Origin of the sequence: Paraeggerthella hominis (assembly GCF_021044775.1) — a bacterium.
Lineage (GTDB): Bacteria > Actinomycetota > Coriobacteriia > Coriobacteriales > Eggerthellaceae > Paraeggerthella > Paraeggerthella hominis.
The window spans coordinates 344134-397126 of the sequence record NZ_JAJNOQ010000002.1 but is presented as its reverse complement, the minus strand read 5'-3'; the positions used below and the strand labels follow the sequence as shown (position 1 = coordinate 397126).

Sequence of the window (52993 nt, the reverse complement as noted above, 5' to 3'; positions counted from 1 at the left end):
GATCATCGAGTTGTCGCAGCGGCCGATGATGACGCGCTTCAACGGATCCCAGTCGTTCCAAGAATTGACTATCTTCGCCATGACAGTCTCCTTTCTCCGGCAGCGCATCCTGCGTTGCCTAAAATGGGTGGCACACTATTGTGTACTGCAGCTCAGCCGGCAAAAGTGCCGCGGCTGCAGGAGAACTTTGGAGACAGATGGTTCATGAAAGCTCCTCGGAATCCTACCGTGGCATGCTTGCCAGATTTGCCGATGAGCAAGTTATACCATCTTTTTTGTTCACCTGCAACATGAAATTTACGAATAGTTTTAACCATTTTGAAATCATTATTGTTCAACTGCACAATAATTGAGAACGCGCTATTTCGGGCCATTATGCAATTTTTGCCCCCATATTGGATATTTCCCGATTATATTCAGAAGCGCTCGTATAAAACGTGAAAAAATTGAAGGGGCATGCACAACGATGCGGCTCTAAAACGCCCTGCAAACCGTCCCTGCATGCACAATATCGAAGCAAAAAAATTTATTGCCAACTTTAAGCAGCGTGCAAGAAAAAGCACAGAGTTGAGCACTTTGCCAAAACGAATCGGTTTTGGGCGCGCGGCCGAACAGCATGCCGCACGGCGCAGCGCACCGCAAAATCCTCGAACAAGGGCGCGTCCCGCCGCAAGCACCGGGACGCGCCCTTGCCCGCTAGTAATACCGGTAATAAGCGGCGCAGCTGCCTTCGCTTGAAACCATGCACGGACCCACAGGGTTTTCGGGCGTGCATACCGTGCGAAACAGCGGGCACTCGTCAGGCGCCATGATGCCGCGCAGCACGTCGCCGCAACGACAGCCCTTCGGATCCTGCGTAGGCTCCACGGACGGCGCAAAGCGTCTTACGGCATCGAACCGGGCGAACTGCTCGCGAATGCGGTACCCCGATCCAGGTATCTCCCCCAACCCGCGCCACGTAGCGGGACAGGTCTCGAACACCTCGTCGATGGCCGCCATCGCAACGGGGTTGCCCTGCGGCATGACGCCGCGCGCATACGCTATCTCGATGTCTGCGCGACCCTCGTGAAGCTGACGCATGATCATGGCGATGCCTTGCAGCACGTCAACGGGTTCGAACCCGGTGATGACTCCCGGAATGCCGTACTTCTCAGCCAGGAAGCGGTACGGCTCCACGCCGATGATGGTGCTTACGTGGCCAGGCAGGATAAGCGCGTCCACCGAAAGGCGCGGATCGTTGATGATGGCCTCCAGCGCGCCCGGCATGTTCTTGTGCGCGGCGAACACGCTGAAGTTCTTCAGGTCCAGCGCGGCGGCTCGCTTGATGGCCATGGCCACCAAGGGCGTCGTGGTCTCAAAGCCCACCCCCACGAACACGATCTGGCGCTCGGGCTGCTGCTGCGCCAAGGCAATGGCATCGAGCGGCGAGTACACGATCTGCACGGAACGTCCCGCCGCCTGCTCCTTGAGCAGGCTCGACGTTGAGCCAGGCACGCGCGTCATGTCGCCGAAGGTGGCAATGGTGACGTTCGGGACGCGCGTGAGCGCGATCACCGTGTCGATATCCTTGTTCGAGGTCACGCACACCGGGCAACCGGGGCCCGACGCCAACCGCACGCTTTCGGGCATGAGGTTCCGAATGCCGTTGCGCGCGATAGCCACCGTGTGGGTTCCGCACACCTCCATGAGCGTAGCGCCCTGGGCAGGCGCCAGCTTGCCTATGGAGTCGATCAAACCGCGCGCCAGTTTCGGATCCTTGAACGCTGCCAGCTCTTGTTCAAGATTGGCCATGGCTCCCCCTAGGCAGGAATCTCGTCGCCGGCAAGATCGGGAAACTCCCTGATCAGATCAATGGTTTCCTGAGCAAAGTCGGGGTCGACCACCTCGATGGAAAACCCTGCATGCACCAGCACGAAATCGCCGACGGCCGCCTGCGGCGTCAAGTCAAGGGATATGTCGCGCGTCACGCCCAAGATGTCGACCGTTGCCAGACGATCGTCTTTGAGCTCGATCACTTTCGCGGGTATTGCCAAGCACATGGTCATGCCTTCTTTCTTATATATGCGGGCGCTACGCTTGCCCGCCCTCGTCGTTCGAGGCCCATGCTATCACAGCCTGGCCGAAGGAAACGCAGCCGTCGTTGGGCGGCAGATCGCGGTTGACGGCAACCGTGAAGCCGGCCGCCTCCAAGGAAGCGAGCGCGCGTTCAACCAGGTAGCGATTCATGAACACGCCACCGGAAAGGGCCACCACGTCGATACCGTACAGCCCGCGAACCAGTTCCGCCGCCGCAACGACAGCCTGGGCGAACGCGTCATGGAAGCGACGGGCGATCAGGGAAACGGGCACGCCGGCGGCCTTGTCGTCAAGCAGCGCCTCGAAAGCAGGGGCCGCGTCGAACAGGACGACCGACGTGTCCTGCGCCGTGCTGCTCTCGGTTGCCGTGTTCTTAATCACCGCGATAGCGTAGCGATCGCCCGCATCGGAATCGGACGCCTTGCCGTTCGCATCGGGCGAAGCCGGGGCGGCAAGAGCGCCTTCCAGCAAGATAGCCGGTTCGCCTTCGTAGCGCGACTCCGCGCACACCCCCAAAAGGGCGCTCGCCGCGTCGAACAAGCGGCCGACCGACGAGGTCATGGGCGTGTTTATCCCTTGCTCGATCATCTGGTCGCACAAAGCGGCCTGCGGCCCCAGCGCCGCAAGAACGTCCGCCGCCGCAGGATGCTCCAGCAGGTCGAATGCCCACAGCACGCCGTACGCCATGCGCAGCGGGTGCTTCACCGCGGCCGCACCGCCCGGCATGGGCACGTACGCGAAGTTCGCGAACCGCTCGAACGCCGACGCATTGGCCAGGAGCACTTCGCCGCCCCAGATAGCCCCGTCAACGCCATAGCCCGTGCCGTCGAAGGCGATTCCGCACGCGGGACCGAACAGCCCGTGCTCTCCCAACACCGACGCAACGTGCGCGTGATGATGCTGCACCTCGACCAACGGAACCTGGCGCGCGGCGCTTTCCTCGTGCGCCCACTTCGACGTCAGGTATTCGGGATGCAGATCGCACGCCAAGCGCTGCGGGGAAATCTCGAACAGCTGCTGGTAGCGATCCTTCGCCGCCAGCCACGCATCGTAGGTTTCGGCGTTTTCCATGTCGCCGATATGCTGCGACACGAACGCTTCGGCGTCGCGCGTCAGGGTGAAGGTGTTCTTCTGTTCAGGACCCACCGCCAGGATAGACAGCGCTTCTCGTTTGCCCTGCCGGCTGGCAGCCGCAGGGCTTGCCGCAGCCTGGTCTTCCTCCGGCTTAGGACAAGCCAGCGAAAGCGGCAACGGCGCATACCCGCGAGCACGGCGGATGAACTGCACCGCATCGCCCGCACCACCAGCGCTGATGACGCGCACAACGGAATCGTCGTAGCGGGTGCGGATGGCGCGATCGTGCCCCAAGAACGCGTCCGCAATGCCGAACAGCTTGCCGTACGCGTCTTCGTCGTCGATGACGATGGGCTCGTCGTGCACGTTGCCCGACGTCATTACCAGCAGGGGAACAAGGCCCCGTCCCTGGTCTTTCGAGCTGCCTGCATGGGCGAAATCGTGCAGGAGCAAGTGCTGGACGGGGGTGTAGGGCAGCATCACGCCCAGCTCGGAGAGACCGTCGGCAAGGCCGGGCGCCACCTGCGCGTCGGCGCGCTTGCGCAGCAAGACGATGGGTCGAGACGTCGATGCGAGCACGCCCGCCTCGACTTCGTTCACCTCGCATACGGCGCGCGCCGCCTTGACGTCGGCCGCCATGACCGCAAGTGCCTTGCCTTCGCGATGCTTGCGCGTGCGCAGCAACGCAACCGCGTCCGCGTTGTTGGCGTCGCACACCAAGTGAAACCCGCCCAGGCCCTTCACGGCGATGATCTTGCCTGCCAGCAGCAGCTCGACGGCGCGCGCGAAAATCGCATCGCTCTGCTCGCGCGTCGCCCCCCACAGTGCCTCGGTTAACGGAGCGTCGACGGCCCCGCCCTCGTGCTCGCGCCAGCTGATATGCGGACCGCACTCGAAGCACGCATCGGGCTGCGCATGGAAACGACGGTCAAGCGGGTCGGCGTATTCCGACGAGCAGCGCGCGCACATGGGGAAATCCTTCATGGACGTGCTCTTGCGATCGTAGGGCAGCTTCTCGATGATGGTGAAGCGCGGCCCGCAGTTCGTGCAGTTTATAAAAGGATAGCGATAGCGGCGGTCGTTCGGGTTGAGCAACTCGCGCGCGCAATCGTCGCACGTTGCGAGATCGGGCGAGACAAGCGTGGTTCGCTCGACTTCGCCCGCATCGGAAAACCGAATGTCGAACGACTCGAAGTCTTCCAGCGGAACTTCCTTGAGCTCGATCTCGTTCACCTGCGACGCCGCCGGCGGGTTCTCCGACAGCTCTATCACGAACTCGTCAAGCAGCTTCGAATCTCCTTCGGCATGGATGAACACGCCGTCGGTAGCGTTCAAAACCCATCCGTTGATCAGGTATTTTTTAGCCAAACGATAGACGAAGGGGCGGAAGCCCACCCCTTGTACGATACCTTTGACTTGTATGTTGAGCGCTTCTTTCATGAATACGCCTCCCAAAGATTATCGCGCGTCAAGTTCCTCCAGAATGCTCGTGACCACCTCGGCCAGCGCTCGCAGGGTCACGCCCGAGTTGTCGGGCAAGTGCAGGTGCACTACGCGCCGACCGCGCTCGGCCAGCGTGAGCAGGTCGCCCGACGCCTGCGCTTTCGCCAGCGATCCCAGGCTTTCGGCCTCCTGCTTGAGCGGGATGTCCTTCAGCTCGTCTGCCGACAGGATCAAGAACACGCCGCAGTTCGGACCGCCCTTGTGAAGCTGACCCGTGGAATGCAAGTAACGAGGTCCCACTTCCAAGCACGATACCACGCCGCGCTTGTCGGCTACGCCATGACGAATGGTCTCGAGCGCTTCTCGCCGACCTTCGCCGGTAAACGGCAAGAACGCGTTGAGCGCGAAGAAATCGCCCGGTTGGATGCTGCTCAGCAGCGCGCGCAAGGCACCGCGAATGTCGGTGCAGTCTTTGAAGCAGGGCGCCAAGCGCACCTCGGCTTCGCCCATGAGCACGTCCCCGATGAAGTCCTGCACGAAATCGGGCTCAGGCTGGCCGTCCCGCAGAATGTCGAGCACGACCGCCTTGGCCGACGCAACGTCGGGCTGATCGAAGGGGCACACGCGCATCAGGTAGCCGCACATGGCGATAGCGCATTCCCACATCACAAAATGCTCGGCCAGCTCCTCGACGGAGTCGATCCGATAGTTCTGGCGAGGGATAGCGGGGTCGATGTAGGACAGGCTCATCTCGAAGTTGCGGCGCTCGTCCCACAAGTCCGTCTTCGTCAGGTACGTGATGACGCTGCGATCGCCCGGATCCTTCTTGAGCAGCAGCGTGTCAACCTCGATGTTCGGCAGGATACCCTGGCCTTCCTTGCCCAGGCTCTCGGCCACCAGCTGCTCGATCCACAAGCCCAGCACGCGGCCGCGCTTCTGCGTCAAGAACGAGAACTTGTTGCGACCCTGCAGGTAGTTGTCGTACAGGAACGCCGCAAGCACGATGGCCGGGTTGTCGATGGCGTCTTCGCTGCACTGATGCTCGGCTTCGACCGCGTGCCGCATAAACTCCTGAAGATCGATGCCCACAAGCGCTGCGGGAAGCAGGCCGAACACCGACAGCGCCGAGAAGCGCCCGCCCACCGTGGGTTCGCCGGAGAACACCGCAGCCCAGCCCTCTTCACGCGCCTGGCGCTCAAGCTGGGAGCCGGGATCGGTGATGGCAACCAAATGCTGCACCAGCTCTTCCTCGCCGATGCGGTCGGCCACCGCATCGCGCACGGCGCGCAGAGCCAGACGCGGCTCGATGGTGCCGCCGCTTTTCGACGAGATGATGAACAGCGTGGTGTGCGGGTCGGCTTCGGCGAGCATCGCCCGCACGCGCACCGGGGAATCGGAGTCGAGCGTGCGGAACGTGACCGCAGACGAGTCCGGCTTGTTGTACTTGGTAATGGTCATGGGAGCCTGCGTGGAGCCGCCTTGCCCAATGAGCACGACCGTTTCGAGGCCCTGCGCGATGATCGAGTCGGCGAACGACTGGATCTCGGACAGAGGACAAGGCGGATTGCTTGCAAGATCCGTCCATCCCATATAGTTCTCGGCGCATGCGCGCGCTTCTTCGGAAAAGCCGTACAGAGTAGCATCCTTCGCGTGCAGCCTGCTGGCTACGCACTCTTTCACGAGTATCTTTGCGGAAGGATACAGTTTTTCCATGTCACCGGACAGCATGATACCTTCTTTCACGTAAGTCTTTTCATTCTAGCAAACGCAGGAGGTCAGCGCGTATAAGAGGAGATCTCTTGTGGTGGACTTGTGAACGATCGTCTAGTTCTTTTGTATCAATTTTATTGATTTTTATTTTTAATTAATATAAAGTATCGTTTAAGAAACGGGCGTTGCGCCCGTTCAAAACAAGAGGGAGGAAGCACCATGTCCGAGATCACCAGACGAGATCTTTTGAAGGGCGCCGCTGTGGGAGCAGCATCGGTTTCGACGTTGGGGCTGCTTGCGGCATGCGCCAACGAAAGCCAGCCCGCCAGCACGGATCAGCCCGCCGCCTCGACCGATTCCGCAGCCGCGCAGTACACGGCCGAGGTGCTGGACCCCACCTCGATCCCCGAGGCGAGCACTGCCAGCAACTTCAACATCGTGCCCGACAGCAAGACCACGGTGGGGACCACCTATGAGAACCTGCTCTCCGCCATCGAGGGCGAAACGGGTGCCACCACGAAGTACGAGGCGTACGCCAAGGTTGCCAAAGATGAAGGGTTCGACACGCTCGCGCGCCTGTTTCAATGCACGGCCGATGCCGAGAAAATCCATATCGAGCTGGAATACAACCTGGCAAAGGAGCTGGATCCCAGCACGGAAAAGCCCCAGCCGCCCACCGTCGAGGGCCACAAGAGCGACATCAACCTGATCTCCGGAGCGAACGGCGAAATCTACGAGACTTCGGACATGTATCCCTCGTTCATCAAGAAAGCCCAGGAAGAGGGCAACAACAAGGCCGTACAGGTGTTCACGCGCGCCAAGCTGGCGGAAGCCTACCACGCGAAGCTGTACATGGACGCCTACACCACCATCGACACGCCGTTCGATGGAAGCTATTACCTGTGTCCCATCTGCGGCTACATCCACAAAGGCGAGAACTTCACCGCCTGCCCCATCTGCCTGGCGCCGAAGAGCTCGTTCACGGCGTACTAAGCCGCCGTCGGGCATGCCCGAAACGCTTGCCCGCTACCAAATGAAAACGCGCCCCCGCCGGACGCGCTACCGAAAAAGCGGGACCCGATAGTGTCGGGTCCCGCTTGCTAAATGCAGGTAAAAGCCCTGCGCCAAGACGGGCGCGAGGACGGCGCTACAGGCCGAGCGCCTTCTTGAGCGCCGAAACGCGGCGACGGGATACGGGAATCTTCTCCTCCACAGCGTTCAGCGTAAGCAGCAGCGTTCCGCCAGACACGGACTCGATTTCCTCAACCATGGACAGGTTCACCAGATAGCCGCGATGCACGCGGAAGAACCCGTGCCCGTCCAGGCGCTTCTCCAGTTGAGCCAAGCTGACGGTCGAGAAATAGCGATCCGTGTCGGTTTGCAGATACGCATAGTCGTCGCGAGCCATAACGAAGCGGATCTTGTCGATGCCGATAAGGATCTTCTTGCCGCCCTTCTCCACCGGAATACGCTCCGATTTCTGGGCCTGCAAATGCAGGGACACATGCTCGCGAACACGCGAGATAGCCTGCGACAAGCGCTCGGTCTCAACCGGCTTCACCAGGTAGTCGATCGCACTGACCTTGAACGCGTCCAGGGCGTATTCGCTGTACGCGGTCACGAACACGACCGCAGGGGGGAACTTGAGATGCTGCAAGGCCTCCGCCAGCTGCAATCCCGTAGCCTCGGGCATGTTGACATCAAGGAACATCACGTCAACGGGATACTCCTTGAGCTTTTCGATAGCCTCGCGCACGCTAGCAGCTTCGGCCACGACCTCGGTCTGCCCAAGCTCGTCCAGCAGGAACTTGAGTTCAGAACGTGCGGGGGCCTCGTCGTCGACAATCATGGCTTTCAACACTAATACCTCCTAGATTCCGAACAAACGCTTAAAGATTCTTTCATTATAAGTCATGGCAAGCCCAAACCGCGCAAAAGCAGAAATATAGGGCTAGACCAATTCAACAAGGGCCGCAATCGGCGGCGAAAGGCCTTGAGGCGAGCGCACGCACCGCGCAACAAGCGCGGTCGCTTGCGGATTCGCGAGAACGCCTTAACCCTGCGGGCCGTCCGCCAAATACCGGTGCCGCAAGGCATCGCGCTGGTCGTCCGCCACGCCAAGCGCAACGCGCACGTACTCATCCAAGCTTCCGTACTCCCGGTCCACCGCATCGAACGCCGCTTGCAAGAACCGAGGGTCGGCCGAGTTGAGCACTTTAAGGCTTGCATCCAGCTTGTCCGCCAAACCGTACGCGGCCAGCGCGTCCATAATGTCTTGCGAGCGCGCCTCCACGTAACGGTTCGTGGCTTCGTAGTCCTTCACGATAACGTTGCGCGGCACGCCTAGAACATGGAGCATCAGCATGGTGGCCAAACCGGCGCGATCCTTGCCGATAGTGCAGTGCCACAGCACCGCCCCCTGCTCAGCAGCTAAAACGTCTTGGAAGAACTGGGAGAACCCGCGTTGGCTTTGCTCGTCGAGCACCATGCGAGCATACACGTCCATCATCATGCCGGCCGGGTTCTTCTGAACCGCCCGCAGCGCCTTGAGGGCCGAAAGGATCCCGCCTTCGTGCGTTACCCCGAACGTGGATGCAGACAGCACCGGAGCATCGCGAAACCGCACGTCCAGCAGGGCGTCTTCGGGATCGGGATGCTCGCGGCGCTCCTCCTCGGTTCGCAGGTCCACCACCGTACGAAGATCGAACTCATCCGCAAGAACCTTCAAATCGCGCTCGGTGGCGCGCGCAAGAGCGCCCGAGCGCAGCAGGCGCGCACGCTTGACGAACCTCCCGTCAACCGAAGGGAGGCCTCCCAAGTCACGCGTGTTCGGAAGACCCTCGAACTCGATGCGCCCGTCATCTGCCCGCTCGAAGCCCTCGGCGTCCGCTATGCCAAGGGCGGGATAAAAATCGTCCGGAACGGAATCGACCATCTGCTTCCTCTCCTTTTTGCGCACGACGCCCCGGCGATTGCCGAAAGCCGCCGGGGCGTCGCATCCATTACCGTTATTGCAGGTCGAGCTTCATCAGCTTATCAAGCGTAAGCACGTAGATCTTGAAAGACTGCTTGAGCAGTTCCTCGCTGACGGCCTCGTCGGGGCCGTGCATCATGCCCACCCATTCGGGATTTTCGACCCAAGGCTTCTCGGGCCCGAAGCTAGCGCCGCTCTTGAACTCGCGGGCGTACGTCCCGCCGCCCATGGTGAACGGCTTGGCATCCTCGCCGGTTGCCTCGTTGTACGCATTGAGCAGCGCCTGGATGACCGGAGAATCCGGCTCCACCAGGAACGGCTCCATAAGCAGCGTCCTTTCGAACGTGCCGCCAATTTCGTCGGTCAGCTTGCGCAGCCGGTCGGTTATCTCATCAGCCGTAATCGACGTGGGGAAACGGCTGTCGAGCGTCTGCACGAACCGATCGTCTTCCAGCTTGATGGTGCCCCCCACAACGGTCAGCGGACCGAAGTACTCGTCCGACGTGGCAATGCCCACACCGCTGCCGTCAGTATGGTTCAGAAGCTTCTGGTCAAGCTCGAGGAAGGCGCGCTCGTCGGCGCTGCACAAGCCCTGATCCAGCAAGTAGTCCACAATAAGGCCGATAGCATTGACCCCTTCGTCAGGCATCGACGCATGGGCGCCTTTGCCGGACGCCTCCAAGCGGGCCAGGCCTTCGCCGGCTTCGCTTATGGCAATACGGTCGGTGCTCGGCAGCTCGCTTGCGCTCGCCTTCACCACGGCATGGGCTATGCCCGGCACGGCGTTGGTGGCTGCGCCGCCCTCGAACGAAACGATCACGCGCGCGCATTCCTGAAGGGGCTTGCTGGATATCACGCCGTCGAAACCGCCCTTTTCGCCGTAGCACACAGGGAACTCGGCGTCGGGAGTGAACAAAAACGCCGGATCATCGTAATGCTTGTGGTAGTACGCCACATCCGCCATGCCCGATTCCTCGTTCGCGCCGAAAAGAAAACGGACGGTGTAGGGGAATTCCACACCCTGATCTTTCCAGAACTTCACGGCATGCAGCGCCACCACGCTGGGACCCTTGTCATCCAACGTGCCGCGCCCTACCAGGTAGCCCTCTTTGCGCGTGACGGCATACGGCTCGAACGTCCACCCCGGGCCCGCGGGCACGACGTCCATGTGGCCGATGATGCCGATCTGCGTTTCGCTTGCGCCGGGAAAGTCCGCGAACCCGATGTAGCCTTCTGCATCATGGGTCTCAAAACCCATGTCGGAAGCAAGTTCGAGCGCTGCGGTGAGCGCCTGCTTCGGGCCAGGGCCGAAGGGAGCGCCTTCGGCTTTCTTGTCTAGTTCCTCGAAGCTGGGAATGCGAACGAGCGTTTCGATGTCGCCGACCATCGCCTCCCAATTGTCCTCGAGGTATGCATCGATTTTTTGAGCGAGTTCCGTTTGATCCATAAAGATTCCGCCTCTCTGTCGAGTGCGCTGAAATTGGCGGCGAGGCTCGCTTGCATCGTGCCGCCAATGGCAATTGCTTCCATTATGAGCCTTGGCAAGATCCTGCGCCAGATAGACGTGCACCTGTTAACCGATTGTCGTTCGGGCAGCGGGCGCTCTGCCCGCGCGCGGCGAAAAGGGAGCGAACGGGAGCGCGACAGAGGTGCGACGGTGTGCGGAGCGAATAGCGGTGCGAACATGCCGAGTTTTTTCTCGACGGGTCGCCAAGCTTCGGGTATACTTTCATGCTGCGCCCGAGTGGCGGAATGGCAGACGCGGCGGTCTCAAAAACCGTTGTCTAACGACGTGCGAGTTCGACTCTCGCCTCGGGCACCATCTCGCTCATCAAGTACCCCGCAAGGCCCTTCGGCTTTGCGGGGTACTCGCTTTTCACGGCTTTGCGCGATCGCACGGATCCGCGAACGAGACTACCGGCGCCTGCGATGCGCGAACGCAAGCGTGCCGCAGGCGATCGCAATCACGCCCAAGATCGCGGTCGACGCAAGCGGCACAACGTCGCCGGTGCGCACGAGCGCCTTCGGATCCGCCCCGGCCCCATTCTCAGGCGACACGGGCGTCGTCGGAGACACCGGAGGCGTGGGCGGCGTGGGCTCGGGAGCCGCCTCGAGCGCCAGGCGCTTAAACACGGTTGAGCCGGAAAGCACGTCTTCGCCCAGCACGTAAAGCGCGTCATTCAGCACCGTGGCGCCGCCGTAGACCATCTTCCCTGCCGAAAAGCGCTCGCGTACCGCCTGCCATGCGCCCGTTGCCGGATCGAACACGTACGTGTCGGCACCTGCGTCATCTGCGCTGACGAGCCCCGCAAGAACAAGCCGCTCGCCCTCGGTCGCGACGCCATCGATGCTCATGCCGCTCGGAAGCACCGCCGAGGCAACGGCCCCGCTTTGAAGGCTCTCGACGGCATCCGGAACGCCCGTTGCCGTCCAAACGCCTTCGCGAAGCTGCTCGACCGAGCCAACCAGGCTACTAGGCTGGACCGATGCATTGCCTGCCGCCACCGTCAACGTTCCATCGAGCACGTGCACGGCGGGCGTCACGCGCCCGCTGCCCAGGGGAGGCAGAGCCGTTGCCTGGCCCGTTCGCACGTCGATGCGCGCGGCAAGCGTCACGGCGCTGCCATCAGGCAAGCACCCGCCGCTCAGCCACAGCGACGCCCCGTCGCATGCCACACCGCCGAACACAAGCTCAGTTCCCTGATCTGCGCAGGCTTTCAGCGACGAGCAGTCAAGCGGATCGCTCAGCGTGCAGGCAGCCGTATCGTATTGGTACAGAAGATACTTAATCGGATCGAACAGGTAAAGCACGTCGCCATGCGCCGCCATGAGAAACGGATGATCGAACACGCCGTCGAGCGCACGCTCGACCGACCACGTCTTGGCAAGCGGGTCGTACGCCAGCAAAACGAAAACCGACTGGCCCCCCTGCATCGTGACTGCTTTTTCGCTCGCTGCATATACGGTCGCGTTCGCAGATGCCACCTGCCACGAAGTCGATTGCTCAGCATCCACTATCCCTAAATCTTGAAAATTAGGAGCAGGCAGATCTTCATAGTAGGCCGGAGGCTGCTCTTGCCCCACAAGAAGAAGATGCCTTCCCGATGCGCCGTCGGCACGCACCACCTGCACGTAGCGCATCTTCGCCTCAAGCTGTTCGGGCAGCGCGACGGTAATGCCCTGATCGCCCCACGCCGTCACGGCAAGCTCTTCGCCATCAAGGAGAACGCGCCCTTCAGCATCACCGAACCAACTCCCTCGGATGGTCGCCGTAGCGTGAGCAGCTGCGGCTTCACGCGCGGCGGGCTCGAGCGCATCCACAACGGGGTACGGATCGGTTGCCGCGCGCACAAGGTCAAGCTTGCCGTCCGAGGTGCAAGTACCGGCAAGCTCCGTGGTGCGCTCGACGCCGCCCAGCACGCGAGCGCGCAGCGTCGATGCATCCTCATCGGGAAACTTCCCCGCTAGCAAAGCGAGGGCGCCGCTCACCACCGGAGCGGCCATCGAAGTTCCGCTCAAATTGTTGTACGGAATGATCGAAGTTATCAGCGAGACGCTATCGATGTTGAACAGGAGGTCGGACCCCTCGTCGAACGGCACCAGGTTGCGCGTGATCTTGACGGACAGATTCTTCCAATCAATCGATTCGCGCGCCTCGTCAGGTATGCGAGCTACGAAGGTCGACCATGAGTTATAGGAAGCGATCAGTTCTTCGCCCGGAGACAGTTCGATCCAAGGGTTGTCCGGATCAGTCGACGACAGGTACACGTGCAGAATGCGCGCGGAGCCGGACGCGATCGAATCAGTCACCTTCGCGTCAAACGCCAGATAGTGCGCGTCCTCGAACGACGCGCCCGCCGTTTGATCCGCCCATGCCCCATCGGCGGGGGTCAGCACGACACTTGCCTCTTGGCCTGCCTTCGCGGCAGGCACGCTCCATTGCAGGCTGTGCCCCGATGCGGCGGACCCGGCCCATACCTCATCAGTGCGCACGACCGACGTCGGTGCGCTTCCGGCTACGTCGAACGTGAAGAGGCCGTCAAGCTTCTCGAAATCGTCTTGCAAGACAATGAGGTCTTTATCCTCGAGATCGGCCATTCCTTGGCCTACCGGCACGGTTGACAAGATAGCGTCGCCAGGTGCTGCAAGATCGGTCGTCGCCGCACCGTACGACGAAAAGGCTGCGAGCGCACCTTGGCGGTCAACGGCGTTCACAGCAATGACGCCCTCCGAAGAACCACCGGAAGGATTGCCGGGCGATCGGTCGTTATCGAGAGATTCGTTCCCCGATGCGCACACCGACAAGACATTAGCGCTGCGATACGCATCATCCATCACGCTGTCAAGAATACCGCTGACGCCCATACCTCCCCAGGAATCGTTCGCAGCCACGACCGGCACGCCGCCGCGCGCCGCCCGCTTCAAGTAGTCATAGGCGCCTATCTGGGCCGAAGAGGGAAGTTGCCCCGCTGCATTAGCGATGCGAAGCGCCATGATTCGGACATTGGGCGCCACTCCGGAACCGCCTTCGGCGTTATTGTTCGCAGCCGCAACGATGCCCGCCACATGCGTGCCATGCCCGTCGACATCCATGGGATCGTCGACGTTGTCGCCGAAGTTGTAGCCGGCGCTTCCCTTCTCGCCGGGCAAGCCGATGTCTCCGGGGTTGCTCCACATGACGTCCTGAAGATCGGGGTTCGTGTAGTCCACGCCCGTATCGACCACGGCAACCACAACGCTCTTCAACTCGGACGACTTTTCGGGAATGCCCAGCTTCTGCCACAGCGCCCGCGCATTCGAACCGCCCGGCGCCTCGGAGGTGGAAGACAGCTGCCACTGCTGGTCAAGCAGCGGATCGTTGGTCGCGGCCTCGGCAGAGTCGGCGGCGCGCGCTGCGCCGGCGGAAGGCTCCGGTCGAACGGAAGGCGCGCTTTCGGGGTCGCTGATCGTGCGCACGTAATCGGGCTCGGCGGCCACCACTCCCGGAGTCCCCGCCAGCTGACGCAGGAGATCCTCGGTCGTCATGGTATCGGACTGGATAAGAATCACCTGATCGGCAGGCGTTTCGCTTTCCGACAGCATGCGCGCTGCGGGCTCGGAGGCGCCTGATTCGTACGTGAACAGCGACTCCGCCGACCAAGAAGCAGCATCGTTCGAGTAGTTCGAGCGCGGAGCAACGGGAGCGAACTCGCTTGTTACACGAGCGAGCACGCGCCCAGGCGCATAATCGCCCGCCTGCAGCAGGTCGTCGATCGAACGCGCTTCGCTGCCGATGCCGACCATCGGGTTATCGCTCGGCGCTGAAGGGGGATCGGCAAACGCGGGGACCGCCGAACATGCAAGCACTGCGGCCAAAACGAGCGAAAAAAGTCGTCTCATGTGGTCCATCCCTCTGTGAAAGGCGAAGTCGGATGGTGCCATAGTAGCAAGAAGACCCCGCACGCGTAAGGCAAGCGCGCAGGCAATGTGCGAATATACCCCGATCGGCGCATATTTGAAGCAGACGAAGCAGGCGCGTCATCGCCTAAGCAGCTCGGCAGCGGCATCGGGATCCTGCGGGCTTGCCTATCGACGCCACGCGAAACGAGCCGCTTCTGCAAAGGAGCAAGCAGAAGCGGCCGTATATGGGAAAGCAATGTATGAATCAACCCTCTTGATAGCGAACGAATGTTTCACGTGAAACATTCGGGCGCGCAAGGTGAAGGAACTGGGAGCTAGGCGCGCGCTTCCCCGCCCTTCTTGCGAGCCGGAACCTGCTGGCCGGTAGCGGCCATGCGTTCCTCGTGCGTCATCGCAGCCAACTCGTGCACGCGAGCTACGTCCACGCCCAGCGCGTCGGCCAGACGGTCGCCGTACTCGGGATCGGCCTTGTAGCAGTGGGCCGCATGGCGCAAGCGAATGTTCTCGGTCACGCCGTTCATGTCGGCCGCCGTGTTCGCGATCAGCACGGCGCGCTGCGGCTCTTCCATCAGGCGATACAAGTCTCCCGGCTGATAGAAGGTGTCGTCGGTCGGGTCGTCCGCCGGATCCCATGCATCCATCGGCCCGAACAGGTCCATCGGCGGCTCGGCCGCGTCCGCCTGCTGCTGCCATTGGCCGTAACTGTTAGGCTCGTAGCCAATCGTGCTGCCGAAGTTGCCGTCCGTGCGCATGGCTCCATCGCGGTGGAACTCGGCATAGGGGCAGCGCGGCTTGTTCACCGGAATGTGGTTGTGGTTGACGCCCAGGCGGTAGCGCTGCGCGTCGCCGTATGCGAACAGGCGGCCCTGCAGCAGCTTGTCGGGCGACAGTCCAATGCCCGGCACCAAGTGCGTCGGCGCGAACGCGGCTTGCTCCACCTCGGCGAAGTAGTTCTGCGGGTTGCGATTCAGCTCGAGCGTGCCCACTTCGATAAGCGGGAATTCCTTCTGGCTCCACGTCTTCGTGATGTCGAACGGGTTCTCCTTGTAGTTCTTCGCCGTAGCTTCGTCCATGATCTGAACGCAGAAGCGCCAGCTGGGGAACTCGCCGCGCTCGATAGCGCCGAACAGGTCGCGCTGGTGGCTTTCGCGGTCGCCTGCGATAATTTGGCCGGCTTCTTCGTTGGTGAGGTTCTTGATGCCTTGGTTGGTCTTGAGGTGGAACTTCACCCACACACGCTGATTTTCCTCATTGATCAGGCTGAACGTATGACTGCCGAAACCGTGCATGTGGCGGTAGCTGGCCGGGATGCCGCGATCCGACATGACGATGGTCACCTGGTGCAGCGCTTCGGGCAAGCTGGACCAGAAATCCCAGTTGCTTTGGGCGGAGTGCATGTTGGTGTGCGGGTCGCGCTTCACCACGTGGTTGAGGTCGATGAACTTCTTAGGATCGCGCAGGAAGAACACCGGGGTGTTGTTGCCTACGAGATCCCAGTTGCCGTCGGGCGTGTAGAACTTCATGGCGAAGCCGCGAATATCGCGTTCGGCATCGGCCGCGCCGCGCTCGCCCGCCACTGTCGAGAAGCGCACGAACACCTCGGTTTCGGCTCCGGGCTGGAACACCTTCGCCTTCGTGTAGCGCGTGATGTCGCCGGTCACCTTGAACGTGCCGTACGCGCCCGACCCCTTCGCGTGCATGCGCCTCTCGGGGATAACCTCGCGATCGAAGTGCGCCAACTTCTCGATCATCCAGTTGTCCTGGAGCATCATGGGGCCGCGCTCTCCTGCGGTAAGCGTGTGGTTGTTGTCGGCGACGGGGTTTCCGACTTCGTTGGTAAGCCTGGTGGTATCGAACTGGTCGGTCATGGGAGGGCTCCTTCTTTTCTGGTTGAGAATCGCCTGTCTTGTTGCGACGATCTTACCAGGGTAGGAAGGATTGTTGCCCCTTAATGAGACAAATTCTTATTTACAACACAGTATCGAATTATGTACACCTGCGTACTGGCGAGCTACTTCCCTGCAGAAGGGTCCCCGCACATGCCCAGAAACAGCACCGCCCCTTGCTTGGATTTGATCTCGTACAAAAACGGGCGATCCAGGTTGAAATCCAGTTCGCCCACAACCGCAGGATCCGGAAGGGCTGACATGGCCATGATGTCGACCTTGGTGTACGCGCTGGCTTCGACGCCGTTTTCGTCAAGCCCGATGTGGCCCTCCTGCGCCACGCTTGATACGTACGCCGGGATGTCGGTAAGGTTCGAGAAATCCGCCTGATCGCTGAAAGCCCTGTTCACGCCAAGCTTTTTCAGCGATGAAACCAAGTCGTACGAGCTGTCGAAACTAAACTTCGGAACATGGTACGTTACGAACGCTTCTCCAGTCGAATCAGCCGTGAACGCCTCTTCGAGCGCGGCGGCATCGGCCAGCAAATCCCGAGCATGCACGCCCTGCGCCGGGAGCACGAACGTCATCTGGCTTCCGTCCGCAAAGCCCAAGCTTGCGCGCGTGTACGTATCGGTCGCGCGAATCTCCTGAGGTCCGTCAAGCCGTTGAACCATGAAATCCGCCGTCACTTTTCCGGTTTCGGCGTTGAACGTTTCGGGGGAAACGGATTCGGCATCGAATGCCCTTGACCACTCGCTTTTGAAATACACAGTGTTGATCAGGGAAATCAGCTGCTGACTCTCGCTTTTGAACTGCGGAGCCAGCGTTCCCTCGGTGTTATCGGCAACCCATTGCCCCATCGCCTTGTCCGCTTCGGGGGTGCCGAAATCCGTCTGGAACAACGATGCGTAGAATTGATCGCGCATGACGTCGACGAACCCTTGGTTGAATTCGGCGTCGGGGCTCATCCATACGGAGTTGGCCAGCTTGACGTTCGAGTATTGATCGGCGGCAAGCAGACGCAGCAAATTACCGCACTGCTGCGCGGTAACGTCGACGTTGTCCGCACCGAGCAAGGCCGCGATCTCGTCCTGCGTGCTGCCTGCGGCTCCCATTTGCGTCATCGCCAGAGCGTAGTAAAGGCTTGCGGGCGAGTAGTTCTCGTTTGCTTCGGACGCCTCCGCAAACACGGCAGGTGCGCTCCGGTAGGAGAACGTGCTCAAGTTATCGAGGAACGCCTGGTCAAGTTTGTTGTCTTCGAGAACTTTACTCTGAGCTTCATAGTCGTCGGCAGCGGGTTTTTGCGGAAGAGCGGCTTGCAGCACCGTTGCCACGCCGTCGTACGAAGACACAACGCCGCCGTTCGAGTTCGAGCATGCCGCCAAGACCGCGCCTGTTGTCAAAACCAACGCAAGCGCGCATGCGCCCTTGCGAAACAGCCTGTCATCCATCATGCAACCTCCTCGTATGCGAATTTCACGCGCGACATGTCGATGACCTGGGCGCATGGATTCCACCCTGCACCGTGCGCCCTTGAGGGGGCGGCGTATCGTCGCCTTGAACCATAACACGATCGTGCATCGAACTATGTCGGCGTTCGGCCAAAGAAATGCATCTGGGGTTTCGACCGCCACGATGGACGCAAGCGGGCGGGGACGGGGACGAGGGCGGGCAGCGGACGCGCACCCAGCAGTTTCGCAGCGTCGCCAAGCTTCTTGGGACGGGGACGAGGGTGGGCAGCGGACGCGCACCTGTTCGCAAAAAAGCAGCCGCGCACGACCTGCGTGCGCGGCTGCCCAGCGAAGAAGATCTGGAAAAGCAGACCTTTTCGCTGAAGGGAGGGAGGAGGGTAATTAGCTCTGAATATACGAAGCGGCACTCTGCCCGCCGATGCGCCCCCAGGTAAAGCAATTGGAAAGCGTGAATCCCATGTAGGCGGAATTGCAGCTTGCCTCGCCACCTACGAACAATCCGGGAATAATCTGTCCGTCAGCACGCAGGACCTCGGCTTTTTCGCTTCGAGCAACGCCGCCATACGTAATGATTTCGCACGGAACCACGGGAACAGCCACATACGGCGCAACCAGCTTAGTCGTGGGGAAGCCGCCAAACTCCTTGTCTACGCCAGCGTCAACCGCGGCATTGTATGCATCGATCGTAGCGGCAAGGGCGATCGGATCGACGCCCATGCTCTTCGCAAGCTCTGCGGCATCGGAGCCCTTCACGTACTCAAGACCTTCGCCGCGAACCACCTTGCCACCAGCAGCTGCAACCGTGGCCTCGTCGGATATCTCCCACACATACCCCGCACCGTCACGATGCATCTTGTCGAAAATAGGGCTGTTGAGATCTTGGCTCATGTACCCCTTGCTGGTCTCGTCAACAAATCGATTGCCGTCGGAGCCAACTAAAATCATGTTCGGGAGATTCGTGAACCCATTCAAGTTCGCACTGGCCGAGGTTCCCTCGTGTTCGCTCATGATGGTGTAATCCTTGAGGATGCACATCATGTGGTTTATGTGCGACAGAAGCGCCCCGGAATTTGATGCCGCCACCAAGCCATCGCCTTCGCAGTTAGGATGCCCTATGCCGAAAGTACCGGCTTTTTCGGGATCGAACCGAGCAGCCAGCTCGGCATTGTGGGCAAACCCGCCCGTTGCCAGCATAACCGCCTTTGCCTTGATGCGCCGCTGCTTGCCCTTGGACTCCACAACCGCGCCTTCAACGCGCCCTTCGGCATCCAGAAGCACTTCCACCAGCTTCGTGCCCTTCTCAACCTGCACGCCCAAATCGTCAAGACAAGCCGAGAAGGCAATCGCGAAACCGCCGCCCGCGCCGTCCACGTTATGCATCATCTGCAACGGCCCGTAGTAAATGTCTATCCTGTCAAGGAAAGAGACGCCCACACGATCTGCCAACCAGTCGATAGTCTTACCGCAATTCTCGACGGTGATTTTGGTCAACGCGGGATCCAGGCGATACGACGCATTGTTCATCAGGTTCGCGTACATCTGGTCAAACGTCAACTCGATGCCTTGTTCTTTCTGAAACTTGGTATCGTAGCCAGCGATCATGCCTTGAGACATGGCCGTAGTGCCGCCGATCATATCGCCCTTTTCAATAACAAGAACGTTTTCTGCTCCGTTGTCCTTCGCCTCTACCGCACACGCCAACCCACACCCGCCGGCACCGCACACCAAAAGATCAACCTCCTGATCCCAGGCAGCCGACGTGCTGGAGCCTCCTTGATCCGCCTGCGGAGCGCAGCCGGCCAATGCCCCCAAAGCCAAAACCGCGCTTCCAACGGCGGCGCTTCCAATGAAACTGCGTCGTGAAATCCCCTGCTGCATGATGCCCTCCATTCCGATCAAGACCGAGCGAGAAGCACTTCGTCTGCAAACCGCCGTCCTGACCACACCAATTCGTCTGTCGAAAACAAGCTCGCACAGCCCTTCGACAAACTCAGGTTAAAGTGCCCTCGAAGCCCGCACATCTCCCATTCTGGGTCGAATCCGCCGCTCAGCCCCTCCCTCATTTTGGGTTGAATACGCCCTCGCCCAACCTTTTCGGCCAAAACAGGGTTGGCACGAGCTCGATCCTGTCGCACAATGAATCGCGATCCAACAACACGACCAGGGAGGGGAGCGGTTGATGGACGACGTGCGTTCTAAACAGCGCCACCTTCTTGTCATGTGGTGCGCCCTTGGATTCTCGGCATTCAAAGCGGCCCAATCGGTCCTGTATTCAACGGCCGTGCTAACGTCCGACACAACCACTGTGCTTATTGCCGGCTTTGATTTCAGCGTTGCGTCGGCCCTGTTCGTGCTGCTGGCCGATACCCTCATCGTCATAGCTGCGCTGCGCGGGCGGCTGCCCGCAATGTCCGTGCCGATCGTTGTTCCCTCGGCGATTCTCGCAGCCGCAGCTTGCTTTTCGTTTGCCGGTGGTTTTTCCACGATGGATCCAGCGGTCTCTCTTCTGGTTCTTGCGCTGGCCCAAGGGATCTCCACCGCCATGCTGACCCTGGCCTGGGTAGAACTGTTCACCACCATGAAACCCGCCGACAGCATGAAGGCGCTTGCTTTCGCCATGCTGCTTGCATCTTTGGTTTCCTACGCTCTCCGGCACGCCCCCTCCCCTGTCATCCTGATCGCCGTTCTGGTTTTGCTGCTAGCAAACGTGGCCCTTTGCCGAAAGGCGAAATGCGAAGCGAACGCGGTGCCGCAAAACGAGCCTTCCCGCGGATCGGCGTCGCAGCTTGGAACCAACGCGACGCGCTCGTACCTGAAGGGATTTCTCTCGATCGGGGAGGGATTGCTGTCGCTCTTGGTGCTGGGATGCACCGTCGGAATCATCAACGGGTTCATGGTTGTGCAACATTACAACTTCGAAGGATCGTCCCTTGCCTCCTCCTTGGGAGTCATCGCCGCATCGGTCGCTTTCTTTGTCATGGCGTACGGATTCCCCAAGACGTTCAGCGCGTCGCGCGCGTACCGCGCGCTCTTCCCTCTTCTGACCGGAGTGCTGATTGTGTGGCCGTTCGCGAACTTCCAATACGGCTACTTCGTAAGCGCCGCGTTCGTAGCCGGCCATAGCCTGATATCGACGAGCGTCATGTTCCTGATCGTCCGCGAGTCTCACGAAAGCCGGTTGAACCCGTACGTGTTTATGGGAACGTCGGTCGTGCTTATTCGACTGGCATCGATGCTGGGGATCGTGGGCGGCTCGGCCATAGCGGGACTGGACATAAACCCGCCGTTCAAGACCATGCTCGTGTTTTGCATCGCCGTATACCTCCTTTCCCTTGCGCTGTTGTTCATGCTGCGCATCAGAAAACGCTCCGCCACAACGACCAGCAGCAACGATGCGGAAGGAAGCGCACCTTCTTCTACCGAGAACGGCTCGTTTTGCGCGACGGGACAAGAGATTTCCGTTCGATGCAAGCTAACGGATAGAGAGTCGGAAATACTGCTGCTACTTGCTCGCGGAAGAAGCAGCACGTACATCGGCGAGGCTCTGTACTTGTCCCCCAACACCGTTCGCGGACATATCAAGAACATCTATGCAAAACTGGAAGTGCACTCGAAGCAGGAGATCATCGACCTGTTCACCGATCAAGCGGAGTGAGTCCATCCCCGCGCGGACGCGGGCGGGACGGCGGATATAGAGCGGGGTGGTAGTTGCGGGCCGCCTCGCAGCGGCCGCGCTGCGGAAGCGCGAATCGGGACCCCCTGTGACAATTTCACGAGCGCAAGAAGCCGCCAATCGGCTGCATCCCAAAACGCGGCCATGCCTTTTGCCGACAAGGCGCTGCCGCAACCTGCCCGCGGAAGGCTCGAAAATGGCAGAGATTCCGAGGTTTGTGGCTTTTCGTGCGCGACGGCGCGCACAAAAAGGGAAGATAAAATCTGCGACCAGGCATTATGCGATTACTTGTTCGCTATAGATGGAATTTCTCGCGTTCAGGAGCCGCAAACCCCCCAATCTCTGCCAAAAAGCGTATGTCCGCTGTTAAAACGCGGCTTTTCCACGTCTAAAATTGTCACAGGTCCCGATTCGCGCCCAGATTTTTTTTGGGGGGCTCACCACGAGGTGCGCGATCCACGCGGGAGGGCGACGCCGCCGCACGCCACGCACGCGATCCGCAACCTGCGCGAACCCCGCGCGCGCCGCGCACCCCGCGCATCCCGCGACCTGCACGCAACTCGCACCCCCCCCACGCACCCCGCAACCTGCGCGCCCCGCACGCCAAGAGCGCCATGCCCGGCGCACGCAAAACGGGCCCCTCGAAAGGGGCCCGTCGGCATGTTCTATGCGGCGAAACTTACAGCGAGAAATCCTCGTCGCCGTTGAAGACGTCGAGCGCGTCCTCCACGGAGTAGTCGGCCAGCGTGATGGCGCTGATGGCCTTCGTCAAACGCACGGCCTCCGCCAGCGAGCGCTGGTGGATGTTGCGGCCGGTCGCGTTGCCGCAGGCACCGCCGATGTGAATCTGGTCGTGCAGCTGGGTCAGGAACGTCTCGGCGTCAACCGTCGAACCGCCCGCGCACACAAGGCCCGTGCGGCCGGCAGCCATGGCGGCAACCTTCAGAGCCTCGGCCGGAGTGCGGCCGTCTTCGGGCTTCGGCGGGTTCACCTTGACGAAATCGGCACCCAGGCACAGCGCCACGCCAGCGGCGCCGGCGATCAGATCCGGGTCCTTCTCTGCCGCGACGGCCTTGCCGCGCGGATAGATCCACAGCACTACCAGCATGCCGTTTGCGTGAGCCTGGGCGATCAGCTCGCCAGCCTCGGCCATCATGGTGGACTCGTACTCGCTGCCCAGGTACAGCGTGTAACCCAGACCCACGATGTTCACGCCAGCTTCGCGCATAGCCAGCACAGCATCCAGATCATGCAGCTGCGGCGAATAGGGATCGTCCTGCTTCACGCCAACGAGGTTGGTCTTGGAGTTCATCTTCACCAGGTAGTTGATCTCCGGATAATCGGCAGCATACTGCGCGATCAGGCCGCGCTGGCCAGCCAGCACGCCGCACACGCCCTGACGACCGATCTCGAAGAGGTGCTCCGGCTGAGCGTCGGCGATGTCGATGCCCTCGCCGTAGAAGTCGGCATTCAGATGCTCGACCTTCTGATCGCACGCGAACAGCATGAGACGACCCGTGCCACGGGTAGCCTTCATGTAGTTCTCAATGTACTCGTCACGGGATTCCGGCATGACGTCAGCCGGAACTCTCACCTGGTCACGAGTGATTTTGGGCATGATTTCCTCCTTATAGGATCCTTATTCGGGAAGGCGGTGCGCGAATTCCTGCGCTTAGGCCTTATCGATACCGCCATTCTAGCGAAAAAGAAAAGCCGCCCGCCCCTATTCATGGAAAAACCCCTGAACATTTGGACGAGCGGCGAAGCAATGCAACCGCGGGCAAACAGCGGACCGCCGATGCGCTAAAACCATTCCTTCTTATTGAGGACGTAGATCTGCTCGAACTGAGATTGCGACTTCGTCAAGTAAATGATGCCCTCGATGATAGCGATGACCCAGATCACCCAGCACGCAAGCGACAGCGTAAGGATTCCGCCCAAGATAGAAACTCCCAGCATGACGAAACCGGAAGTGTTGTACCCCAAGTAGAACTTGTGAATGCCCAACCATCCCAAGAAGATGGCCAGCAAACCGGCAGCCACATGATCCTTCGTAGCCACAACAGGCTGCGCGTACGGCTGCTGGTAGTACGGCTGCTGATACCCGTAATAGGGCTGCTGCGGCGGCACGGCGCCAGGACCGGCATGCGGCGTCTGGGGCGCAGCGTAACCAGGCTGCTGAGATGAGGACCCGCCATAAGAACCGCTCGCAGGCACCTGCGGTGCGGTTTGCGGTGCGCCGTAAGAAGGCTGCTGTGCGGGGACCCCGTACGGGGGGACCTGCGCACTCGAATACGGAACCCACTGGGGATTCTCGGACGCCGGGGACGCGGGAGGCTCCGGAGCAGACGGGGCGCTCTCCTGCTCGGCCGTCCCCATCGGCTCGACCGGCTCGGCTTCCTGGATCGTCTCGACTTCCTCAACTAAGACCGCGGATTCGTCGTCGGCCGAAGCGGTCGAGGCATCATCTGGGACGCAGGCCGAAGCCTCCACTGCAACCACGTCCACGACCTTGTCAACTTCGGCTTCCTGCTCAACAGGCTCTTCAACAGACGCCTCGGCGGCATCGAGCCCATCCGCCTTCTTCTCGTCGTTCGCTTCGGCAGCCAGCCGCGCTTTTGCCGCCTCAAGTTTTTCCTGGGCCGCCTTCAACTCGGCTTCCGCAGCAGCAACCGCGTCCTCGGCGCTGTTCAAAGGTTTTTTCTTGGTCATAGCGACCTCTTTCGTCCTGCGTTTCAACATCGTTGTTCTTCAACGTCATAGTAGAGCGCGACGTAACGTCGCAGAGGGTTCCGTCATAATATCGTTAACGTCCTCATAGTTTCTTAAGGTATGCGAAGCAGCCCGTGCCCGCAGACTCGAAAACGCCCGCCGCGCAGCGCAAGAGAACCGCTAGCGATTGCCCTTCGAGCGCTTCTCCAAAAAGCGCATGATGGGGTCGCGCAAAACAATGCCCAGCACGGCGATGGCACCGGCCACCACGAATATGATGGCGCTCTCCATGAAGCGCCCGTCCACCAGGCCGTCAGCCGCATACGTAGACACGATGATTCCGGGAATGCGCCCTATATTCGAAAGAATGAGAAACGTGCGCATGCGCATATCCGTCAGCGGCACCAAGTACGTGAACACGTCTTTGGGCAGGCCGGGAATCAGGAACAAGATGAACACGACGATGTTCAATTTGCCGGTCAACTCGAACCTGCGGAACTTATCCAAATACTGCGTGGGCACCATGCTTTGCACGAACGGCGCGCCCAGCTTGTGTACGAGCGAGAAAATGAAAGCGCTCGATATGACGCAACCCGTCAGGATGATCAGCCCGCCGATCCAAGGGCCGTACAGCATGCCAGCCGCAATCTGAACAACCTCGCCGGGGATGAACGCCACCACGATTTGAAGAAACTGAAGCCCTAGCAGAATAAGGAATCCAACCGGACCCGCGCCGCGCACGTCGTTTATGATGCGATCGATGCCGCCGGGTTCGAACACGTCGTGAACGTACGGCCACAGAAGCACGCAGATCAAAACCATGATCGCGAAGAACCCGATCAGGCCAACGAACTTGAAGATGTCGCCCTTCTCCATTTTATGGCCGCGCACAGTAACTTCCTGCTCGGCCTTCTCATGCAGCTCCTGCTTGCGCTCAGCCGCTTTCTGCTTCAGCTTTCCCGTATCAAACCGAGAGTCGTGATCTTCTGTATGATTGCCCATTTAATCCTCGTGACGTGCTTTGTCGAATTCATCCTTGAACTCCGCGAACATGTTCTTCTTGGGCGCGGGCTTCTTCGTAGGCTGCTTGGCCGGCTGCTTTTCGGCAACTGACGGAGAGGGGCTTGCCGTCTTTTCGATAGCGTTCTCTTGCTTGCTCGGCTTCGGGCCGCGCGCCTTGTCGTACTCATCCTTGAAATCGGAGAACATCGTCTTGGATTTCGCAATTTGCTTCCCGGTGGCGTAGGCGCCCTTGTTCACGGCTTCGCCCGTTTTCTTAGCCGCCTCGGAAGCAACCGGCTTCACCTTGTCGACGGTCGTATGAACCTTGTCCATCGCAACAGCCGTAGCCTGGCCCGCCTTTTCGGCAACTCCGCCCTCAGCTGCAAGATCTTTCACCTCGTCGGAAACCATGATGGCCCCCAGCACGACGTCGTCGGAAGCCACGCCTTCCTGCCCAACCTGCGCAAGGGCCGCTCCCATGCCGCGGCGAAAGCCTTTGATAAGGTCCGCCGAAACAGTGCGCTTGCCCAAGAGCGCGTTTGCAGTAGCGCCGGAATCGGTATCGAACGAAACAACCTCTCCCGTAATGCGGTTGAACGTGACGTTGCCCACCGTTCCGAACGCGTCGCCGCTTTCAGTCATCACGGGCAGGCCGATCCAGAGCACACATTCGTCCCAGTCGACGCCAAGCGCCTTGCAAGCAGCGCGATCCGTCGCCTCAGGGACGTTGCGAATGGAAATACGCCCATCCACCAGGTCGTATCCCTCTATGGACACGAACTTGTCCTTCCGTCGGAACATCCATAGAAGGTCGGGGCGCTTCACGATGAAGCCGACGCAGCGCTTTTCCTTCGGGTGAAACACGAAACGACGCACTTTGCCAATGCGCTTCGTGCCGTTCTTCCCGCCAATGACGCGAACCCCCGTGAGTTCGTCGGTCGTGATAAGTTTGCTTGCCATAACCTTCTTCTCCGCAACGATCGGGCGCACGGTGCGGCTTCTCCTCCGCAGTCCCGGCGCCTTCGCTACCATCTATATGTAAAAAGCGGTGCGCGGCGCGACCGTTTCCGACCGCTTGATCCGCGCAACCGCTTCACCTCGCCTATATCTCGCGTCGCTTTATTCGCCTGCGACCTTGTCGGCAGCATCCTGCGCCTTGTCAGCAGCGGCATCAACGGCCTCTTCTGCGGCGTCCTGCGCAGCGTCGACCACGTCATGGGCGGTATCCGCTGCAACCGGAATAGTCTCGGCGGCAGTTGCCTGAGCCTCTTCCGCGTTCTTTGCTACCTGGGATGCAATGCGCTGACGAGCAGCTTCGATCTTGTCGCGAAGCTCGTCGTTTTTCTGAGAGAACGCGGGCTTGATGTTGTCGGCAGCCTCCTGCACGCGAGCGCTGGCCTGGCCGTACAGCTCCTGGCTTTTCGCCTGCGCGTCCTGAGCGAACTGCTGGCCCTTGCTGGCAACATCCTGGTACACATGCTGAACGTTGCCGGCAGCCTGGGTGCCGAACTCCTGAGCCTCGCCCCATGCGGCGTTCACCTTATCGGTCACAAGAGCACGCGTCTCCTGGCCCGAACGGGGAGCGTACAGCAGCGCGATCACAGCGCCAGCGAGTCCGCCAGCGAGAAAAACTCCGAATTTGTTGCCCATAACGGCCTCCTTTTGGACGTTTGTCTGTGCAACTATTATAGGCGCACCCTTACCCGCCCGGATAGGAAAACATCAGCGCTCTATTATTCGGTTGCCGGTTTGTTGAGTGGCGAAGGCGGATGCAGCAAAAGAGCAGGCTGGCGAAACGAAAAAGGGAAGCCACCCGGACTCCCCTTTTGGCTGAACTGTAGAAAAACGCTCCGTCGTCTTGCTTGCCTACCCTGTTCCGCGCTATCGAGCAAGCGCGTTGTTGACCAGCTCGTCAAGCACAGCCGGAAGCGAAAGCCCTGCTGCGGCGCACGAGGCGGGGAACAAGGACGACTCCGCCATGCCCGGAGACACGTTCACTTCGAATACGCGCGCCTGAGCACCGTCCCAGATGAGGTCGATGCGGGCAAGGTCGCGCACGTTGTAGGCCCGATACACCTCGAGGGCCGCACGCTCTATTTCCGCACGAATGGCATGAGCCTCCGCCTCGTCCTGCGAAAGAGAGGCAGGGCGCACAGGCGCGAAATACTCGACCGCGCCGGGAGTCATGCGAGCTTCGGTGTCGAACATGCCGCTCTTCGCAACGATCTCGACCGGCGGCAAGGCGTACGCATCCCAGCCGTTGCCCAGCACGGACACGGCCATCTCGACGCCTTCGACCCACTGTTCGATGACCACAGCCTCGTCAAACGACAGCGCGTCCAAGATAGCCTCGCCCAGCTGATCCACCGAATCCACGCGATGCACGCCCATGGCGGACCCGCCGTGAGCAGGCTTGACCGCCACCGGATAGCCGCCGATCACGCGGTCTTCCACCAGGTCGAGCGCCGTTGCAGCGCCCATGCTCTTGAATGCGTCGCGAGCGATGTAAAGGCCCTGCGGCCATGAAGCAACCGGAGCATCGCCGGTGATGGCGCGATACGTGGCCATCTCCGAATGCAGCGAGTCCTTGTTCCAGGTGCGCTGGCACACGCTAGCCGGGGAGCCCACGAAGGGAATGCCCACGAATTCGAGCAAGCTTTGAATGGTACCGTCCTCGCCGTGCTTTCCGTGCAGCGCGCTGTAGCATACGTCGGGGCGCTCGCTTCGAAGCGTGGGAACCAGGTCGGACGTGGTGTCCAAAGGAACCACCTTGTGGCCAGCTTCCTCAAGAGCTGCGCACACATGCTTGCCGCTGGCCAGGGAAAACTCGCGCTCGAACGAAGCGCCGCCCATCAAAACTGCTACTTTCAGGCCCATGTTTGCTCCTACAATCGGTTCTCAAAATCACTGGTGCGCCAACGTTGCAAGGGCGTCAGTCCGTCGGCTGGCTGGCAGACGGAGCCTGGATGGCGCCGGCCTCCAGGAATGCACGGTACAGCTCCAAACGATCCTCGATCACGTGAGCCAAGCGGCGAACAGCCTCCGCGATGTTCTCGGGGCTTTCGAAGCTGAAGTTGATGCGCATGGAATTCTTGCCCGCAACCGCGCCCGGGAAGAAGCTGTCTCCCGGCACGTACGTCACGCCCGCTTCCAGCGCCTCGCTCAGCATGCTGCCGGTATCGAAGTAATCGGGAAGCGTCACCCACACGAAAAAGCCGCCTTCGGGACGCGTCCACGAGGCCTCCGGCGGGAAATACTCTTCAAGCGCAGACAGCATCGCGTCGCGACGCACATGGTACGTCTGCACGAACTTCTGCAGCGTTTTTTGCCACGGGGTATCGGTGAAGTAATGCTCTACGACCACCTGATCGAACGAGCTTCCGCACAGGTCGGTCCCCTGCTTGACCAGGTTGACTTTCGCCAGCACGTCCCGCGGCGCCACGATCCATCCCGTGCGCAACCCCGGAGCGAACACCTTGGAAATGGTTCCCAGGTACACCACGCGATCATCCATGGCCTTGAGCGGAACCATGTGGCCCCCGTCATAGCGCAAGCGCCCGTACGGGTCGTCCTCGACCACCATGAAACCGTATTCGTCGGCCAATTCCAGCAAACGCTTTCGGCGCACGGCCGACATGGTCACGCCGCCGGGGTTCTGGAAATTGGGAATGGTGTAGCAGAACTTGAGGCGCGGATTGCCCTTGCCGATACGCTTCAGCTCGACTTCCAGCAGATCCGTGCGCATGCCTTCTTCGTCGAACGCGATGCAGCGAACGTCCGGCTCGTACGCGCTGAACGCCTGAAGCGCGCCCAGGTACGTGGGACCTTCGGCCAAGATGATGTCGCCCGGATTGATGAACGCTTTGGAAATGAGGTCAAGCGCCTCTTGCGCACCGGACGTGATCAGGATGTTCTCAGGCTTGGCTCGCACGCCTATATCGCGCATGAGATCGCAGAACACCTGCTTCGTCTCTTTGCGACCATCGGTTGCGCCGTACTGCAAGGCAACGGAGCGCTGGTCATCGCATGCGGCGCGCACGGCCTTCTTGATGGAAGCCTGGGGCAGCAGCGATACATCGGGCATGCCGCCCGACAGGCTGATGACATCGGGGCGCGTAGCAGCCGCGAACAGGTCGCGCACGGCGGACGATCGCATTTTCTTGACGCGATCGGCTATCTTGTCATCAGTTTGGTCAAATGTCAGATGAGCTGTAGTCATGGGGTCAGGGTACCACCGTCTCGTTCAGAAAACGGGCCGCGTCGCGAAAAGCCCGCAAAGCAACCAAATCGTCGGTGAAGCTCACTTCGATCCGCGCTCGGCCCGCGAATTCGTCCGTCCACTCGGTTGTCCCGACAAACACCGGCCCGACGTCGGTCGACGCATTGGACGGCTTCTGGACGGCAGCCGACTGAGCCTGCTCGTCGATGACCAAATGCTCCAGAAGGTGCGGGATCGACGTGCAGTTCATGACGTCCGCGAACGTGTCGCCCGCATCGTTCACGCACGCATGACGCGGAAGGTTCGGGTATGCCCGACACACGCAAGTCATGAGCGCCGGCGAGGTCATACGCGGCGATCCCGGCGCCAGCAGCACGTCGCATACAACGCGATCGGCCCGAACGGTCAAGCGCTCAAGGGAAAGCTTGGGAGCGCGAAAAGGGCCGGAAGACGACAGGGGCGCTGCATCGCGACCGCAGTGAATCCGAGAACTAGACATCGCGCACATCGAAAAGCTGCGAAGGGGCAGCGGTTTCAGGATCAACCGGGCTCGAGGTGCCGGTCGAGTTTGCGCCTTCGACCGAAGGGGCTCCTTCGGCAGCGCCCGCCTCATCGGCGGATGCCGCTCCTTCGGCAGCGCGCGCGTCCGCATCGCCGGATGCACCCTCGCCTCCGTTCGCATCTGCGTCCTGGCTCGCAGCAGAGTCTTCGCCCGAAGCAACGGGAGCTCCTTCGCGCGGGGAAGCCGAAGCGTCGCCCGACAAACGATCGAGCACCGTCACGTTTTCGCCTGGCGTCGGACTCTCGGCAGGCTGGTCCTGCAACGAGCGCAACGCCTGATCAAACATCCAACCGATATCGTCGATCAGCGTGGAGAACCACGTGTACTCTTTTCCGTCGGTGATGACCAGCTGGGACCGATCGAGCGAAAAACGATAGCGGCCCTCGCCCTGCATGTTCCCGAAGGTAAACGAGATGGTCTTGGCGCCCGTATCCAAAGTATAGGCGTACGACACATCGGGAGTAAGCTTGATGGTTTGGCCGTCAATAACGACGACCGCCGTAGAGCCGGGCGTACGCCATTCGCCCTGAAACTCGGCCGCATCGTTGTAACGCAGCCATCGATCCCACGAAAATACGCCAACGATCAGCACCAATACTGCCAAAACAGACAACGCCGCAACCGCCGGCCAGCGAAGCTTGAACGACTTCGTCGTCTTCGCCTTCTTGCGCTGACTCCCAATCCGATCGGAAGCGTCGGCGGGATCGCCTTCGTTCGAAAGCTTGGCGCCCGGCTGGGCATACGCCTGTGCGCCGGACTTGTACACAGGCTTGGGGGCAGATTTGGGGACGCTTTGGGAAGCCGATGCCTGCGCGGGACGGCCGGCTTCCTTGGAGGCAGGCACCGCAGTCCGAGCATCGTGGGCGGACGCAGGCGTCGACGAAGAGGCTGCGGGATCCGACGTCGGAGCCGACGTCGGAGCAGCTTTCGAAACCGGGGCGGCTTTCGGAGCCGAAACGGATTTCGCGGCGGGCTTGGCAACCGGCTTGCCGGCAGCCTTGACCGAGGGCTTGCCCTTCACGCGCTTCGGCTTGCGCGGCGTAGGGGTTTTGGCCGCCGCATCCTTGCCGGCGGGTTTCTTGGCGGACGGCGTCTTCGGCGCCTGCTCTTTGGCGGATCGATCATCCGCCGCCTCAACTTTTTTCGGCGCAACGCGGCGCGCGGGTTCTTCAACCCGCGCGACCTTGCCGGTATCTCCCGGCTTTTTCTTCGATTCAACGGTGCGCTTGCGTTTCGTTACCACGCTTGCGTTACTCCTCTACAACGCCTGGAAATTGCTATTCCGGCGCAATGACCTCAACGCCGCCCATATAGGGAACCAGCACGTCGGGAACCTTGATGGTGCCGTCGGGCTGCTGATAGTTCTCGATGATGGCGGCCATGGTGCGACCCACTGCCAAGCCGGAACCGTTCAGCGTGTGCAGGTAGCGCGCACCCTTGAAGTTCTCGGGATCGCGGTACTTGATGTTCGCCCGGCGCGCCTGGAAGTCGACGCAGTTCGAGCAGGAGGATATCTCTTTGTAGCCGTTGTAGCTGGGCAGCCACACCTCAAGGTCGTACGTCTTGGCGGCGGAGAAGCCGATGTCGCCCGTGCACAGGCTGATCACGCGATACGGCAGTTCCAGCTTCTGCAGGATATGCTCGGCATCGGCAACCATGCCCTCAAGCTCGTCGAAGCTTTCCTCGGGTTTCGCGAACTTCACCATTTCCACCTTGCTGAACTGATGCACGCGAATGATTCCGCGCGTATCGCGACCCGCGCTGCCCGCCTCTTCGCGGAAGCACGGCGTGAACGCGCAGTAATGCAAGGGAAGCTGGTCGGCGTCGAGCACTTCGCCCGCATGGATGTTGGTCAGCTGCACCTCGGCCGTGGGGATGAGGTACAGGCCGTTCGTGGTCTTGAACAGGTCCTCTTCAAACTTCGGAAGCTGACCCGTGCCCGTAAGCGTGGTGCCGTTCGCCATAGCCGGGCACCACCATTCCTTGTAACCGCGGCTGGCATGCGTGTCGGCCATGAAGTTGATGAGCGAGCGCTCCAGGCGAGCACCCAGGCCGCCCAGCAGGTAGAAGCGGCTCTTGGCCAGCTTCACGCCACGCTCGAAGTCGATGATTCCCAGTTCAGGACCAAGGTCCCAGTGCGGCTTCGCCTCGATGCCTTCAGCGGCGAAATCGCGAGGCGTGCCCCAGCGGCGCACCTCGGGGTTGTCGTCTTCGCTCTGGCCTACGGGCGTGGAGTCGGCCGGCATGTTGGGCGTGCGCATCATGAGCTCGCGCAGGTCGGCGTCGGCGGCTTCGCGCTCTTTGCCGATGGAGGCGATCTCTTCGTTGATGGCGCGTACGCGCTCCTTCGCGGCTTCGGCCTCGTCCTTCTGGCCTGCGGCCATCATGGCCCCGATAGATTTGGATGCGGCATTACGCTCGGCCTGCAGCGCTTCTTCCTTCGCGATGGCCGCGCGGCGCGTTTCGTCAAGCTGAGAGAAGCGCGACGCATCCCATGAAGCATTGCGGTTCTTCATCGCTTCAGCGACCGCTTCCTGGTTGTCGCGGACAAACTTGATGTCGAGCATGGTAGCGCTCCTTCTTGGTTGGATACGATAATTGGACCAGTATACCTCACGCCCGGCGCAGCTTGCCGGTCCTTCACGCCGTTGGCATGTTCGGCCCGCCTTCGAGCCCGGATGCCCGATCTCCCAGCCGTGCGCCGAGGGCTTGCGCGACCCGGCCGCATGTCCGCGTGCTTGCGCGACCCGGCCGCATGTCCGCGAGCCGCACACGCCGACGTCCTGGCACGCGCCCGCGAGCTGCCTGCCCGAGCGACCCGGCCGCATGCCCGCGCGACCCGGACGCGCCCGCAAACCGCACGCCCCGGCGCGCTGTCAAAATGAGCGAGTTTTGCTGGTCCTCAAACCAGGATAAAAGCCCCTAGCAGCTTTGTGACCTGGTGCGATGTAAAACGCCTTCGAGAAGAAACCCTCTCGAAGGCGGAAAATCGCCGCAAAACTCGTTCTTTTCGGCAGCGCACCGGGGCACACGACACCCGCGGCAGCGCACCGGGGCGCACGGCACCCGCAGCAGCACGCGGCAGCGCACCGGGGCGCACGACACCTGCGGCAGCGCACCGCAGCAGCACGCGGCAGCGCGTCAGGGCGCACGGCACCCGCGGCGGCGCGCCGGGGCGCACGGCGGAAAAGCGGACTAGCGGCGCTTGCGCGTGTACTCCACGATGGTAGACAGAACGCGGCGAACCTCGATGGGCTTGGAAAGGTGCGCGTCCATGCCGCTGGCAAGCGACGCGTTCACGTCCTCGGAAAACGCATTCGCCGACATAGCCACAATAGCCACGGTACGCGCGTCCTCGCGATCAAGGGCACGGATGCAACGTGTGGCATCGTAGCCGTTCATCTTGGGCATCTGCACATCCATGAGCACCACGTCGTAATGCCCCACGTCAGACGCCTCGAACAGGGCACATGCCTCCTCGCCGTCCCGTGCGCGTTCGATAGAAAGACCCTCTGCCGCCAAAAGCTCGCAAGCGATTTCCGCATTCAGATCGTTGTCTTCGGCAATCAGCACGCGCAGCCCTTCGAGCTCGCTGCGCTCGATGGCGCGAGGGGCGGAAAGCGTCGCAAGGGAAAGCGACCCCTTTTCGTCGGGAGCATCGCTGCGAGGGGTCGAAGGCCCGTTAGAGCCACGGTCACGCGCGTCGTCTTCAAACGACTTGAGCTCGGCCTCGAACGCGATTCGCAAACTCAACGTAACCGTGAATGTCGTGCCCTTCCCTATAGCGGAGTCAACCTCGATCGATCCGCCCATCATGGTTACGACATTCTTGACGATGGACATGCCCAGCCCCGTGCCCTGCTCGTGCGAACGGCCCTCCATGACGAACGGCTCGAACATGCGCTCGACGAATTCTTCCGACATGCCGATGCCGTCATCAGACACCACGAACACCACCTGACGATACCCCATGACCGGAGCAGCGGCGGCGTTCGTTTCAAGCTTCACGTGGCCGCCCTCGGGCGTGTACTTGACGGAGTTCGACAAAAGGTTGATCAGGAGTTGCTTCAAACGCACCGTGTCGCCCACGTACACGGCGTCCGCACAAGCAGGCCCGCGCACCGCAAGCTCCTGGCTGCGCTGCTCGCACTGCGGGCGAATAACTTCCTCCACATGATCGAGCAGGTCGGCTAGACGGAAGGGATCGCTGGCAAGGGTCATCTTCCCGTTCTCGATCTTCGAAAGGTCCAGAACGTCGTTGATCAAGCCCAGCAAATGATCCGACGCCGTACCGATCTTGGCAAGGTTCACGCGCATTTTCTCGGGATCGTCCACGTTGCCGCGCGCAATCTGGAGCATGCCGATAATCACGTTCATAGGCGTGCGAATCTCATGCGACATGCGCGAAAGAAAATCAGATTTTGCCTGGTTGGCGGCTTCTGCAGCATTCATGGCATCCTTCATGGACAGCTGAATCTGCTTGTCGGGCGTGGAGTCCCGCAAAACGATAAGCACCTGCTGCTTGCCCTCGAACACCAGCGGCCGAACCGAATAGGCAACCCAGCGGGCAGAGCCTGTGCGCGTACTGCGAAACGAGAATTCGCCGTGCTCGAATTCGTCGACCAGCCCTTTTCTGATTCGGCTGAACAGATCGACTCCTTTTTCGGAAAGCCCCATCTCGCTTGCCAAGCGCTCGTTTTTCAGGAAATCGTCCAGCGCGTAGCCGATGATGTCCGCCGATTTCGCCACGATAGGCGTAACCTGGCGATCCTCGGGATGGTACAGGTTAACGGCAAGGTCCACGCTGTCGGAAAGCGCGCGGTACAGCTGGGCCATCATGGCAACGTTTCGCTCGCGCACCCGGCGGCGATACGCGGCGAACACCATGAAGCCCGCCACGATAAGGCACACCATGACAATTCCGAACACCGCCTGGAACGTGGTGGTGACCACCGCCGCTTCGGCGCGCACGTTTTCGACCGGCACCACGCTGCACACGTACCAGGGGCCTTTGCTTACCGGAGCGACGCACACGTACGAGACCTTGCCGTCAACCGGCGCGGTAACCAAACCGCTTGAGCGGTCGTACACGATATTGAACAGGCCCTCCAGGTCGCTTCCCTGCCGAGCCTGAAGCGACAAAAGAGCGTTGTTCAAACTTTCCGGAGATGCAAGAGACAGGGGCTCTTCGTACCGAGAAGCCTCATCCAGAAACTCGTACAGATTGGCCTCGGGAGGCAGAACGGTTTTGGTTTTGTCGGCGGGAGGAACCAGGATCTCGCCCGTGTCGGCCTGGAACAGAATAAAGTAGCCGCGCCCGTCGAACATGTCCAGATGCTCGGGCATGGCGAACAGGCTCAATGGAATCTGCGCATACAGCGCGCCCACCTGCTGGCCGTCGATGTACAGCGGGCGCTGCACCGTGCGCACGCGAACGCCGTCCTGGGTTGTGAAGGTTCCGGAATACGACGGGTCGCCCTGGGACAAGGCCGTTTCAGGCCCTTCGATCTGATCGACGCTGAACGGCGAGCCGTCGCTTTCCACGCCCGTGCCGTCCATGCCCGCGAAGGCGGCGCCCGCCAAGCCCAAGCGCTCCTGCAACGCCGAAAGAGCCGGAAGAAGAGCCTGCGGATCGGACGACTGCACGGTAAACGCGCCGATCGCGTCCTCCATCATGACCGCGCGATCGGACACGTTTCCCGCAGCCTGCTCGGTGAAGGTGACCACTTGCTGCTCGGCGCTTTCGTTGAGCTTCTGATCGATGAACGCGGTCAGGCTGAACACGGCCACGATCACAAGGAGGACGGCCGCAACAGAGACAGCCGTCGCAATTGCGCGGCGCTCTCCCTTCCCCCTGTTCACAGCCGACATGCACACGCCCTTCTTTGATGAGCGAAAAGAATAAAGGAATCTCGGAACCAACCCATATCGGAATCGGTTGGGCATAGTATACTCTAACGCTGGAGTGCAAACCTTCCGCGGCGACAGCGATCGCCACGGGCAGAACAACGAGGTAATCATGGATTTCGGTGCGTTGTACCACTTTCTTTTCGAAACGTACGCCGGCATTGGATGCCTGGTGGGCGCAGGACTTGTCATCAGCCTTATCGCGTGCATCATCATGGAACGCCGTACGCGCAAAACGTTCGTCAACCGGGAACCCGGTGAAGACGATTGGTCGTTTTTCGACGACGATGACGAGGACGAAAGCAAGTAATCCGTCGTTTTCGACCCGTCAACCGATCCGCATAGCTTCACCATAGGCATGGAGGCTCAGTGGCTGCACGCAGCCCGAAGCGCTCTTGTCTGACGGCGAAACTCGAACAGGAAGGTCCATCCATGTCAGAGTCCGATACGTATCTGTACCGTCGCGAAGGCGACTACATTCCTCGCGTTGCCGCCGTGCACGATTTATGCGGCTACGGCAAATGCTCGCTCGGCGTGGCCATCCCCGTGCTGTCCGCGGCCGGATGCGACGTATGCCCCGTTCCGACGGGGCTGTTTTCATCCCACACGGCTTTTCCGGGTTGGTACATGCACGACACCACCGAAATGCTGGAAGACTACCTGGGTGCCTGGGAAAAGATCGGCGTGGAAATAGATGCCGTGTACTCGGGCTTTCTAGGCGCGCCGGAGCAGGTCGACCGCATTCGGGACCTGTACGCCATGTATCCCAACGCGCTGCGCGTGGTCGATCCCGTCATGGCCGACCACGGTAAGGTTTACCCCACGTACACGCCGGAGCTTTGCGCCGCCATGGCCGAGCTGGCGTGCGGAGCGGACATCCTGACCCCCAACCTGACCGAAGCGGCCATCATCTTGGGCGAAGAGTGGCGCGGCACCGACATTTCGGACGACGAAGCCAAGCGCATGATCGACGCGCTGGTGGCGAAGGGCGCGAAGCACGTTGTGCTGAAGGGCATTCAGCGCGAAGGGGAAACCTGCATACGCAACTTCGTGGGCGGAGCAGACTGCGATACGGTGGAAGTGCGCAACGAGTACCTTCCCTACATGCTGCACGGAACGGGCGACCTGTACGCTTCGTGCCTGCTGGCAGCCGTTATGGCTGGTCGCAGCCTGGCCGAAGCAGTTGCGTTCGCCGGCGACTTCGTGCACGACGCCATGATCGTCAGCGCGAAGCAGCCCGAATTCAAAGACCGGGGCGTCAGCTTCGAGCCCCTGTTGGGAAAGGTTTGCGGGCTTCTGTAAAACCAGGGCAGAGCGAGGCGAGGGACGCAAGGGGGCAGGGTCATTCACGACCCTGCCCCCTTGTTCTATCCCTGCAACTCTCGAACTATATGACGGGTGCCGATAAAGGCTACGCCCACAATCCCGGCAAGTACGAACATCGACACGCTTGCTGCGTTGCAGCGTGCGGCGGCAAGCGACTCCACAACAACCTTTTCGTCGCCGCCTTCGACACCTGATCGAACGGCAAACTCCTCGTACGTGGCGTCGTCGCAGAACGAAATCTCTTCCTGGACCATAACGGCCGCAGAACCCACGGCGTCTCCCTCAAGCGCGCTCAATTCAGCAGAAGCGCCAACCTGCATCGTCACGAGCAGTAAAGACCCCATGATCGCCGTCCCGAGCGCCATGCCTACGTTACGCGCCGTGCCCTGAATGCCGCCCGATTGTTGAGCGGCAACGGGATCGACTACCGAAGCCACCGCATTGTTCGCCTGAGAATTGACAACGCCCAGCCCAGCTCCAACCAACGAAGTGGCGAAGAACAGCAGCGGCGTTACGCCGTGCGGCTCAAACGAAAGTGCCATGCTGCACGCACCCGCGATAATCAAGCCGTACCCAACGCGAATGACCAAGCGAGGGCGAGTTTTCTTCACGAGCTTTGGCACCAGCATGGCGCACAAGAGCATGGGGATGCCCGAAAGCAGCGAGAGCAAGCCCGTCTGAAGCGCGCTGAATCCAGCTACAAGCTGCAGGTACGGCGTCACGATGATTCCCTGAGCCCCCATGCAAAACAACGGCACCCCCACCGCGAGCAATCCTGCGCGGACGCACGGCGCATCCACGAACGCGCGGGGCAGCAATGCGGCCTTTCCCTGGGACTCTCGTCTGCGCTCGAACAGCACCAAGCAAGTAAGCAGGCACAAACCTGTAGCTATCGCAGGCAGCGTAGGGGCAATCCCTCCAATAGTGAAGGGACATTCCGACAACGGCTCGACGAACCCCCACGAAGACACGCGCGCGATGCCGAACAACAAGAAAGCCAAACCGCTAGCTGCCAGCACAATACCGCCCACATCAATGCTCATGGAAGCATCCGGTTTCGAAAGGTTCGGAAGCAAGCGCGTGCAAACAAGCACGATCGCGAAATAAGCCGCGATCACGCCGAACGTTACGCGGAATCCCGCAGTATCAAGCAGAAGACCAAAAGGGATGGGAACCAAAGCGGAAACAGCCGATGCAGCAGCCACGAATCCGAATGCAGTCGCCCGAGCGCGGCCCTCGTACAATGCGGGAATCAAGCCAAGCACCGACGGCGTGATGAAACTTGCGCCCAAACCGACGATCGAGCGCCCTCCCCAAGTGAACACGCCCATATTCGGAGAAAGCGCTACTACAATCTCTCCCAAGATAGCCAGAACCAAGCCGATGCGCAGCGTCTTGCGCCATCCGACAACCACCCCCACCATGCCTCCAGCGATCATGAACGATCCCGCTATAAGGGAGTAAGCGAGGTTTGCCATCTGCACATCGGCAACGGTCGCCCCAAGCGCGCCAACCAGCTGCTGTACGGCAATGCCAAGCGCAGCGTTGTCGCTTGACGTTCCAATTTGAGCAAGAACGATAACCACAAGAGGAGCTACAAGAAACGGCGCTCCTTCGACCCTATCCGCAGCTCGAACACGAGAGTTATTCCCCAATGCCACGTCAGCACCCCCTGCTATCTGCTGGCTGAACACGTCGCTCAACCCATTGTACCCACGCCTTTTCGCGCCTTCTGTAGAAGAATTACCGCATCTTCGGTAAAATTGATGTGTCGGTGCACCCGCACCCTCGCATCAGCCAGACGGACAGAACACCGAAGAAGGACCGCCATGAACGTGCGTCAAAGCATGCTGCTGAATCACCTGCTGTATCTTGATCACTACACGCCCGTTGAAGAGCTGGCGCGCATCATCAGCTGTTCGGAAAAAACCGTGCGCACCGACGCAAAGGTCGTAAACGAGCACCTTGCACACGCCGGATTCGCTTCGCGCATACGCAGCAAGCGCGGCAACGGCATCCGCATGGCCCTCGCACGCGGCGAGCAAAGTCGTCTTGAAGCCATGGTCGCCGACAACGCCATCGAAATGAGACCTCGCCTGGAGCGGTTTTACCGCGGGATTCTCCTTATAACCTGCTCGCCAAAGGCTTTTACCGTAGACTCCCTTGCGCACAGCCTGTTTACGAACAAGCAGCAACTTCAAATGGACATGAAATGGTGGAGCTTCATGCTGAAGTCGTTTCGATTGTCCATCCGCAAGAAAGACAGGCTCAGCATCGAAGGATCCGAGGTTGCGATACGGTTCTTTATAGAGTACTTTTTCTACAAGCTTGACCGACGCATGATGCAAAACCGCATCGAGCCAACGTTCATGGGGCAAGATGCGCGCTTTTTGCAGACCGTAGCCGATGAGGCCGAGCAGGAAATGGGGCTGCAACTTTCGAAGAACTCACGGCAGCAAACGTCGTTCTACCTCAAAGTGATGTGCGCCCGCTTGAGGCTTGGCCACACGCTCAACGAGTCATCCGAGTTCAAAGCAGCCCATCCCCAACTTGCTCGCAAGCTGAAAACCCGGTTCGAGCGGCACCTGGGAATGCCCGTCAACGACCACGAGATAGCGCTGGCATCCAACCTGTTCTCCTGCGGCACCTGGCAATGGAGCAGGCGAAACATTGAAGAGTACGAGCCAGCCCCTCGCACCATCGAGGCGGTAGAGCGCATTGAAAGAACCTTCGAGCAGCGTTTCGGGCAAGCGCCCGACCACGCGCTGCGCCAACGACTGCTCGTACTGACAGACGGCGCCCTTTTAAGGAAATCCTGCAACCTCTCCATTCCCGGACCCATCGAACACGTAGTGAAATACGACAACATGGACGGCTTTCTGCTGCTATCCGAAGCATTGCACGACGCACCTGAATTGCAAGACTTCAATGTCTTTGGGGCCGACTACACCCGCATCATCATGGCATTGCTCGAATACCTTGACCACGTGCATACCGAGCGCGTGTTCCGCGTGGGCCTTGTGGTGAATGCAGGGGTCGAGCAGGCAGCGTACGGCAAATACCGCATCGAGAAGCTTGCATCCAAAATCAGAATCGTAGACGTAATTACGGAAAACGATGTGGAGCAGTCCCCCGCTGAATCGACAGCGCTATCCAGTCGCTTCGACTTCCTTATATCGTTCGAGCCACTGGATAGCACGTTCCCCACGATCACCGTTTCCGAGGCCATCGACGAGCAGGACATCATGCGCATCATGACATCCATCCCCATGCTCAATAACGACCTTGAAACGCAGCTGCACTGTATAGAGGTCGACGCTGTTACGCAAGCAGACGACATGAGGGAGTTGGCCCATGAGGTGCACCGGGAGCTGGCGGATCGGAAAATTCTCGACATGAAGAACGAGCAGTTTGCAAGATTGTTCGAGGCATCGTTCTTTGCTTCGGGGTCTACCCTGGTTCTTCCCTTGTTCAGCTCCAAAGTGCTCTCGACCTGCGCAGTGTTCTTTCCTGTGGACAACTTCAATTTGATCGGTGCGCTTGTAAAGACGGTGGCGGTACTGTTGGTTTCGGAAAACGATCGCAGCGCCGTATCTTCGTTAACCGAGCAGTTCAAGCGAATACTCACCGAACGCCAGGTTTCCCAAGATGCCTTGACGGCATATTTCCCCGCCTAACCTCCCCGCTACGCAGCGAGCCCGCACGGAATCGTGCGGGCTCCAGGAGGTAAAACGGGCTTTGGGGCAAAACCCGTTTTCGGCATTGCGTGCCGCGCGGAACGAAAGATTACGCGCAGCGGTAAACCGACGTGCCTTCTTTGATGGTTTCGAGAACCTTTATGGAACGGATGTCCATCGGATCCACCTTGAGCGGATTCGCATCAAGAATGACCAGGTCGGCAAGCTTTCCCACCTCAAGCGTACCCTTGCGGTCTTCTTCACCGTATTGGTACGCACCGTTTATGGTGATAGCTTTCAGCCCATCGAAAACGTCGATTTTCTGGCTTTCATCCAGTTGGACGCCGGCTTTCGTGATGCGATTGACCGCGCACCAGACGGTTTCCAGCATCTTCGGGGGAACAACGGGCACGTCGGTATGGAACGTGAACGGAAGGCCCGCGTCCAAAGCGTCGCGCACGGCGCTAATGCGACCACCGCGAGCCTGGCCGAAGTTGTTGAGATGAATGTCGCCCCAATACCAAATATGCGATGTGAAGATGCTGGGGATCATCCCTATTTCAGCCATAGCCTGGTATTGATCTTGGCGAATCGTCTGGCAATGGATCATGACCGGGCGCAGCTTATGCTTGTTCGGGTTCGGCGAATCTTCGAGCGCACGCTTGTACTGGGCGATGAGCTGATCGCCTGCAGCATCGCCGTTGCAGTGGCACAGCACTTGGTGATTGGTGTCGATGCCGCTGCGAATAAACGCATACGCCTCGTCATCGCTCATAGTACCGTACGCCACGTAATCAGTGGCTCCGTCTTCGCCCGGTTCGTAAGGTTGGGTCATCCAAGCCGTACGGCCCTGCGGAGATCCGTCCAAAAACATCTTGATACCGCCCAAGCGGAAATGGCCGATATAATCCTGGCTGTCGAAGTCAGCATTGCGCTCAAGCATGCCCTCGACGCCGTGGCCGTCCATAGGGTAGCCCACGATGTCGAGCTTCATCTTTCCCGCACGGGCGAATGCAGCCAGCATATCCGCGAAATCCGGCTGCGTGGCACCGTCTTGCGCAGTGGTTACGCCGTTCTCAAGATAGTAATCCTGCATCTCATCAAACATCGCCGGGACGTCCAAGTTCATGCGGGGCTGGCACATGGCGTAGAAGTTGAACAGCGTGGCAGGCTCCTCAGCGTAGCCGTTCGGCTCCATGCTGCCCTCGACGCGTCCGTACAGACCCCCTTCGGGATCAGGCGTTTCAGCCGTGACGCCTACCAGTTCGAGCGATCGGGAGTTCGCGACCCCCATGTGACCCGACGCGTGGACGATGAAAATAGGGATCTCGCGAGACGCCCGATCAAGCACGTCCTTCGTCGGATGCTGGCCTTCGACCAGGAAGTTCTGGTCATACCCCGTGCCCATCACCACGCCGTCGGCCGTAATGCCGCGCTTCTCGATAAAGGCGGTCAGCGCGTTCACGATGTCGTCGAACGACGTGCATTCCGATAAGCTTGCCGTGGAGATGTACTGCGTGGTGCCCGTCAAATGGCTATGGGGGTCAATGAATCCCGGGAGCACGGTCTTTCCCTCAAGATCGATTTCCCGAGCATCGCCCGCGCGATTGCGCGCCTCATCTAGGGCGCCTGCAAACGCGATGGTGCCGTCGTCCTCGACCAGCAGCGCCTCGAACGTGGCGTTCGCATCGGTCATGGGAACGAAATCTCCGTTGCAATACAGCGTCTTCATAACGCATGCCCTCCTTACTTCCGTGTATTCCCTGTTTATCGAGCGGTCTCAAGCTCATCGGCCACAAGAGCCGCGGGCCGAGCGGATGTCTCCGCTTCCTCTTCCTTGCGAAGGACCGTGATGAACGGCGTTGTCAGCAAGCCCGCAGCCATGATGATGGCAGCCACGATGAAGGCGGTCTTGGTGGAGTCCACGCGCGCCGTCGCGTTGATGGCAGCCAGGCTCTCGCGCTCCGCATCGCTCATCTCGATGTCGTCGATAGTAGCCAGGAAGCTCTCGTCGCTCATGAGCGTGATGGAACGCTGGGACACAGCCTGGCGAACCTCCGGCGTGATGGCGGGATCGGCCTTCATGGCGGAGTCGATGTTGGACGTAATGCCGAACAGCAGCACGGCGCCCAGCGCAGCAACGCCGATGGCCTGGCCCACGTTGCGCATCGTGGTCTGAATGCCGCCCGACTGCGCTGCGTCGCGGTCATTGAGAGCCAGCGCGACCACGTTGTTCGTATGGGAGCTGGAAATGCCGGCGCCAACGCCCACCAGGAAGAATCCAACGTACATACCAAAACCGACGCCCGCCTCGGAAATCGAGAAGCACATGAGAACAAGCGAGCCAGCCATGACGATGTAGCCAAGCTGCAGCACGCGGCGCGGATTGGCGTTCGGGAACAGCTTCGGAATACCGAGCGAGAGCAGGAAGGTGGGAATGCCCACCATAAGGGACATGGCGCCCATGGTGACAGGAGACCAGCCGGCGACCAGCATCAGATACGGCGCCAGAAGGATGGACTGGATGCCCATGAAGAAGAAGGTCAGAGCCGAAGCGACCAAACCGGCAAGCACCTGCGGCGTCTTGAGGAACACCTGCGGAAGCAGCGCGCTGCCGTTCTTCTTCTCGATGCGCTTCTCCACGAACACGAGTGCGACCAGCATCAACAGGCCAAGCAGCGTCATCGGCAGAGCCGGGGACATGCCGAAAATGGTGAACGGAGCAGCCTCGAAAGGCTCGAACAGGCCCCAAACCGAAATACGGGAAAGGCCAACGAGGAACAGGAACAGGCCGCCTGCAGCAATGCCGGTGCCCACGCCGTCGAACTTCGCGCGCTCGCCGCCTTCCTCGATGGCAGGGAGCTTGAAGGAAAGCAGAAACACGACCAGGAAGTAGCAGCCCAGCACCACATACGTAATGCGAAAGCCTGCCATCTCCATGAGCACGCCCAAAAGCAAGGGCAGCACGGCGGCCAAACCGGAAGCGGCGCCGATGCAGCCGTACGCCTGCACGCGGTTTTTACCCTGGTAGATCTTTGGAATCAAGCCGAGCACCGACGGAATCATGAAGCTGGCGCCGAAGCCCACGAGCACGCGGCCTCCCCAGATGAACACGAGCATGTTCGGAGAGAACGCCATGAGGATTTCTCCGGCCGCGCAGAGCAACGCGCCCATGCGGAAGTTGCGCTTCCAGCCGATAACGGTTCCCAGCAGGCCGCCGGCGATCATCAGCGCACCGGCCATGAGAGAATAGACCATGTTGGCCAGCTGAATATCGGGAACCGTCGCGCCCAGCTGGTTAACTAGTTCCGTGTTCGCCAGGCTGAGAGCGCTGTTCTCTCCCGACGTGCCCATTTGGGCCATGATGAGAATAATGATGGGAAGGACCAGGAATTTCGAGGCCCCGTCTTTCGCCTGAGCCGCCGAAGCGGCCGGTTTCGCTGCCATGTGCATACCCCCTTGTATAGTGACAGTTCGTTCAACACCATGCATTGTAGGAACGAATAAGGGGGAGATGACAGAGAACAATTACCGTTTCAACGGTAATTGTTCTCTGTCATTACAAGCAGGAAGCACGAAGATGCGCAAAGGAACAAGGGCATCTTCGTGCATCGCTTCGCTACAAGCTGAACTCCAACGCTTCCAGCACATACTTCGGCACCATGAAGCGCACGGTCTTTTCCGGGTCGACCATTTGGCAGACCTGCACGTCAGCGACCAGGGACAACAGCATCACCAACTCGTCCTGGGGCGTGCCCGTGCGGTCGTGCAGCAAATCCACCATCTCGTGCACCGCGCGATCCGCGGCGGCGTCAAGCGACTCGGCGGATGCGATGATCCCCAGATGCGTTTCGTTCTCGATGATGGGGTCCGTCACGTGCAGATCGGGCAGCGCCGTAAGCGTGACCGTAGCGTAGCCGGCCACTTCCGCGCCCGAAACGCTGATCTCGCCATCGCCCATGGCGGCGTGCATGTCGCCGCAGCCGAACAGCGCGCCCTCCACCGCCACCGGGAAGTACAGCGTGGCTCCCGTGGTAATGGCGGTGTTGTCCATGTTGCCGCCATGGCTCCCCGGCGTTCCGCAGTTCACCGGGTCGCCCGCCGGAGCAACGCCGATAACGCCGATCATGGGATTCAGCGGAATGGACAGCTTGTCGTTCCACACCAGCTCGTCGTTCTTGATGGCGCACAGGCGCGTGCTCCACGCATCGAACCGATCGCCGCACACGCCTTCGTCCTTGCCCGTGCACGAAGCGGTCTGGTCGTCCAGCTCGATGTTCTCGATAACCACCTTGAGCGCACCGCCCGGACGAGCGCCTTTCACGAAAACAGGGCCGGTAGCCGGATTGATGGCGTCCCAATCGATTTCGTCAAGCGCGTCCTCGGACGTCCGAACTTGATTGCCGAAGCAATCCTTCGTGCGAATACGCACCGTCTCGCCCGATTCCACGGTAAGCGCCGGCTCCAAATCGCGCGCAAACGCGAACAGAACACGCTCGTCTCCCAGTTGCTGCATGGGTTTTCCTTTCCTCGCAGGTTTTCGGCTCGATTATAGTACGAAGCCTGCCCAACAGTACGATAAGCAGGTTATTCTTCCGCCCAATCGTCTTCGTCGTAGTACACGGGGTCGGGCACGAACACGCACGCCGCAAGCGCCAACGCAATGGATATCGCGGTGAATCCCAGATTCCCGAGAGAGGGCATCCACGTAACCTGACCCGATGCAACCCATGCCGCAACAACGACGCCTCCAAGCAGAAGCGCACCGGCCACGCACGTGCCCAGAACCGCAAACGCGCGCGTCGGCCGCAAGCGAATCGCAGCCAGCGCACCGGCCGACGCGATCCAACTACCGGCAACGCACCAAAGCGGAGGCTGCACGAGCAGCGCGCCCATGGTGCCCGCCAGGTCGCTGCGCGCGCCCACGTTCCAGTTCGCAAGCACGTCCCAGCTCAGAAGGTTATGGGACCCGCAGGCGGCCAGCATGACGGCGACCAGCACCGAGAACGCAGCTGTCCCCATAGCCCGCACGGGAGCCAGGCTCAGTCCGGCCGCCAACGGCGCAAGCTGCCCCAAGCCGAACGCGCCTGCAAGCGGCACCGCCAAAGCAGCGTTCGCTTCGGCGTCCCCCTCGCGCCCAACGAAGTACCACCACGTGGCCGCAGCCGCCAGCAGCACGCACCCTGCCGCCGGAACGCCTTGCACGATGAACATGGCAGCCAGCGCGAAATACCCGAGCAGCGCGCCCAGGTGCGGCCGCAACGCACCCGCAAGCACGATGAGCGCGAAGATCCCCCAGAACAGCGGATTCGCGAAACCGCTTGTCTGCGGCATGTTCCAAAGCGCCACGAACGCCAGCAGCGCGCTGCCCGCACCGCCCACCGCATGGGTCGCAATCGCACGATGCAGCGGCGTGAAGCGCTCGCGCAAAGGCACGCGCGGAAGGCAAGGCTCGTCCTCGACAGGTTCTTCATCCTGCTCATCGGCATACCCGACAATAGCTGCAAGCTCGCGAACGCCGCGCTTTGAATCGCCCAGGAACGGCTCAAGCTCCTCTGCGAAATCGGAAATCGTTGCGTAGCGTTCTTCGCGATCGGGGTCGAGCGCGTAAAACACCACGTCGTCAATTGCGGGGTCAAGCCCTTCCCAACACAACGACGGCAACACGAGCTCCGCATCCTCGATTGCAAGCTCGGCACGCTTCAAATCGGACGCAAGGAACGGATTTTCTCCCGTGAGCATTTCGTACGCGACCGAAGCCAACGCCCATTCGTCGCAGCGCACGTCCAGGTTTTCCTGCCGCATTTGCTCAAGCGGCATGTAGCCGATGGTGCCGCCTCCAGCCGCGCCGAAACCCGAAGCATCCGCTAGCGTCGCCAGACCGAAATCGGTCACTTTCACCTGACCTTGATGGTTGATCAGGATATTGTCGGGCTTGATGTCCAGGTGAAGCACCTGGTTGCTGTGCGCCACCTCAAGCGCATGCGACACCGCCGAGAATACCGCCGCCACAATATCGAGGGTCAAACGGTCGCCATGTCGGCGAAGCAGTTCGCTCAACGACATGCCTTCGACGTATTCCATGATGAGGTACGCCGTAGCGTCCTGCACCTCGAAATCGTACACCGCCACAATGCTCGCATCGGTAAGCATGGCCGCCGTGCGCGCTTCGTCCAAGCCCGGAATATGCGCAAGAGAACGCACGAGCGGGGCATCTTCCAACAGATCAACCGAAGCGCCAATCTGGGAAAACAGCGCCTCGTCTTCGTCGTCGGAAAACAGAGGATCGTCGTAAGCCGCATCGCGCGAAGCATTCGGCAACGGCGCTGCATTCGCCCCCGGAAGAGCAGCGCGGGCGGCATCCACGTCATCTAGTTCGATGCACTTGATGGCGACGCGGCGCTGGATGCGCGTATCCCACGCCACCTGCACGGTGCCGAAACCACCCGCCCCCGCTTCCGCGATCGGCCGGTATCGATTCAATATGAGTTGCTGGTTGCGCGCCATGGGGGACATTATAGAGCAGATGCGTCCAAAGGGCGCTCAGATGCCGGGGTCACCACGGCACCGCGATGGCAATAACGGCAGAGCGCGGAGGGCGGGCGGTGTGCAAGCGCGGGACGCGGTAGGCGCGGGGCGTGCGAGCTCGGCGGGCGCGAACGCGCCGAGCGAGAGGTGGCTAGAACGCAGCCTCCAAGGGGTCGCTCACCGTAACGTTTTCCTGTCCGCGCTCCAGTTCCGTCAGCTTTTTCAGCAGCGGGTCCTGCGTGCCGTCGAGCATGCGCAGTTGCAGGGTAACGGCATCGTCGTACACCGTATCGAGCACCTTCGCGCCGCAGTCCGTCGCGATGCGCATCAACTGGTCGTACTTTGCATACGCCGTGCGAATGCGAATGTCCACGCAGCGCGAAACCACCACGAGCTGCGCCGCCTCGACGCCCGCCTGCGTCGCCTGCGTGTAAGCGCGCACCAGGCCGCCCGTTCCCAGCAGCACGCCGCCGAAGTAGCGCGTGACCACCACGATGACGTCGGTAAGACCTGCGTGCTGAACAACCTCGAGGGTGGGAAGGCCGGCCGTCTTCTGCGGCTCGCCATCGTCGGAGTACCGCACGCGGCCCGAAGAGCCTGCGCCGCCTTCGCGCAGCACGTACGCGTACACGTTATGGCGCGCCATGCGGTTCGCCGCGCGGATCTCCTCGAGGAAGGCGAGCGCCTCCTCCTCGGTTTCCACGTGGGCCAAGCTGGCGATGAACCGGCTTTTCTTCTCTTCGATCTCGGCGGTTGCCCGCCCCTCTATGGTGGTGTAGGAAGTCATGGGAAAAGTGTAGCACGGATGGGCGAATCTGCGAGAACTCGCCGAGGGCATCGCGTGAGAACACCGCGATGAAAGCTCCGAACCCGAAGGCAGCAAAGCACCTTCGACATGAATCCCGCCCTTGTCGCACGCAACCGCCCCGTAAAAAACGCCGGTCCGCACACGAGCGCGGGCCGGCATCAAATTACGAAGGATAAAACTCGATTGTTAGTCCTCTTCGGGAACCATGTCGCTCACCGACGCGTTCGTGATCAGAATCAGGGACGCAACGGAAGCCGCAGCCTGCAACGCCGTGCACGTCACCTTGGCGGGATCGGCAATGCCGCGAGAAATCATGTCGCCGTATTCGCCGGTCATGCAATCCAAGCCATGGCCCTGCGGCAGCTCCTTGACCGTCTCGACCGCAACGTCGCCGCGGTAGCCCGCGTTCTCGGCAAGCGCGCGCAGCGGCTCTTCGAGCGCCTTGCGCAGGATGTCCACGCCCAGCTGCTCCTCGGGGTCGTCGCACTTCAGATCGTCCAGCGCAGCGGCAGCCTGCAGCAACGCCACGCCGCCGCCAGCGACCAAGCCCTGCTCGGCAGCGGAACGCGTCGCCAGCAAAGCGTCCTGAATGCGGCTGCGGATCTCGTTCATCTCGGACTCGGTAGCCGCGCCCACTTCCATCACCGCGATGCCGCTGGACAGCTTCGCCAGGCGCTCGCGCAGCACGTCGCGATCGTAGTCGATCTGCGTGCGCTCGATCTCGGCGCGCAGCTGGGCACAGCGCTGCTCGACGTCCTCGGGCTTGCCCTTGCCGCCCAGAATGGTCGTACGGTCCTTGGTGATCTGCACGCTTGCAGCGCGACCGAGCATGCTCTTGCGCGCATCGGAAAGCGACAGGCCGCGATCGGGAGTAATGACCTCGCCGCCGGTAAGAATGGCCAGGTCCTCAAGCTCCGCCTTGCGACGGTCGCCCAAAGCGGGCGCCTTTACCGCAACGCTGATCAGCGTGCCGCGGCGGCGGTTCATGAGCAGCGCGTTCAGCGCCTCGCCACGCACGTCCTCGGCGGCGATCAGCAGCGGGTGGCCGGACTGCATGACCTCCTCCAGCACGGGCACGATGTCGGCGAAATTGTCGCCCAGGCGCTGATCGGTCAGAAGGATGTAGGGCTCTTTCAGCTCGCCTTCCAAACGGCCCTGATCATCGGCCATGTAGGGGGAGATAAAGCCGTTGTCGAACATCATGCCCTTGAGGATCTTCACCTCGATGCCGAAGTTCTGGGACTTCTCCACAGAGATGATGCCGTCTTTGCCGATAGCGTCCATGGCCTCGGCGATCTTTTCGCCGATGACCCGATCTCCTGCGGAAACCGTTGCGATCTCGGCTATCTGCTCACGCGTGGAAACCTCGACGGCGTCCTTGAGCACCTCCTGCGCCACCGCGTCTGCGGCGCGCTGGATGCCGCGGCGCAACGCCAGCGGATCGGAACCCGAGATAACGCAGCGCACGCCTTCGCTCACAATGGCGTCGGACAGGATGGTTGCCGTCGTGGTGCCGTCGCCCGCATCGTTGTTGGCCGCCACAGCAGCCTCGCGCACGATCTTCATGCCCATGTTCTCGATGGGATCCTCAAGGTCGACGTTGGCCGCCACGGTTGCGCCATCGTTGGAAACGTTCGGCTTCTCGTGCTCCTTCTGCATGGCAACGTAGCGGCCCTTGGGGCCGATCGTCACCCTTACGGCGCCAGCCAGCTTGTTCACGCCAGCGGCCATTTTCGCACGGGTTTCGTTGTCGAAAGCAATGTCTTTGGACATAGTTCGGTTCCCTTCTCATCGGTGTGCGGCGCTTCGCCATCACCGCGCGCACGATAGGCGTCCCGCGCCCTCAAGCGGTTCAACATCGCCGTTTCAGGCGTGCGGGAGCTTGTTAAAGTCACTGTCGAAAAAGTTAGCACTCTTTTGCTTCGAGTGCTAGTCTTTCGGCCCTTTTTCCTCGTGACCAATGCAAAGTGACACCCAGAAATACCCTTCTGCCTAATGCGCCCGAAACCGCGATGTTCTACAATCGAAAGTTGCACGGCTCTTGGACAGCGATGCGCCGCATACGTTGCCCAACGTCGCACCGCACAAACCGCACATTGCAAAGGAGCACGAGCCCATGGCCGTCATCGACGCCCACGCCCACATCTACCCGGATAAAATCGCCTCGCGCGCCGTCGACGCCATCGGGGACTTCTACGTCATCGACATGTACGGCAAAGGCACGGTGGAGCACCTGCTGGCCTCGAAGGAGCGTGCGCCCATCACACACTTCATTGTGCATTCGGTGGCCACCACGCCGGGCAGCGTGGAAACCATCAACAATTTCATCGCCGAGCAATGCCGGCTGCATCCTGAGTTCATCGGTTTCATGACCATGCATCAAGATTACCCGGATCCCGAAAAGGAAATCGAGCGGGCCATCGGCCTGGGTCTGCACGGCATGAAGCTGCACCCCGACACGCAGCATGTGAATATGGACGACCCGCGCCTTATGAACGTGTACGAAATCATAGAAGGCCGCATGCCTATCGTGCTGCATACCGGCGACTACCGATACGACTATTCGCATCCACAGCGGTTGTTGAACGTCCTGAAGACGTTCCCCGACCTTGTGGTGGATGCCGCGCATTTCGGCTGCTGGTCGCGCTACGACGTAGGCTACGACATCCTGCACAACGAGAACCTGTTCGTAGACGCGTCCAGTTCGCAGTTCTTCCTGGGACAACGCCGCACCGTGGAGTTGGCGCGCATGTGGGGCACCGACCGTATCATGTTCGGGTCGGACTTCCCCATGTGGGATCCTGCCGCCGAATACGACCAGTTCGTTACCGCAGGCTTCAGCGAAGACGAACTGGAGAACATGCTCTGGCACAACGCCGAGCGGTTCGCCGGCGTGAAGGTGGGGTAGCCGAGAGACCGCGCTTTCGTAAAAGAGGGCCCGCAGAATTGCGAGCCCTCTTTTTTCATGCGTTATTCGTCTTCGCTCTCCGGCAGGTCTTCCAGCACGAGGCGAATCTTGTCGATGCGGTGGCGGTCCATGTCCACAACGGTGAACGACGCTTTTTTACCGCCGCCCTCGACCGACACCGAGTCGCCCTCGTCGGGGATTCGGTCGAACAGCGTGAGCAGCAAGCCGCCCGCCGTTTCGCACTCCTCCGACTCGACGGGCTTGAAGCCGATCAGGTCGCCCACCTCATCGATAGGCAGCGAGCCGTCCACCAGGTAGCTGCCGTCTTCCATGTTCACCACTTCGTCGGTGTCGCCGTGCTGGTACTCGTCGTCGATGCGGCCCACGATCTGCTCCATGATGTCGCTCATGGTAACGATGCCGGCAGTGCCGCCGTGCTCGTCGATGACCACCGCGATCTTGGTGCGCTTTTCCTGCAGCGTCTGCAGCAGCTTGGCGATGGGCACGCCCTCGGGGACGGCCTGAATCGTTCGAATGCGCAGGTCGTCCACCGTTGCATGCTCGGACAGCGTGTACAGGTCCTTCACGTGCACGAAGCCCACGATGCGGTCCTTCGTCCCACGGCACGCCGGGTAGCGCGTGTACTTGTAGCGCTGCACCAGCTGCATGTTCTCCTCGAGCGAGTCTTCCAAGTCGATGCAGATGAGGTCGGTGCGCGGAGTCATGATAGCCTCGGCGTCCTTGTCGCCCAGGTCGAAAATGTTGTCCACGTAGGCGTTCTGCTCGGGGTCGATCAGGCCGCTTTCGGTGCTCTCGTCGATCAGCAGCTTGATTTCTTCGTCGGTGTACACCTCGTGCTCGCTGGCCGCATCGTGGCCGAGCATTTTCATGACGCCGTTCGTAATGGTGTTGAACAGCCACATGACCGGGTAGGTCAGACGGTAGAACCACACGAGCGGCGTGGCCGTGAGCAGGGAGTACTTTTCAGTTGAGAAAATGGCGAGCGACTTCGGAATAAGCTCGCCCACCACGATGTGCAACGCCGTGATGATGATGAAGCCAACGGCGATGGCGATAGCGTGAATGGCGGCCTCGGGCAGACCGAACGCCGAAAGCAGCGGAGAAATGAGCGCGGAAACGGCAGGTTCGCCCAGCCAGCCCAGCGCGAGCGAGGCAAGGGTGATGCCCAGCTGGCAAGCGGAAAGGTACGCGTTAACGTTGTCAGCGACCAATTTGGTGTACTTGGCGCCGGGACGACCCTCTTCGACAAGGATCTCAACCTGGGATTTGCGCACGCGAACGAGCGAAAACTCGGCGGCGACGAAAAACGCATTCATGATGAGAAAGAACAGGACAAGAAAAAGGCTTAACGCAACAGGCATTAAAGCTGGTCTCCTTAGGTTCGGTTGTCAATGTCTGCTGAAGGCGGTTTCCTAGGCCACCTGCCAAGCAGCGCTTTTGCTGTCCCTACTATTTGTACCAGTTCGCAGGAGAGCCTGAGTGAAAAACTACGCTTTATACAGAAGTGTTACCAAAGGACAACCAGGGGCCGCAAGGGCATGGGCCGCGGCGCGGGTCGCAGGTCGCGGGTTCGGGGCCGGGCGCGGGTCGCGGGTCCGAGCGCACGACGAAGAAC

The 52993-nt window shown here is 60.7% G+C and carries 36 protein-coding genes and 1 tRNA gene; 7 read left to right on the top strand and 30 right to left on the bottom strand.

What is annotated here, in order from left to right; translation table 11 throughout:
• Nucleotides 1-696: 696 nt before the first annotated feature.
• From hypD to LQE90_RS03925, 4 genes are read right to left on the bottom strand one after another with little or no spacing between them, the layout of a single operon-like run.
• On the bottom strand, nucleotides 697-1791 hold the full coding sequence (hypD, locus tag LQE90_RS03940; RefSeq protein ID WP_216529819.1) for a hydrogenase formation protein HypD: 1095 nt from the start codon (nucleotides 1789-1791) through the stop codon (nucleotides 697-699).
• 8 nt (nucleotides 1792-1799) lie between these two features.
• Nucleotides 1800-2039, bottom strand: a complete 240-nt coding sequence (locus tag LQE90_RS03935; RefSeq protein WP_114566454.1) for a HypC/HybG/HupF family hydrogenase formation chaperone — start codon at nucleotides 2037-2039, stop codon at nucleotides 1800-1802.
• A gap of 31 nt (nucleotides 2040-2070) precedes the next feature.
• Nucleotides 2071-4590: a carbamoyltransferase HypF gene (hypF, locus tag LQE90_RS03930; RefSeq protein WP_216529820.1), complete on the bottom strand. Its 2520-nt coding sequence runs from the start codon at nucleotides 4588-4590 to the stop codon at nucleotides 2071-2073.
• A gap of 18 nt (nucleotides 4591-4608) precedes the next feature.
• Entirely contained in the window at nucleotides 4609-6321 is a 1713-nt protein-coding gene (locus LQE90_RS03925; RefSeq protein ID WP_114566439.1) for a phosphoglucose isomerase-related protein, read from the bottom strand.
• A 201-nt stretch (nucleotides 6322-6522) separates the two neighbouring features.
• Here LQE90_RS03925 and ngr point away from each other — a divergent pair, with 201 nt between their 5' ends.
• Complete coding sequence (gene ngr / locus LQE90_RS03920) at nucleotides 6523-7296, top strand: nigerythrin (RefSeq protein WP_216529821.1); 774 nt, start codon at nucleotides 6523-6525, stop codon at nucleotides 7294-7296.
• Between the two features lie 154 nt (nucleotides 7297-7450).
• Here the strand turns inward: ngr and LQE90_RS03915 are convergent, their stop codons facing one another.
• The 3 genes from LQE90_RS03915 to LQE90_RS03905 all read right to left on the bottom strand — a co-directional run bounded on the left by LQE90_RS03915 (nucleotide 7451) and on the right by LQE90_RS03905 (nucleotide 10724).
• Nucleotides 7451-8164 carry a LytR/AlgR family response regulator transcription factor gene (locus LQE90_RS03915; RefSeq protein ID WP_114566437.1) on the bottom strand — a complete coding sequence of 238 codons (714 nt, stop codon included), beginning with the start codon at nucleotides 8162-8164 and terminating at the stop codon, nucleotides 7451-7453.
• Nucleotides 8165-8356: 192 nt separating this feature from the next.
• Complete coding sequence (locus LQE90_RS03910; protein WP_114566436.1) at nucleotides 8357-9238, bottom strand: tyrosine-protein phosphatase; 882 nt, start codon at nucleotides 9236-9238, stop codon at nucleotides 8357-8359.
• 73 nt (nucleotides 9239-9311) lie between these two features.
• Nucleotides 9312-10724, bottom strand: coding sequence for a Sapep family Mn(2+)-dependent dipeptidase (locus tag LQE90_RS03905; RefSeq protein ID WP_216529822.1), 1413 nt, complete (start codon nucleotides 10722-10724; stop codon nucleotides 9312-9314).
• A gap of 291 nt (nucleotides 10725-11015) precedes the next feature.
• Here LQE90_RS03905 and LQE90_RS03900 point away from each other — a divergent pair.
• Nucleotides 11016-11099 (top strand) — tRNA-Leu (locus tag LQE90_RS03900).
• Between the two features lie 92 nt (nucleotides 11100-11191).
• Here the strand turns inward: LQE90_RS03900 and LQE90_RS03895 are convergent.
• The 4 genes from LQE90_RS03895 to LQE90_RS03880 all read right to left on the bottom strand — a co-directional run bounded on the left by LQE90_RS03895 (nucleotide 11192) and on the right by LQE90_RS03880 (nucleotide 19913).
• The gene (locus tag LQE90_RS03895; protein WP_216529823.1) at nucleotides 11192-14656 is read right to left on the bottom strand and encodes a S8 family serine peptidase; all 3465 of its coding nucleotides are present in this window, start codon (nucleotides 14654-14656) and stop codon (nucleotides 11192-11194) included.
• A gap of 335 nt (nucleotides 14657-14991) precedes the next feature.
• Complete coding sequence (locus tag LQE90_RS03890; RefSeq protein WP_216529824.1) at nucleotides 14992-16545, bottom strand: catalase; 1554 nt, start codon at nucleotides 16543-16545, stop codon at nucleotides 14992-14994.
• Between the two features lie 143 nt (nucleotides 16546-16688).
• Nucleotides 16689-18017 (bottom strand): serpin family protein, encoded by a 1329-nt coding sequence (locus LQE90_RS03885; RefSeq protein ID WP_216529825.1) that lies wholly within the window; start codon nucleotides 18015-18017, stop codon nucleotides 16689-16691.
• 399 nt (nucleotides 18018-18416) lie between these two features.
• Complete coding sequence (locus LQE90_RS03880; protein ID WP_216529826.1) at nucleotides 18417-19913, bottom strand: FAD-dependent oxidoreductase; 1497 nt, start codon at nucleotides 19911-19913, stop codon at nucleotides 18417-18419.
• Between the two features lie 301 nt (nucleotides 19914-20214).
• Between LQE90_RS03880 and LQE90_RS03875 the strand changes: the two genes are divergently transcribed.
• Nucleotides 20215-21690, top strand: coding sequence for a response regulator transcription factor (locus LQE90_RS03875; RefSeq protein WP_216529827.1), 1476 nt, complete (start codon nucleotides 20215-20217; stop codon nucleotides 21688-21690).
• A gap of 697 nt (nucleotides 21691-22387) precedes the next feature.
• On the opposite strand, the gene LQE90_RS03870 is transcribed toward LQE90_RS03875, so the two are convergent.
• The 11 genes from LQE90_RS03870 to LQE90_RS03820 form a co-directional block, all read right to left on the bottom strand.
• Entirely contained in the window at nucleotides 22388-23326 is a 939-nt protein-coding gene (locus LQE90_RS03870) for a beta/alpha barrel domain-containing protein (RefSeq protein ID WP_114566431.1), read from the bottom strand.
• A gap of 185 nt (nucleotides 23327-23511) precedes the next feature.
• The gene (locus LQE90_RS03865) at nucleotides 23512-24420 is read right to left on the bottom strand and encodes a TM2 domain-containing protein (protein WP_114566430.1); all 909 of its coding nucleotides are present in this window, start codon (nucleotides 24418-24420) and stop codon (nucleotides 23512-23514) included.
• 180 nt (nucleotides 24421-24600) lie between these two features.
• Nucleotides 24601-25422 (bottom strand): TVP38/TMEM64 family protein, encoded by an 822-nt coding sequence (locus LQE90_RS03860; RefSeq protein ID WP_114566429.1) that lies wholly within the window; start codon nucleotides 25420-25422, stop codon nucleotides 24601-24603.
• Nucleotides 25423-26382 carry a PRC-barrel domain-containing protein gene (locus tag LQE90_RS03855; protein WP_114566453.1) on the bottom strand — a complete coding sequence of 320 codons (960 nt, stop codon included), beginning with the start codon at nucleotides 26380-26382 and terminating at the stop codon, nucleotides 25423-25425.
• A 159-nt stretch (nucleotides 26383-26541) separates the two neighbouring features.
• On the bottom strand, nucleotides 26542-27072 hold the full coding sequence (locus LQE90_RS03850; RefSeq protein ID WP_181792532.1) for a YtxH domain-containing protein: 531 nt from the start codon (nucleotides 27070-27072) through the stop codon (nucleotides 26542-26544).
• 231 nt (nucleotides 27073-27303) lie between these two features.
• Nucleotides 27304-28299, bottom strand: coding sequence for a D-alanine--D-alanine ligase family protein (locus LQE90_RS03845; RefSeq protein WP_216529828.1), 996 nt, complete (start codon nucleotides 28297-28299; stop codon nucleotides 27304-27306).
• A 55-nt stretch (nucleotides 28300-28354) separates the two neighbouring features.
• Nucleotides 28355-29641, bottom strand: coding sequence for an aminotransferase-like domain-containing protein (locus LQE90_RS03840; protein WP_216529829.1), 1287 nt, complete (start codon nucleotides 29639-29641; stop codon nucleotides 28355-28357).
• Between the two features lie 4 nt (nucleotides 29642-29645).
• Complete coding sequence (locus tag LQE90_RS03835; protein WP_231088190.1) at nucleotides 29646-30140, bottom strand: hypothetical protein; 495 nt, start codon at nucleotides 30138-30140, stop codon at nucleotides 29646-29648.
• Nucleotides 30133-31446: a hypothetical protein gene (locus LQE90_RS03830; protein WP_231088189.1), complete on the bottom strand. Its 1314-nt coding sequence runs from the start codon at nucleotides 31444-31446 to the stop codon at nucleotides 30133-30135. The genes LQE90_RS03835 and LQE90_RS03830 overlap by 8 nt, the downstream gene beginning before the upstream one ends.
• 34 nt (nucleotides 31447-31480) lie before the next feature.
• A complete protein-coding gene (gene serS, locus LQE90_RS03825; protein WP_216529830.1) occupies nucleotides 31481-32770 on the bottom strand; it encodes a serine--tRNA ligase in 1290 nt (429 codons plus the stop codon).
• Nucleotides 32771-33398: 628 nt separating this feature from the next.
• A complete protein-coding gene (locus LQE90_RS03820) occupies nucleotides 33399-36074 on the bottom strand; it encodes an ATP-binding response regulator (RefSeq protein WP_216529831.1) in 2676 nt (891 codons plus the stop codon).
• 148 nt (nucleotides 36075-36222) lie between these two features.
• On the opposite strand from LQE90_RS03820, the gene LQE90_RS03815 reads away from it, so the two are divergent.
• Both LQE90_RS03815 and LQE90_RS03810 read left to right on the top strand, forming a co-directional pair.
• Nucleotides 36223-36420 carry a DUF6724 family protein gene (locus tag LQE90_RS03815; RefSeq protein WP_114566450.1) on the top strand — a complete coding sequence of 66 codons (198 nt, stop codon included), beginning with the start codon at nucleotides 36223-36225 and terminating at the stop codon, nucleotides 36418-36420.
• Between the two features lie 122 nt (nucleotides 36421-36542).
• Nucleotides 36543-37412 carry a PfkB family carbohydrate kinase gene (locus LQE90_RS03810; RefSeq protein ID WP_216529832.1) on the top strand — a complete coding sequence of 290 codons (870 nt, stop codon included), beginning with the start codon at nucleotides 36543-36545 and terminating at the stop codon, nucleotides 37410-37412.
• A 65-nt stretch (nucleotides 37413-37477) separates the two neighbouring features.
• Here the strand turns inward: LQE90_RS03810 and LQE90_RS03805 are convergent, their stop codons facing one another.
• Nucleotides 37478-39097 (bottom strand): MFS transporter, encoded by a 1620-nt coding sequence (locus tag LQE90_RS03805; protein ID WP_216529833.1) that lies wholly within the window; start codon nucleotides 39095-39097, stop codon nucleotides 37478-37480.
• Nucleotides 39098-39265: 168 nt separating this feature from the next.
• Here LQE90_RS03805 and LQE90_RS03800 point away from each other — a divergent pair, with 168 nt between their 5' ends.
• Nucleotides 39266-41113 (top strand): BglG family transcription antiterminator, encoded by a 1848-nt coding sequence (locus LQE90_RS03800; protein WP_216529834.1) that lies wholly within the window; start codon nucleotides 39266-39268, stop codon nucleotides 41111-41113.
• Nucleotides 41114-41222: 109 nt separating this feature from the next.
• On the opposite strand, the gene LQE90_RS03795 is transcribed toward LQE90_RS03800, so the two are convergent.
• The 6 genes from LQE90_RS03795 to groL all read right to left on the bottom strand — a co-directional run bounded on the left by LQE90_RS03795 (nucleotide 41223) and on the right by groL (nucleotide 50222).
• On the bottom strand, nucleotides 41223-42845 hold the full coding sequence (locus LQE90_RS03795) for an amidohydrolase (RefSeq protein WP_114566421.1): 1623 nt from the start codon (nucleotides 42843-42845) through the stop codon (nucleotides 41223-41225).
• Nucleotides 42846-42880: 35 nt separating this feature from the next.
• Nucleotides 42881-44560 carry an MFS transporter gene (locus LQE90_RS03790; protein WP_216529835.1) on the bottom strand — a complete coding sequence of 560 codons (1680 nt, stop codon included), beginning with the start codon at nucleotides 44558-44560 and terminating at the stop codon, nucleotides 42881-42883.
• Nucleotides 44561-44732: 172 nt separating this feature from the next.
• Complete coding sequence (locus LQE90_RS03785) at nucleotides 44733-45629, bottom strand: acetamidase/formamidase family protein (protein ID WP_216529836.1); 897 nt, start codon at nucleotides 45627-45629, stop codon at nucleotides 44733-44735.
• A 71-nt stretch (nucleotides 45630-45700) separates the two neighbouring features.
• The gene (locus LQE90_RS03780; protein WP_231088188.1) at nucleotides 45701-47620 is read right to left on the bottom strand and encodes a serine/threonine-protein kinase; all 1920 of its coding nucleotides are present in this window, start codon (nucleotides 47618-47620) and stop codon (nucleotides 45701-45703) included.
• A 172-nt stretch (nucleotides 47621-47792) separates the two neighbouring features.
• Nucleotides 47793-48428, bottom strand: a complete 636-nt coding sequence (locus LQE90_RS03775) for an IMPACT family protein (protein ID WP_216529838.1) — start codon at nucleotides 48426-48428, stop codon at nucleotides 47793-47795.
• A 207-nt stretch (nucleotides 48429-48635) separates the two neighbouring features.
• Nucleotides 48636-50222, bottom strand: a complete 1587-nt coding sequence (groL, locus tag LQE90_RS03770) for a chaperonin GroEL (protein WP_216529839.1) — start codon at nucleotides 50220-50222, stop codon at nucleotides 48636-48638.
• A 343-nt stretch (nucleotides 50223-50565) separates the two neighbouring features.
• Here groL and LQE90_RS03765 point away from each other — a divergent pair, with 343 nt between their 5' ends.
• Nucleotides 50566-51357: an amidohydrolase family protein gene (locus tag LQE90_RS03765; RefSeq protein WP_216529840.1), complete on the top strand. Its 792-nt coding sequence runs from the start codon at nucleotides 50566-50568 to the stop codon at nucleotides 51355-51357.
• A 62-nt stretch (nucleotides 51358-51419) separates the two neighbouring features.
• Here LQE90_RS03765 and LQE90_RS03760 read toward each other — a convergent pair whose 3' ends face one another.
• Complete coding sequence (locus tag LQE90_RS03760) at nucleotides 51420-52739, bottom strand: hemolysin family protein (RefSeq protein WP_216529841.1); 1320 nt, start codon at nucleotides 52737-52739, stop codon at nucleotides 51420-51422.
• Nucleotides 52740-52993: the final 254 nt, after the last annotated feature.

Coding starts and splice junctions, on each gene's coding strand:
- LQE90_RS03820 (WP_216529831.1), bottom strand. CDS start 36,074: ATGTCGGCTGTGAACAGGGGGAAGGGAGAGCGCCGCGCAATTGCGACG.
- serS (WP_216529830.1), bottom strand. CDS start 32,770: ATGCTCGACATCAAGTTTGTCCGCGACAACCAGGAAGCGGTCGCTGAA.
- LQE90_RS03845 (WP_216529828.1), bottom strand. CDS start 28,299: ATGGGCCTGAAAGTAGCAGTTTTGATGGGCGGCGCTTCGTTCGAGCGC.
- LQE90_RS03840 (WP_216529829.1), bottom strand. CDS start 29,641: ATGACTACAGCTCATCTGACATTTGACCAAACTGATGACAAGATAGCC.
- LQE90_RS03895 (WP_216529823.1), bottom strand. CDS start 14,656: ATGAGACGACTTTTTTCGCTCGTTTTGGCCGCAGTGCTTGCATGTTCG.
- LQE90_RS03935 (WP_114566454.1), bottom strand. CDS start 2,039: ATGTGCTTGGCAATACCCGCGAAAGTGATCGAGCTCAAAGACGATCGT.
- LQE90_RS03860 (WP_114566429.1), bottom strand. CDS start 25,422: ATGGGCAATCATACAGAAGATCACGACTCTCGGTTTGATACGGGAAAG.
- LQE90_RS03780 (WP_231088188.1), bottom strand. CDS start 47,620: ATGGCGCGCAACCAGCAACTCATATTGAATCGATACCGGCCGATCGCG.
- LQE90_RS03870 (WP_114566431.1), bottom strand. CDS start 23,326: ATGCCCAAAATCACTCGTGACCAGGTGAGAGTTCCGGCTGACGTCATG.
- LQE90_RS03760 (WP_216529841.1), bottom strand. CDS start 52,739: ATGCCTGTTGCGTTAAGCCTTTTTCTTGTCCTGTTCTTTCTCATCATG.
- LQE90_RS03800 (WP_216529834.1), top strand. CDS start 39,266: ATGAACGTGCGTCAAAGCATGCTGCTGAATCACCTGCTGTATCTTGAT.
- LQE90_RS03850 (WP_181792532.1), bottom strand. CDS start 27,072: ATGGGCAACAAATTCGGAGTTTTTCTCGCTGGCGGACTCGCTGGCGCT.
- ngr (WP_216529821.1), top strand. CDS start 6,523: ATGTCCGAGATCACCAGACGAGATCTTTTGAAGGGCGCCGCTGTGGGA.
- LQE90_RS03835 (WP_231088190.1), bottom strand. CDS start 30,140: ATGTCTAGTTCTCGGATTCACTGCGGTCGCGATGCAGCGCCCCTGTCG.
- groL (WP_216529839.1), bottom strand. CDS start 50,222: ATGTCCAAAGACATTGCTTTCGACAACGAAACCCGTGCGAAAATGGCC.
- hypD (WP_216529819.1), bottom strand. CDS start 1,791: ATGGCCAATCTTGAACAAGAGCTGGCAGCGTTCAAGGATCCGAAACTG.
- LQE90_RS03855 (WP_114566453.1), bottom strand. CDS start 26,382: ATGGCAAGCAAACTTATCACGACCGACGAACTCACGGGGGTTCGCGTC.
- LQE90_RS03795 (WP_114566421.1), bottom strand. CDS start 42,845: ATGAAGACGCTGTATTGCAACGGAGATTTCGTTCCCATGACCGATGCG.
- LQE90_RS03880 (WP_216529826.1), bottom strand. CDS start 19,913: ATGCAGCAGGGGATTTCACGACGCAGTTTCATTGGAAGCGCCGCCGTT.
- LQE90_RS03810 (WP_216529832.1), top strand. CDS start 36,543: ATGTCAGAGTCCGATACGTATCTGTACCGTCGCGAAGGCGACTACATT.
- LQE90_RS03785 (WP_216529836.1), bottom strand. CDS start 45,629: ATGCAGCAACTGGGAGACGAGCGTGTTCTGTTCGCGTTTGCGCGCGAT.
- LQE90_RS03885 (WP_216529825.1), bottom strand. CDS start 18,017: ATGATGGATGACAGGCTGTTTCGCAAGGGCGCATGCGCGCTTGCGTTG.
- LQE90_RS03765 (WP_216529840.1), top strand. CDS start 50,566: ATGGCCGTCATCGACGCCCACGCCCACATCTACCCGGATAAAATCGCC.
- hypF (WP_216529820.1), bottom strand. CDS start 4,590: ATGAAAGAAGCGCTCAACATACAAGTCAAAGGTATCGTACAAGGGGTG.
- LQE90_RS03815 (WP_114566450.1), top strand. CDS start 36,223: ATGGATTTCGGTGCGTTGTACCACTTTCTTTTCGAAACGTACGCCGGC.
- LQE90_RS03910 (WP_114566436.1), bottom strand. CDS start 9,238: ATGGTCGATTCCGTTCCGGACGATTTTTATCCCGCCCTTGGCATAGCG.
- LQE90_RS03875 (WP_216529827.1), top strand. CDS start 20,215: ATGGACGACGTGCGTTCTAAACAGCGCCACCTTCTTGTCATGTGGTGC.
- LQE90_RS03925 (WP_114566439.1), bottom strand. CDS start 6,321: ATGCTGTCCGGTGACATGGAAAAACTGTATCCTTCCGCAAAGATACTC.
- LQE90_RS03790 (WP_216529835.1), bottom strand. CDS start 44,560: ATGGCAGCGAAACCGGCCGCTTCGGCGGCTCAGGCGAAAGACGGGGCC.
- LQE90_RS03865 (WP_114566430.1), bottom strand. CDS start 24,420: ATGACCAAGAAAAAACCTTTGAACAGCGCCGAGGACGCGGTTGCTGCT.
- LQE90_RS03905 (WP_216529822.1), bottom strand. CDS start 10,724: ATGGATCAAACGGAACTCGCTCAAAAAATCGATGCATACCTCGAGGAC.
- LQE90_RS03890 (WP_216529824.1), bottom strand. CDS start 16,545: ATGACCGACCAGTTCGATACCACCAGGCTTACCAACGAAGTCGGAAAC.
- LQE90_RS03775 (WP_216529838.1), bottom strand. CDS start 48,428: ATGACTTCCTACACCACCATAGAGGGGCGGGCAACCGCCGAGATCGAA.